Genomic DNA, 57,671 nt, shown 5'->3' on the forward strand with positions numbered 1-57,671 from the left:
CCCCCTCCCGCGTCAAATACTCCACAGTAAAGTTACCCACCTGTGTAGTTGAGAAGCCTTCTTGGGGGATGAGATGAATAGCCGTGACATTCCCGGTGGTAGGATTTTCACTAATCGGTAACGCATCGCCATAACCGATTAAGCTGCCTAAAAGTAAAGTTTTACCGCTACTAAACTCACCCATCACACCAATTTTTACAGGCGAAGTAGCCAGTTCTACAGTTTTCTCCGCAGCTTCCCGGAGACGCAAAATACAATCATCTAAGCTTGTGGGAATCCAATCTTCTTGTTTAGAAGGGGTTTGCGGAACAGAATCTATTTTTCCGAGAATAAGTTCGCCGTACTCTTTAAAACGTCCAATTTTTTCTAGTTCCATAGAGTAGCCTTACAATAACATGATTTTCTGTGAGCTTTATAACACACAAAAAGCCAGTAACTTTTATCTTTACAAGGTGTTAAGGCTATCTTACGGATGATTTGCCGAGAATTTATCTATTTTGGGATAACTTCAGATGATTATTTTTCCCAAGCAGTGCCGCTTACGGTATGCGTCAAGCTAATTTATCCCATCTTTGACATTCCTCAGCGTCAATTTTTGGTATTCCCTTACAAGTCAAGAGTGAATTTTCGCAGCCAGATTCAATATATTTAGATATTTTTGCCTTTTTTTCCTCAGTTTGTGCTGTTAACTTTCAGTAATCATACTAATTGTTTTTGCAACAAAATGAATTAGTATATGTAGCAAACACAAGTCAAAGCATATAAATTCTGCTTCATAGGAATTGTCTATATATATGATAAGTAATGACAAGGTACTATGTGACAATAAAATTTTTTAAAAAACTAGAGAACATTTTTGTAGATAAATCCTAAAATTTCCCATCAAATAAAAACTTATCCATAACATCAGGAATATCAAGCGGTGTTAGAATCAAAAAAAGAATTTATAGGGGCAAAAAATATTTTAGAAGAACTGCAAGGTGAAATTGCAGAACACGATATTAACAAACAGCAGTTATGCCAAAGAAATTCAGAATTGGCAGCGATTTTAACATTAATACCAGACACATATTTCCGGCTGGATGCTGAGGGTAATATTTTAGATTATAAACCAGGGCAATCCGAATATACAGAGAGATTAGCAGAGATAATTCCCGGTAAACCTCTATTAGAATACCTACCACCACATATTAGAGGCAATTTTCACCAGGCGATCGCCCAAGTTATACAAACAAAATTACCAGTCAATTTTACTTATAATTTTGCATTATCCCACAGAATTTGTACCTGTGAAGCTAGATTACTATCCTTACAATCACAAGAAATTATAGTTTTAATTCGGGAAGTTAAACAAGCTATAGAAACAGAATTTTTACACGGTAACATTAACTTCCAAACAATTTTACAAAATGACAATAATATTATTTACATCTTCACCAATGAAGGGAGATTTTCCTATGTTTCACCCAATTGGACTAAAATTTTAGGACATGATTTATCTGAGGTAATTGGTCAATCTTTTGTCCCCTTTATCCATCCTGATGATGTGCCACATTGTGTAGAATATTTGTCAAAAATTGTTAACACAGGTGAAAACCAAGAAGATGTAGAATATAGAGTAAAACATAAAGATGGCAGTTGGCGTTGGCATACAAGTAATGCCACAACTATTAAAGATGCCAATGGCAAAGTTTTGTACTGTCTTGGTATTGGTCATGATATTACCGCCCGCAAACTCACAGAAGAAGCACTAGCAGAGAGAGTCAAGTTAGCAAACTTTCGGGCTGAAGTTGATAGTTTCCTGGCGCAAAGTTCCAGTTTACAGGAAATGATGCAGGGTTGCACCGAAGCCATAGTCAAACATCTCAATGCAGCCTTTGCCCGCATCTGGACATTGAACAAAGAAGAAAATATTCTAGAGTTGCAAGTCAGTTCTGGAATGTACACCCACATTAATGGCCCCCATAGATTTGTACCAGTAGGAAAATTTAAAATTGGTTTAATCGCCGAAGAAGGAAAACCCCACCTCACCAACTCCGTACAAACAGATCCCCGCGTGGGTAACAAAGAATGGGCTAAACAAGAGGGTATGGTAGCATTTGCGGGTTATCCCTTAATTGTGGAAGGAGAAACCCTAGGGGTAATAGCAATGTTTTCTCGCCAAACACTCAGCGATTCTACCTTTGAAAGTTTGGCAATTGTCGCCCATGAAATTGCTATTGGCATTAAGCGCAAACAAACAGAAGAAGCATTACGGCTATCTGAAGCTAAATTTAAAGAAGTGGCGAAAACTGCCCAAGAAAAAGCCCAGCAATTAGAAGCCACTTTATTAGAATTGCAGCAAACCCAAGTGCAATTAATTCACACTGAAAAAATGTCCAGCTTGGGACAATTAGTAGCAGGTATTGCCCACGAAATCAATAACCCGGTTAATTTTATTTACGGTAATATTAACCATGCCCGTGAATATGTTAGCGATTTGTTGGAGTTGGTAGAACTATATCAACAGCATTACTGCCCACCAGTGCCAGAAATTCATGAACACATCTACGAGATAGATTTAGATTTTCTCAGTCAAGATTTGCCCAAACTCCTAGATTCTATAAATTTAGGGGCTGAACGTATCCGGCAGATAGTTCTGTCTTTACGAAATTTCTCGCGCATAGATGAAGATGGCATGAAGTCTGTAGATATTCATGAAGGTATTGATAGCACTTTATTACTACTACAAAACCGTCTGAAACCTAAAACGGGATATAGCGACATTAAAATCATTAAACAGTATGGCAATTTACCAAAAATAGCCTGTCACGCCGGGCAGATCAATCAGGTGTTTATGAATTTGTTAGCTAATGCCATTGATGCTTTAGAAGAAGGCTTAGACAATATTCAACAGTCAACAGTTAACCATCCTCAAGTGTTGACTCAACCGCAAATTCTCATACATACTGAACTTACTGCCGATCAACAAGCCCGGATTCGCATTGTAGATAATGGCCCCGGTATGACGGAAGAAGTACGCACTCACTTATTTGATCCGTTTTTCACCACAAAACCTATAGGAAAAGGTACGGGGATGGGTTTGTCAATTAGCTATCAAATTATTGTCAACAAACACCAAGGTAAATTAGAGTGTATTTCAACCCCAGGAAAGGGTGCAGAGTTTATCATTACAATTCCATCTGGATGATATGAGTTTTCAATGTACAGGTGCAATTGTCACAATAGCCACCTTTAATCTCGATCAATTAGTAAATTTTTATAGTAATTTGTTGACAGAAAACCCAATAAATGTTATTCCTAACGTCTATGCTGAGTTTCAGATGGCTGGTTTGAAATTAGGGATTTTTCGCCCGAAAAACCGAGATAATGCAGAATTTCAAAACGCAGCAGCCAGCAAAATGAGTTTATGTTTAGAGGTGAGTGACTTAGAAGCAGCGATCGCCCATCTGGTAAATTTAGGTTATCCACCACCAGGAGAAATTGCGATCGCCTCCCACGGCAGAGAAATTTACGCCTACGATCCTGATGGCAATCGTTTGATTTTACATCAAAGCCATAGGGGATAATAAAGGGAACAAGGCAGCAGGGTGCAGGGGAGAATAGTAAAATAAGTTGTTCCCCAATCCCCAATCCCCAATTCCCAATCCCCAATTCCCAATCCCCAATCCCCAAACTATGGGCTTAACAGATAACTATAAATTAAACCTGATTCAGTGGTATCCTGGTCATATTGCCAAGGCGGAAAAGAATCTTAAACAACAGCTATCCCTGGTAGATGTAGTATTTGAGGTACGAGACGCGCGGATTCCTTTAGCTACACACCACCCGCAAATCGATGAGTGGGTAGGAAATAAACCGCGAGTTTTGGTATTAAATAGGTTAGATATGATACCAGTCCAGGTGCGATCGCTGTGGACAGATTACTTTGAAAATCGGGATGTAGTTCCCTATTTTACCAATGCACAACATGGTCAAGGCGTGGCAGCAGTTGCCAAAGCCGCCCAAGCCGCAGGAGTAGCAGTCAATCAAAGAAGACGCGATCGCGGGATGTTACCTCGTCGTGTCCGGGCTGTAGTGATTGGTTTTCCCAACGTCGGTAAATCAGCCTTAATCAATCGGTTATTAGGCAAGCGTGTAGTCGAAAGTGCAGCCCGTCCAGGGGTGACGCGTCAATTGCGCTGGGTACGCATTTCTGATCAGTTGGAATTATTAGATGCACCCGGAGTCATTCCCGCTAAATTGGGAAATCAAGAAGCAGCAGTCAAACTAGCAATTTGTGATGATATCGGTCAAGCATCTTATGATAACCAGTTAGTAGCGGCTGCATTCGTAGATATACTTAACTCTTTGTTAGAACAAGCCGGTGAGTTACTACCGAAATCACCCTTGTATTCGCGTTACGAACTCGACCCCATACCCTACACAGGAGAATCGTACTTACACGCATTAGCAGAACATCGCTATCAAGGTGATGTAGAGAGAACAGCTAGACAACTGTTAACAGATTACCGCAAAGGTTTATTAGGCACTCTCCCCTTAGAATTACCTACAGTTAACAGCTGAAGCCGAATTTACCCTTTTTAAGTCACCACTAAATACCACCGTATATTGAAAAGGTGATGAACCAGAACAAGTCATGGAACTTCGATCACGGCGACGGGGAGACCACCAAGACTGTGCATTCACAGTCAAAGCTTTCCCATTCCATGACAAACCAGTAACAACTAAAGAATTAGTTTTACCATCACTAGGTTTTCTAGCAGATAAAAAACTTGCCCTGGTAATATTACCATTGCCGGGATCGATCCGGGTGAGAACCGCGACTTTTGCACCACCGCCGCTACCATAAGAAGTTAGCCAACCTTGAGTAGCAAAACGACGAAAATCATTACCATTCTGGGTGCCGGTGGAACTGAACACACCATACATATTTTTGCCACCATCCCAATATAATCCGTAGCCTGTACCATCATCGAGTGTAGTTTCGTAGTCAGTACGGCACCATCTTCTGCGTCCATTGTCAAAACGGATGAGGATGGGATTTTGGTTTATAGATGATACTTGCTGATAACCGATATAAATAGTAGTCAGTCCATTGACAACCTTGGGGCCATTTTTTAATTTGATGGTTGTCTCATTGTCCTGACAGGAGAATGTCACAGCTTTACCGACAGAAGATTTAATTCTAGTTTGAGCAACTGCTGAAGGACTGACTAAATCAGCTGTTAACACTACTGATAAACATAAAACACCGAGATATTTTGCCAATTGGTGATATTTGATCATGGAACCTGTCCGAAATTCATCTCAACAAAAAATGCAGGAGTCAGGAAAGTCATGTATATAGTCTGCTACGGCAGGCTATTCTGACTCAAGAATATCAGTAATAAAAATTACAATTTGCTAATAAGCTGCAATTAGCTATTTGAAATTACAATTATTATTCTAAAAGCTTTTTTGAGGATTACGAAAAATTGTCTTACGTAAAAATACTTAATTTTGTTTAAAAATTCTATGAATATTTTTCTGTAAGTATTTTCACGAGTTAGTATTATTTAATACGGAGAAGAAGAAACTGGGGTGATCCTCACTGCATCTCACGGAATACAGGGTTAAAGTGATGTTTACTACAAATAGTTGTCGTTCGCTATGAACAGTGCCATAAAGAAATGGTAAAAGGGATAACCCTGACTGAAATCTGTTTGCGCCCCCAACCCCCAGGATAAACACATCACACTCATGACTGAACTGACTTTACGCTTACACCAGGGAGATACGGAAACAAATGTGACTGTGAATCAAGATGTATTCACAATTGGTAGGTTGCCAGAATGTAACTTATACTTACCTTTCGGGGGAGTTTCCCGCAAACACGCCCAAATCGTCAAACAGGCTGATGGTACATGGGTAATTGAGGATTTGGGTAGTAAAAACGGGACACAGGTTAATCAAAGTTTTATTAGCAACGCTCAAAAGCTCAAACACGGTGATGTCATTTGGTTAGGGAATGTGAATTTAATTGTGCTGTTTGAAATTCCTGCCACACCGACATCACCAACGAAGCTAGTAACCGTTGCGGAGACTGCGGAACAAAGAACAATTTTTCGGAACGCCAAAGAACTACAACAGCAATGGATAGAAGCTGATAGTCAAGATAGTGATATTGGCAATAAGAATAAAACTATAGCCCGGCTCAAAGATTTAGTAGATATAGCCAAAAATCTTTGTGCAGCAGCATCTATAGAAGAGATTTTTTCACAAGTTGAACAAGTTGTATTTCGTTATCTTAGCAGTATTGACCGCCTGGCTTTATTAATTGATGTGAATGGTTGTGGTGATTTAGAGTTAATCAATGCTGCTACGAGAAACAAAACTGAACAGCATTATTTATTAGCTGATGCTAGTTGGATTAGTCGGAGTATTTGTCAAAAAGTATTTGCAGAAAAAGTAGTGATTCAAACTGCTGATACTCAAAAAGATGAAAGATTTTCAGGAGAATATAGCATTTTACTTAAAGGTATTCGTAGTGCTATGGCTGTACCTTTATGGGATGAAAATAAAGTAGTAGGTGTGCTTTATGCGGATGCTCATCTTTCTTCTTACCATTGGGAAAATGAAGGAGAGGAAGAACTCAGCTTTTTTTCAGCGTTAGCTAATCTTGTGGCTTCCAGTGTACAACGTTGGTTACTAGCAGAAAAACTCAAAACCGAAGAAGTAATTCGCCATCGCTTAGAAAGATATCATTCTCCGGCGGTAGTACAGCAGTTGATTTCTGTCGGTGGTTTACCTGATGGACGTTTACCGCCGGCGGAGAGTGAAATTAGTATTTTGTTTGCAGATTTAGTAGGTTTTACGGCTATTTCTGAAAGGTTAACACCAACTGCGATCGCTCAATTATTAAATAACTTATTTGAAGAAATGCTACAAGAAGTGTTTGCTTGTGGCGGTACGTTAGATAAATATATCGGTGATTGTATCATGGCATTTTTTGGCGCACCCGAACCGCAAGCCGACCATGCCGAGCGCGCCACAGCCGCCGCTAAAGGTATGCTAACTCGTTTAAAACATCTCAATGCCAACGGTTTTTGGCAAGAACCCCTACAATTACGCATTGCGATTAATACTGGTAAGGCGGTTGTGGGAGATGTGGGTAGTTCCCAAAGAGTAGAATACACAGCATTAGGTGCTACTATTAACCTAGCCGCACGTATGGAAGGAATTTGTCCTCCTGGTGAATGTGTAATTAGTGAAGTCACTTATCAATTACTTTCACAACCTTCTGACTTCCAAGCTATGGGAGATTATCGCTTTAAAGGTATTGATAGATTAGTCAAAGTTTATCAAACAAACTTACAACAAGCGACAACAATTATTAGTCATTTGTAAAGACGCGATTCATCGCGTCTCTACAATAGCCATTAAATAATATCCTAACTAATTGTCTGGGCTTTCTTCAAATAGAAAGATGCCATTGTCACACTTATCAGTTTAAAAGATAATTGGACATACCCAGATAATCACGATGAAAAAAGATTCATTGCTGGAGTCGTTAGTCAATCTTCTGCTACCTCTAGCATTAATTTTGGGGTTAGTTTTACTGTTAGGGATTAACGTTGGAGACGTTGAGACAACAACAGACTCTACAAGTCCTTTGGAATTATGGCTCAAGCTGATAGTTGACTACTTAGCAGCAGCAGCAGAAATCGCCGCCGCCGTAGTTATCGGATTGGCTGTATTTCGCAGTATTGCTATTTATTTTCGCCAATTATTTTATCGTTATAAACAACATATTGATGCTACTGAAGTAGTGCGTCTGCAATTAGGCAGGGCATTAGCGTTAGGTTTAGAATTTACTGTTGCTAGTGATATTTTGCAGACAGCAGTTGCACCCACACGCCAAGATATTCTCAATCTGGGGGCTATTGTACTGTTAAGAACTCTGCTGAACTACTTCTTAGAAAGGGAGATTAGGCAGGTGGAACAAGCTAATTTTACCAGTAGAGAAAACTATCGTCAGTCATCTTTAGATAAATCTGAATTGCATCAAAATGAAAATAAATAGTTATTTATTGTTTATCTGTATGGAAAAGATGATTTTTTCACCACAGAGGCATGGGGACAACCGGGACTATTTCGTGATTATTACTGAAGCATTTAGTGTAATTTTATGCAAAATTGATTGCAATATTTTAAGATTGAGCAACTGAGTCCAAATTCAAAGACTACAATTTGTGTGGTAGCCCCCTTAAAAAATATGTGTAACACTAAGAAGCTACCTCAAGCTATTTTAAACCGGGAGGTCAGGGAATGGCGATCGCCACTATCAATCCCGCTACTGGGGAGACGCTCAAAACCTTTGAGCCACTCAACGATGTAGAAATTGCCGCTAAATTAGATACGGCACAACAGGCTTTTGAAAAGTACCGTCATACAAGTTTTGCAGAGCGATCGCAGTGTTTAATGGCGGCTGCGTCCATTTTAGAGCAAGAAAAGGCTGATTTTGCCAAAATCATGACTCTAGAAATGGGCAAGCCTTACAAAGCTGCGATCGCAGAAGTGGAAAAATGCGCTGTGGTTTGTCGCTACTACGCCGAACACGCCGCCGATTTCTTAGCTGATGTGACAGTGAAAACTGATGCTAGCCATAGTTTTGTACGCTATCAACCTCTAGGCGTAATTCTCGCCGTCATGCCGTGGAATTTCCCCTTCTGGCAGGTGTTTAGGTTCGCAGCACCCGCATTAATGGCGGGTAACGTCGGCTTACTCAAACACGCTTCTAATGTGCCACAGTGCGCTTTGGCAATAGAAGAAATAATTCGCCAGGCGGGTTTTCCTGAAGGTGCATTTCAAACCCTGTTAATTGGTGCGGCGAAAGTTGCTGATTTAATCGCCGATGACAGAGTAAAAGCCGCTACCTTAACCGGAAGCGAACCAGCCGGTGCATCCCTAGCGGCGGCGGCGGGAAAACAAATTAAAAAAACTGTGTTGGAATTGGGCGGAAGTGACCCATTTATTGTTTTAGAAACTGCGGATTTAGCAGCAGCCGTGGCGACAGCAACCACAGCACGGATGTTAAATAATGGTCAATCTTGTATAGCAGCGAAACGCTTTATAGTAGCAGAAGCGATCGCAGATCAATTTGAGAAGTTGCTATTAGAAAAATTCACAGCCTTGAAGATTGGTGATCCCATGCTTCCCGACACCGATTTAGGCCCATTAGCAACACCTGATATTCTGCAAGATTTAGACCAACAAGTAAAAACTGCGGTTAAAAGTGGGGGAAAAATCCTCACAGGTGGACAACCTTTATCAGACATTTCTGGAAACTTTTACCCGCCAACAATTATCATAGATATTCCGATAGACGCGCCCATTGCCCAAGAAGAATTTTTTGGCCCAGTGGCGTTGTTATTCCGTGTGCCAAATATAGATGCTGCGATTAAACTAGCAAATGCTACACCCTTTGGTTTAGGTGCAAGTGCTTGGACAAATAACGACCAAGAACGCGATCGCTTAATTACAGAAATTGATGCCGGTGCAGTATTTATTAACGGCTTAGTGAAATCTGACCCCCGACTACCGTTTGGTGGTATCAAACGTTCTGGATATGGCAGAGAACTCAGTATTCAAGGGATACATGAGTTTGTCAATGTGAAAACTGTTTGGGTGAAATAGGAATTGGGAATAGGGCATAGGGCATAGGGCATGAGATAAAGTATTAGTTTTTCCCAGTCCCTTCCAGTCCCTTCCAGTTCCCCAGATATTTAGTGAGGAATTTAAAATGAATACCGCAGAATTGTTAGTTAAGTGTTTAGAAAATGAAGGGGTAGAATATGTTTTTGGACTTCCAGGTGAGGAGAATTTACACGTTTTAGAAGCCATCAAACATTCATCAATTCAATTTATTACAACTCGTCATGAACAGGGTGCAGCTTTCATGGCGGATGTTTACGGACGTTTAACCGGAAAAGCCGGGGTGTGTCTTTCTACCCTTGGCCCTGGGGCGACAAACTTAATGACTGGTGTAGCAGATGCTAACTTGGACGGTGCGCCATTAGTGGCAATTACGGGACAGGTGGGAACAGATAGAATGCACATTGAATCACACCAATATTTAGATTTAGTGGCAATGTTTGCCCCTGTTACTAAGTGGAATAAACAGATAGTTAGACCGAGTATTACACCAGAAGTAGTGCGGAAAGCCTTCAAGCGATCGCAAACAGAAAAACCCGGTGCAGTTCATATAGATTTACCAGAAAATATTGCCGCCATGCCCGTAGAGGGCAAACCATTGCATAAAGATAATATCGAAAAAACCTACGCTTCTTTTGCCAGCATTCGGGCAGCCGCCGCCGCTATTTCTCAAGCAGTTAACCCCATAATATTAGTCGGGAATGGAGCAATTCGCGCCCAAGCTAGTGATGCAGTCACGCAATTTGCCACCCAGATGAATATCCCTGTCGTTAATACCTTCATGGGTAAAGGTGTAATTCCCTATACTCATCCTTTAGCATTATGGTCAGTAGGATTACAACAGCGAGATTTTATCACCTGCGGGTTTGATAATACAGATTTAGTAATTGCCATTGGCTATGATTTAATTGAATTTTCCCCCAAAAAATGGAATCCTGAAGGTAAAATTCCCATTGTGCATATTGCCGCCAATTCTGCGGAAATCGATAGTAGTTATATTCCCAATGTAGAAGTAATCGGAGATATTTCCGATTCGCTCATGGAAATATTAAGAGTAGCAGACCGACAAGGAAAACCCAACCCCTACGCTATTAGTTTACGGGCAAATATTCGGGCTGATTATGAACAATATGCCAATGATGAAGGTTATCCCATTAAACCGCAAAAGTTAATTTATGACTTGCGGCAAGTCATGGGGCCAGATGATATTGTAATTTCTGATGTAGGCGCACATAAAATGTGGATTGCCCGCCATTATCATTGTCATAGTCCCAATACTTGCATTATTTCTAATGGCTTCGCCGCAATGGGTATAGCTATTCCTGGTGCTTTAGCCGCCAAACTTGTCTATCCTAACCGCAAAGTTGTAGCAGCTACCGGTGACGGTGGTTTTATGATGAATTGCCAAGAATTAGAAACAGCTTTGCGAGTGGGTACACCATTTGTCACCTTAATTTTTAATGATGGTGGCTACGGTTTAATTGAGTGGAAACAAGAAAATCATTTTGGTAAAGGACATTCATCTTTTGTGCATTTTGGCAATCCTGATTTTGTCAAACTAGCCGAAAGTATGGGCTTAAAAGGTTATCGAGTTGAATCAACTTTAGATTTAATTCCTGTACTCAAAGAAGCCTTAGCTCAAGATGTCCCTGCTGTAATTGATTGTCCTGTAGACTACAGGGAAAACCGTAGGTTTACTCAAAAAGCCGGAGAGTTAAATTGTAGCGTGTAAACAATTCAACTCTTTTTTAGGGTGCGTCAGAAGAGATAATTTGGTCAAGATGAACAGATTTTCGACATCTGACGCACCCTACTAATGTGCCAGTTGTGTAAGCCCTAAAGAAATTACATTTCTCAGTAACTAAATGCCAATTTAGAATAAATGAATGTTGCTGTACGTCGCTTCAACTCTAAAATATAGTCAGTTGCAATTATCGCTTCATTAAATTCACGCTGATGAACACAAAGAGCAAACCAGACTGGGCTGGTGAAAGTTTACTCTCCAACTTCGTTAATTTGTTAATTCAAACCAAACCCATTTATGGGGTGATGAAACAGCAAGCCAGACAAGTCCTGATTAAAACGGCTGAAAAAAATGGCATTCCCTGGCGGAAAAATTATCAGGCGTTGCAAACATCGGGAGCAAAAAAACTGTTATCAGCAGTGACTAACCCCCGTGTTGTCTATCCCGACTACTACAAAGTCCCCTTTCATGCTTACTCTGAGGGGAATTTGTGCTGGGAAGCTGCTTTTGAAACCGAGTCAGCGACTTATGCGATGGCGTTACGGGTATGGCCGCAAGAAAACCTAACTTGGGAAGATGCCCATGCTAGACTCAGAGGTACTTTTCATGATGCCTTAGAGACTTACGGGCCGAAACAAGTCAGGGATATTTTAGATATTGGTTGTTCTGTCGGTGTCTCCACTTTAGCACTACACCGTTATTACCAACGCCGGGAAAGATACCCAGTTCGCACCGTCGGCTTAGACTTGTCACCCTATATGCTGGCTGTAGCTAGAACTAGAGATGTTAATAGTGAAATAGCCGAGTGGATTCATGGCAGAGCCGAAAATACAGGCTTACCAGACAACTCCTTTGATTTAGTAACACTCCAGTTTATCACCCATGAACTCCCCAGTTACGCCAGCGAGGAAATTTTCGCCGAGGCTAAAAGATTACTCAGACCGGGTGGTTATATAGCCATAGTAGATAATAACCCGCGATCGCCTGTCATCCAAAACCTACCCCCCGTCCTCTTCACCCTCATGAAAAGCACCGAGCCGTGGAGTGACCAATACTACAGCTTTGACATCGAAGCAGCACTACAAAAAGTCGGTTTCCTAGAACCCGTCACCGTCCCCACCGACCCCCGACACCGGGCAATTATCGCCAAAAAACCAGACTAAACAAAAACTCCGCGCTCCTCTGCGTTTACCTCTGCGCTCCTTTGCGTTTCAAAACACCAACATCCTCAAGCATCTCCAAATGCTGACCCACCGAAGCAAGACTATTAGCCACAATCATTCCACTAGCAGCGACCGCAGGTAAACCGATCCCCGGAAAAGTCGAATCACCACAGCACATCAACCCAGCTAAAGGTGTGCTGTGTCCCGGAAATAAACCCTCGGCGGCGGAAATCGCAGGCCCGTAAGAACCACGATGACGACGTAAAAATCTAGCGTGTGTCAGGGGTGTACCTACCAAAGTAATGTCACAACGGCAGCGAATATCGGGAATAATTCTTTCTAAAGCTTGCCACATCACTTCAGAGCGCGATCGCTTTTGTTGTGCATATTCCTGACTGCTCCTGTCTATCCCCTCCCAAAGCTTGTAAGGTTCATTACCAGGAGTATAAACGTGAATTACGTGTTTTCCCTGTGGTGCTAGGGATGGGTCAAGAATGGAAGGTATAGATACCAACACCACATTTTGCGGCGCAGTCATCCCCAATTCCCAATCATTAACTACAATATAATGACAAGCCAAATCTGCTGGTAAACCTTGAGCATCAATACCAAGATGCAGGTGCATGAAACTATCACACTCAGGTATAGCTTGGCGTTGACTGCGAAACTTTGCTGGTACTGCTCCTTCTGGTAATAACTTCAGCGTATCCCACACCGAAGCATTAGAAACAACTGCTCGCCGCGCCCGAATTTCTACACCATTTCGCAGCTTCACACCTACCGCCCGTTTACCTTCTACCAAAATTTGCTCAACATGAGAGCCTAAGATTAATTTCCCGCCATGTTTTTCTAGTCCTTGCACCAACGCATTAACTAAAGCACCACTACCACCGACAGGATAATCTAACATTACTCCGGGTTTGTACCAGTCGGCAAACATAAAAGCGACTTCGGCGGCGTTAGTTCCTGATGCTGGTAGTCCAGAGAGGAGAAAACACAACAAGTTTAGCCAATTTTTAATAAACGGGTCACGAACTACACCGTTCATTATCCGGTCAAAAGACCCCGTTAACTTGAGAACATTAACAGAATGTTTAGCTAAAGATGGGGCAAATTTACCCACAGTCAAAGCTGCACCTATATCTAAGCGTAAGGCAGATGGAGGCAGAGCGATCGCAGCTTGGGCGAGTGGGGACATCACCTTTTGTAACTCTCGCCATTCTTTGACAGCATCCTGTCCCCGCAGTCTCGCTAAAACCTCACAAAATTGGTCGCCTCCGACTGCGGTATCAAAATCACCTTCTGGTAAACGACAGCCCCAGGTATCATAGTTAACACAAGGTAAATCAACGCCAACTGCATCAAGAACTTGGCGCAAGGGGTTAACAGAAGGACTATAAGACAACCCAGAGTAGAGAGAAGGGCCACAGTCAAATTTAAACCCCTGACGTTCAAAACTGTGCGCCGCACCACCAGGGATAGAATGACTCTCGCAGACAGTCACCTCAAACCCATAGCGAGCCAAAATAGCCGCACAACTCAAACCACCAATACCGCTACCAATTACAACTACGTCAGTCATTAGTTATTAGTCATTAGTCATTAGTCATTAGTCATTAGTTTTTCTGCCCCCACTCCCTCATCTCCCTCATCTCCCTCATCTCCCCCCACTCCCTCATCTCCTAAATTTTTTGTCTATCCTAATAATAGGGGAATTCTTTATGTAAATTGCCAGCAGGTGCAAAATGCTGCAAGTAGAACAAATATTGCATGACCGTTATCAAGTCTTACGACAATTGGGTAACAATGGTATTCGTCAAACTTGGTTAGCTAAAGATTTACAAGCTCATGATACAGAAAATTCACAGGTTGTAGTTAAGCTTTTGGCTTTTGGTGGTGCGGTGCAGTGGGACGACTTGAAACTATTTGAACGGGAAGCGCAAATTCTCAAACAGCTAAATCATCCCCGCATTCCCCAATATATTGATTATTTTTGTGTTGATGACCGCACACTTTGGTTTGGTTTAGTTCAAGAATATATTCCCGGCGAATCACTCAAAGAAAAACTCACTGCTGGCAAAAGATTTACGGAAAAACAAGCCAAGAAAATTGCAACTGAGGTACTAAAAATTCTCATGTATTTGCATGAGTTAAATCCTGGGGTTTTGCATCGTGATATTAAGCCCAGTAATTTAATTTTGGGTGAGGATAAACATATTTATTTAGTAGATTTTGGCGCGGTTCAAGATAAGGCTGCTAAAGAGGGTGTGACTTTTACTGTTGTGGGAACTTATGGTTATGCACCGATGGAACAATATGGCGGTCGGGCTGTTCCAGCATCGGATTTATACGCACTTGGGGCTACTTTAATTTATCTGTTAACTGGTGTTTCTCCGGCGGAATTACCTCAGAAAGATTTACGGATACAATTTAGTAATTTAGTTAATCTGAGTCCGGGTTTTGTCAAATGGTTGCAAAAGCTGACAGAACCAGCACCAGAACAACGTTTTACTACTGCGAGTCAAGCTCTAGATGCGCTGAGAAATGGTTTAGCGGTGAAATCTGCAACCTTGACCCCACTACCACCGAGAAAACCGTTTATTAATAATTCTGGGTGTGGAATTAATAACACCACAGAGCAAGTACCGGAGGAAATTCAAGGATGGAATTGGGGGGCTTTTTTATTACCTTGGTTTTGGTTGTGGAGTAATCAAGTTTGGGTAGGATTATTTTGTTTTGTACCCCAAATTGGTTGGATAATGACGATCGGACTCGGTGCAAAAGGTAATGAATGGGCTTGGAAAAGTAGACGCTGGCGCAGTATTGAACAATTCAAAGACCATCAACGAGGTTGGGCGATCGCAGGTCTTTTAATCGGCGCACCCATCAGTATTGTACTATGGGCGGGTGCGATCGCTTTACTCAAATCAGTGTTCTGAGTAGTTAGTAGCAACTAGCACACACAGCTATAATCTTGTTCGCCTGTATTTTTTGGCAGTTACCATTAGATACAATCCTCTAAGCGGTAATCTCTAGAGAGCAAGGAAAAATAGGGAAAGTCCTCCCCTGAAATTCCCTTGCTGCTTCAACTACCCATTAACTGGAGATTCCAACACCCCTATAGGACAAGCTACATTTGTGCCGCCTAAACCACAATAACCATTAGGATTTTTCGCTAGGTACTGCTGATGATAGGCTTCTGCGTAGTAAAATTCAGGAGCATCCAGAATTTCTGTAGTAATTTTCCCATATCCAGCCTTACTCAGAGCTTCTTGATAAGCATCCCGTGAAACTTCAGCTAGCTGTCTTTGCGTTGGGGAATAAACATAAATTCCTGAACGGTATTGAGTACCGACATCATTACCTTGACGCATACCTTGAGTGGGGTTGTGACTTTCCCAAAACACTTTGAGTAATTCCGCGTAACTAATCACCTGGGGATCAAACACCACAAATACTACTTCATTGTGTCCAGTCAAACCAGAACAAACTTCTTCATAGGTAGGGTTAGGAGTGAAACCAGCAGCGTAACCCACCGCAGTTGTATAAACCCCTTGCTTTTGCCAGAACTTCCGTTCTGCACCCCAAAAACAACCCAAACCAAACAAAGCCATTTCCATACCTTCAGGAAAAGGCGGCTTGAGAGGGTTGTTATTCACATAATGAGTAGCTGGTACAGGCATCATTTGAGTTCTTCCCGGTAAAGCTTGCTCACGAGAGGGCATCACCAACTTTTTACCAAATCCAAATAATCCCATTGATTTCCCCACTAAATTCTTATACACATTTTTACTTTACTTAATATTGTAATTCTTAAAATCAGACACACAACCCAATTCCAACTTTGCGCCCCTGGAGCGTTTCCTACCCCGCACTCTGTACACAAGCATGAACCAACGGTAACAAAGGCCCCAATTGCTCTTGCCCATTCACCGCTAACTCACTGTGACATAAATAAACTCTCCCAGACACACGGGATAACAAATCTTGCAAAATCCTTTGTAAACGTTCAGCGTCTAACTGCTGTTCATCTTCTGCTGTCCAAGGTTGCCCTAATCTATCTTGCAAGAAAAACGGCGCACCAAACAAAGTAGCTGCCCCACCTTTAGCCCAGAGGGGTGAACCTGCATCTAGCCAAAAATGCCAACGGTGAAATCTTCGACTCACACGGTATTGAAAGATAGTTGCTAAGGTGACTGCTTTTTTAGTTTTGCCGATAGAACGTATAGGATAAGGATTAGCGGTAATAGTCCCCTGGCGCAGTAGTTGAATAAACTCGGCGATGGTATTGGTATATGTCGTCTGGAGATGATCAATTTGTCGCAGTCTGGTGTCAATTTCCCAATAGTGTTGAGCAGTTTCTAGTAATTCGCGCAGTGCTGCTAGTTGTTCGTAGGGAAGGTTACTACCATTCCATAAAAAGCGTTGAATGGCTCTATCTAACAGGGCAATGGGGCTAGGAATGAAATGCTGTTCTTTTTGCGATCGCTGTTGTTCTAACCACTCTAAAATCTCAGTATAAGCTGTAGTAGCAGCGTAACCAATCCGATCCCAACGTTCAAAGGTTTTCACAGGTAACAAATTCGGGTGTTCTGGATGGGGGACAAAGCAGTAATCTGCTATTAATCCCGCCCTTACCGGATCGATATTTGTCGAGAGTGCGGCAGGAATTTCTGATGCTTCTGGTTTTTTACTCAAAACCACCAACATCTCGGCGACAGCATCCCGGTCTACCAAACGTCCCAAACCGGGGTAGACTAAAGCCAGCATGGTGAGTAACGCTCGAATCACAGGGGAACTAACCAGGGGACGTTGCTCATTGAGAGACTCGACGGCGATATTTTGCTTGGTGAGGATTTCTACTAGAGCATAACGAGCGATCGCATCTAAACCAGGGGCAATAATTACTACCTCTTCTGCCGCCACTTGTCCCGACTTGATAGCAGAAGCAATCACTTGGGCTGTTTTCCGCAATAACTCAGAACGGGATGTAGTTTGAATTGAATGCACCACCCTGGGTAAATCTGACAATACCATTTGTGTAGTCACTGATTCCACCATTGGTGTAGCTAGTCTATCGGCTAACGAGTCTACAACCGAATTGCTCAAAAGTTCTATTTGACAAAGCCTTCCTAACCCTGCCATATAATCAGGATCAGCCCCTAATCCCAATCGCACCCCACCATCAGGATTATAGCTAAACGCACCTACAACCCCTTGATTTAATAGCAACTCGAACAAATCACGCGCCACACCTGGATATTCATCTACATCATCCGCCAAGACAGCTTGATAACGGCTAATTAGTTGCTGTTGATAATCCTGATGAGGTAGTAAATGCTGAGTGTAGAGTTCGGTAATAATTCCATAGGTAAGAAATCCCCTCTCTAAGCACCAATTACGCCAATTTAGCAGCAAAGATGCCAAAAATTCCGGTTCTAGATCAAGGGACTGTTCATTTAAAGCTGTTTGCAAAATCTCAGCGATATCCTCACAAGCTTTACCACTATAAGCAGCTAACTGCATCAAGTCCAGAATGCGCCTGACTAAGCGGTACTCATTCACTCCCACACGGCGTAAAGTTGCTTCATCTAACTGCGCCCTCCAAAGTTTAGTGGCTAGTTCTTGCTCAGTTTCAGGGCGCAAACGCACAGGAAACTGTGCCTTAAGATTCAACAATTCAATCAGTAAAGGCCAAAATAAGATAACATCATCTTGAAAAAAACCTAATGGAGTTTTCGCCCGCACAGGATATTTTCCTAGGGTTTTGGTAACAATTTTGTCGCCTAATTCCCGACGATTATCACCATTAGCAGCCAATACCAAAACCCCCGGTTTGGCTTGCTGAATCAATACAGATGGTGGGGTGTCACTGCTTGCATTCAGTAGAGCTTTTTTAGTATAAAATAACTCGTAAATCTGTTTTTCGTTTTGTACCCAAGCACAAAATTTTTCGATCAAGCGAGTAGTCTTACCACTGCGACTACTACCAACAATCCAAACAGAATTAGAAACCACTCACCCTCTCCTAAGCAGATTTATATTTATACTTTGCGTTAATTTAAAAATAATAATCACCACGCAATCAACAATCTTGGATGATTACTCCCGATGAAAATTTCTGTCTTTGAACACCAAATTTATCCGTTTTTGTTGTCCGCTTACCGATGGTACTTACGTACTCCAGAACGTTCTTTAGATGAAGCTTACAAGGCAGCTTTGAAGATTCAAGCCATAGAAGATGAATATTTTCAAGGTAATAAAATAGACTTCGACTCAGCCATTTACAGTAGTAGTGTGATGGATTATTTTGAGTCAGATTTAAACAAACAATTAAAATTAGTCAGAATGCGTCTGACAGAATTTAAGTTTAGTCGGTGGTTTGCTAACGAATCTAATCAAAAAGCTGCTCATAAAGCTGGTATAGAGTATCCTAGTCCTGCGGTAATTCTGGAAAAATTAAAGTTTATTGATGAAGTCACCTCAAAATACACCAATTTTGAGCCAGAAGCAACGTCTTCGCCTATTGTCAACCAATCGTCAAGCATTCCCCATGAATCAGTGCCGCATCACAACAAATCACTCACCACTCCTTCCGGGATAACTCCAGCCCAAAAGAATAATTTGGTAGAACGCATATACGCGCCAACATCACCACCAACACCTAGACAAAATATACAAGCAAATAATAAAATCCGCCGCAAAGCCGATTCAACTGGTATTCTCCCTCGTTCTATTTTAAGCACTATTGGCCGTCTGCAAATTGAATTAGACCCCAACTCAGAACAAGATGTGGTGCAGAATTTCCGCCAAGCTCAAAAAAGAACCATCATATCTATTAGATTTATTTTATTACTTATTATAGTACCTCTGTTAACCCATCAGTTATCAAAAGCATTAGTGGTAGGGCCGTTAGTTGATCGCTTGAGAACTTCCCAAGCCGAGCAAATATTTCTTAATGAAGAAATGGAGGAAGAAGCTTTAGTCACTCTGCAACGATTTGAAGAACGAATTAAGTTTGAGAACCTGATTAGTAATGCTCCTCCGCTTTCCCCCGCAGAACTAGAAACTCAAATGCAAGAGAAAGCGCGTGAGGTTGCTAATGAGTTTCGTGGTGAAAGTGCGAATGCGATTAAAAATGTTTTTGCGGACATTTTTTCTGTAGGCACATTTATTTGGTTGTTACTGATTAGCAAGTCTTCGATTATGGTGCTGAAAGATTTCTTTGATAATGTTGTCTATGGTTTAAGTGACAGTGCCAAAGCTTTTATCATTATCTTATTTACCGATATCTTTGTCGGATTTCACTCTCCTCACGGCTGGGAAGTAATTTTGGAAGGCGTATCTCGTCACTGGGGTTTACCAGCCAATCGAGACTTTATCTTCTTATTTATTGCTACTTTTCCAGTGATTTTAGATACCATTTTTAAATACTGGATTTTCCGTTATCTCAATCGTATATCACCTTCCGCAGTTGCTACGTACCACAATATGAATGAGTAATCATCATCAGATTTTCAGGATGTTCCAGCAACATAAGCAGTAGGGGAGTATCTTTTAGGGTGCGTCAGCAGCAATGATTGGGTGAAAACTCAAAAAGTTTCCACATCTGACGCACCCTCATAATGTGCCATAGCTGTACCGGTTTGTAGGGTGGGCATTGCTTGGCAGTTGCCCAAAGCTTTAGTTTTACGTTGTTAGCTGTGCATCGCCTGAAGCTGATTGAGAATGGTGCAAGATGTGACATAACGAAACTGGTGCAAGATATGAGCATAGCTGTACCAGTTTCGTCAGTCCTGAACGGCTAAAATTATATAATCAATGATATAATATTAAGATTTTATTAAAAATTATAAAAATACTGGTTTGCATTTGGAACTCTCAACAATTATCTATCGTCATCTCTAAAATGTTAATCTATTGCTAGTCTGTGTCAAACCATGTAAGTAGTTAGGTGGTTAAGTTCCTCTATTAAGAAAATAAACAGAGGAATTAATTTAGGTCTGATTATTGACATCGATGCTGTTATGATATTTTTCTAAGAATTTGGCGTTTTATCCGGAAGTTTATTGTTTTAGGTTGTATCTACTGATTTACTTGCCTTAGAAAAGACAAGTTGATATTTCTATATTTTCTGTCACCAATTTTTGTGTGTATTGGCTAACAGAAAAACTACTAATTAATGACAAAAGATGTTTAGTGATGCTGAAACCATTGAGCTTTCAGAGTTCGTATCACTCAATTGAGGATGGAAAATGGGGGTTAAAAGTGTTCAAAATTTTAATTGATGCTGATTTAATACTAGAAGCTTTGATGAATCGCACTGCATTGACCACAGATGTGAGACAATTACTAGAAAGAGTACATCCATCAATTCAGATGTACTTAACGGATGTGGGATTGCAGAAAATTTATGCTTATGCTGCTTGTTTAAAAACTCCTCAGATTGCTGATATAGTAATTAATTGGTTGTTAGAGCAAGTGCAAATTTGTCTGGTTGACCAAAATCTGCTACAAACAGCACGAGTGTCACCTGTGAAGGATTTTGAATCTGCTGTGGAGTTGGTTTGTTGGCAACATTATCAACTCAATGCGATTATTACTAATAAACCCGAAGATTTTCTAGAAGCTGCTGACGAGTGTTGTGTTTGGTCGTTTGCTGACTTGTGGTTGCGTGTTAATCTAGAAAATCAGTTACAAGTCCCTATTTAACCGGTTTTTACCGATTTTCTCGCTCACTAGCAATCTTGTTGCAGCATTTAGAAATGCAACAAAACTAAATTTTAATTAATTTATCTTGACATTTGGCTAAATTTGCAAATATTAACTACTTTTTTTGAAGTAGCGTACATACCATAAGTGCGAAGTTTGTTTCTGTATTGGCTTAGACATGACAACCATTTTTGATCGGGGTGAGTATGGTATGTAAACAATTTTATCAATTTACCCAAAGTTTTTTAGCAATTTTATGGGCGTAGGTTTTCTTTGATGATAGGATATACGACTATAGATAGATACTATAGTTAAATAAAAGTGCTGTAGCTGTGAAACAAAAGCCAAAATCAAGGATTGCTTTGCTTCGGGAAAAAGCAGGACTAACCCAGCTTGAACTTTCCCGGCTTGTCGGCGTGACTGAAAGCACTATCCAAAACTGGGAAAGTGGCCGAACTGGAACTGATCATATTGAAAGAATTGTGAGGTTTTGTAAAGCTTTGAATTGCCAAGTACAAGACCTGATTGAGTATGTGAATGAGCCTACAGAAGAAGCTGTGATTAAACCAAGCTCATTAAATGAAATCCATGAACTTTTGGGTAATCAGGAAGCTGCGGCTACTACTCCTGAGTCTGAAGTTGTTGAACAGCCGTCAGCTAAAACTACCTGACAAATATCTTAAAATCAACATCCTAGAGACGTTATGTGTAACGTCTCTATGGTATCTTGTGAGAATTGTATCAGGTTGTGAATTCTGTATGATGAGTTTGCTGCCATAGCGCATCAACAGTAACAAACTCATAACCTTGTTGCAACAGTTGGGGTATGAGCATTTGGATTGTGGCAGCTACATCTTGTCCACCACAAGCCCCATCATGTAGTACAATCAAAGAGCCATTTTGGACTTGATTCAGAACTCGCTGTACAACTTTAGTCACTCCTGGTCTAACCCAATCTTCTGGGACAACACTCCACATGACTGGGCGGTATTGCCATTGTCGGAATAGGTGGAGAGTTTGGGGTGTAAATAAACCGTTGGGTGGTCTAACGTCGCGGACTTGTGCAGGTAAGATATTACAAGCATGATAAATAGCGGTTTGGGTTTTATGTAAACTTTCTTTGAGGTCGTTGGGTGAAAGCATGGGAAAAGAGCGATGATCATAACCATGTAATCCGATCCAATGACTGCGATCGCTTATGGCTTTGGCGATTTCTGGGTAACGGTTGACACACACACCCAACCAAAAAAAGCTAGCTGGGATATTGTAACGGTCTAACACTGCTAGCACTTGGGGAGTATATTCAGGATGGGGGCCATCATCAAAAGTCAAAGCTATAGTTTTAGTGTGACAATTACCACTCCACAGACAGGTGGGAAAACTAGGTTTAAGAAGCCGGTAAGCAATTGGTAAGAAGGGCGCAATTTGCATTTTGAGATGATTTGTCAGGTGGTGCTAACCCTAGGTTAACCAGTTAGCTAAGGTTTAGGCGCAAAGTTTGACAGGATTTCTCGGCTAATGAAACCAAAATGTAGAGACGTTTCATAAACATCTGTACAAGGTTTTGAAAATTGCTTTTGTATCTGTGAGAACTTTGGTTTTTCCAAACATCTACGGTTCTGGCAAGGTTAAGTAATGCGAATTTACATGAATAATTAGTAGCAGTCAGTAGAATAACTGGCATAGCGATCGCATAAATATACTGTTACCAAATGATGATTGAGGTATCTAGTTAACCTCCTGCGGCTTATGTCATCACCTTTTGAGCATCCGCCCACACAAATTAATTTCAAAATATCATCTCACCATCCTGAGTTATTGGCAGGGTTGGATATATGGTTGCACTTGGGTTTAATTTCTGATACCCAAGTCAAGCAAATATGTAGAGAATATCTTTCCTGTAGAGTGGAGTTGCAAACCCAGGTAAAACCTGAACCACAAGCAGTATTAACACCGTCGTTAATTGCATATCTACCGGAAGCACCAAAACAACCAGCAAAACCTAACGTTTTTAACCAAATGTTGCAGTCTTTAGGCGCAGAGTTAAGCGTGCGTTGGCTGCTGTTTTTGGGTGTATTTTTAGTTGTGTTGTCTTCTGGAGTCTTAGCGGCGAGTCAATGGGAAAGGTTTCCGGCGGCAGGACAGTATGGAGTATTATTTGCTTATACTTTGAGTTTTTGGGGTTTAAGCTTTTGGGCGGGAAGACAAAATAACCTGAGATTGACAGCACAGACATTAATGATTGTCACACTGTTATTAGTGCCTGTCAATTTTTGGGCAATGGATAGCTTTGGGTTGTGGCGTAATCCTGTAGACTGGTTGACAGTAGCGATCGCCTCCCCGATACTGACAATAGTCACAGTTTTATTATGTAATCATCGCGCAGTCATCACCAACGCACCCAGAGGCAAACTACCGATAATCAATCTTCTGGGTTTAAGTTTTCTACATTGGGGTTGGCAATTACCATTGTTGCCCGTGGCAGCGATATATGTGGCAATGGTAGGTACAACTATCATCACTATAACAGGCGATCGCTCTCATCATTCCCCACCTCCAACCACTGAAGATGAACCGCGTCATAGTTTAGGCATTAACTTATATGCGTCTGTCATTATTTATGCTTTATTACTCCTACTAGGGCGAGGAATATTTGTTGCTGGTGTTGATGTCACTCAATTAGGTTTAGCCATTGGCATCTGTGGCTGGTTAGCAACTTGGCTAGCACAGCAAACCATTAACAACACTTCCCCCTCATCCCCCTCATCCCCCTCATCCCCCCAACTCTGGGGAAGACTCGGCGGAATTTTACTATTTTTGGGTTGGTTTGTTGCAGTCTTTAATCATCCGGCGCAAGCTATAGCTGTGAGTGGCTTGGCTTTGTGGGTAGTGACACAGCGATTGCAGAGATATAGTAGGCAGTTTGATTTATTATTATTGTTTAGTATTGGTTTACAGGCGACTTGGTTGGGTTGGCGGTTAGTCCCCTCTGGGTGGCAACAATTAGCCGTGACTCTGGGAATGCAACTCACCCATTCACAAAATGAACCTTGGGCTTTATTAAGTGTGGTGTTGTTTCCTTACCTCTTGATGATGGTGGTGGTGATAGAGAGGTTACGCCAAGCTAATAAACGAGAATTATCACATTTTGGCGAAATTGTCAATTTATTATTTGGGACTTGTTTAACTACAATCGCTACTGTAAATCCTAGCTTGCGATCGCTCAATTTACTTTTGTCTACCATCACCTTGGTAGTTGTCAGTAAACGCCGTTATCGTCTGCCTGTTCCCTTGGTGTACCTGACGCACACAATGGCAGTGTTAACATTTTCCTCAATCATTAATTGGTTATTCCCAAATCTCGCATTACATCTGTGGGCGTGTATTTTATTAGTGTTAATGGTGGCAGAGTGGGGATATAGTCTCAGTTATAGTTTGTCACAGGATTTAGCAAACCCCACCCCGACAAATGTAGAGACGTTTCATGCAACGTCTCTACATATTCCCCCTTCCCAACAAGGGGTTAGGGGGTTAGGTGAAAATTTATGGCAGCTGGTGACACAGTGGCGATATAGTCAGAGTAATAGCTTGCCAGAGAATTTAGAAAACCCCTCTCCAAACCTCTCCCCTACAAGGAGAGAGGCTTTAAATATTCCCCCTTCCCTCGCAGGGAAGGGGGTTAGGGGGTTAGGTGAAAATTTATGGCGGGATAGTGCATGGTATATGGGGTTTGCACTTGCCGCCGTGAGTTTTGTATTACTCTGGATAAATACCGCCCCAGCTTGGCAAAGTTTAACTAACACCCCCAACTATTGGGGACTAATTTGGTTAACAACACCTGTAACACTAACAATTTTAGCTAGTCGCACAACTCAACAGCGTACCGTAAATAGCATGGTGAGTGTTTTAACTGTGGGTGTGGCGCAGTTACTCACCTTACCCTACCCAGGAACTCGATTAATAGGTTTAGCCGTGGGTGCTGGGGTGATGTATGCGGATGGTCGGTATTTACGCAGCCGACAAGTTGCGGGTGTTACCATAGGCTTAGGACTAGGTTTCATTGCTGCGTTGCTATGGCAAGGTTTACCGGGTGTACCACGCCTAGCTATACCGGGGTGGTATGTTGTCGGTGCGATCGCTACTATAGGTTTATGGTTAGGAAAAACAGCACTGTCACGACGGAATGATGAATTAAGCGGGATATATGCCGCCGTAAGTGACCAATGGGCGATCGCATTATGTAGTGTAGAGTTAACATTGATGACTCTACATTCTGCCTTAGTCTATCAGGGTGATGTGACGGCGGGATTTTGGTATTTCATCGCCACAACCATCACCTTAACCGCAATTATTTATCGGAGTTGGCGACAACCGACAGACTGGGCATTTTATGGCATCGGTTGGGGTGTAGAGTTGTTAGTTGCCGAGGTGTTGGGTTTTGGTGAACATTCTATTATGAGAATTGCGATCGCTAACATCGCCTTGGGTTTATTCTCCCAGATTTTAGGCGAATGGTGGCGGCGCAGATACCAATTAACAAGACTACCCAGAAGCTTCCACATTTTACCCTTAATGTATGGTGCATTTAGTGTAATTCTGCGGTTGTCTACCTTTACCGATTGGTCGGGGTTGTGTTCTTTAGGTGTAGCATTAATCTTTGTGGGGGTAGGAAGACGCAACCGTGATTTAAAACCTTTACTGTACCTAGGAATTATCGGCGTTTCCGTCTCAGCCTATGAACTGCTATTTTACCAGATGTTACAAACCTCTGGCGGTGGCTTAGGTGACGGTTTAATTGCAATGGCAGCCTTGGGAACGAGTATCATGACAGTGTACCGAGTTCTCGCGCCCTGGCTGGGGACATGGTTACGTCTCACCCCCCAAGAATTGCAAGGAATTGCTCATTTACACTGGGTTTGGAGTAGCGGTTTACTGATGGGTGCGGTGATGCTACCGATAGAAGTTAACCGCATGGTAGGCTTAGGAACAGGAGCATTTTTAATTAGCTATGCCATTTTACAAGGGAAGCAAACAGCTAACGAAAATCAACCTTTAGTATTTGGACGTATTCCCACAGCCGACTTGTGGGTTTACCTGGGTTTCTTGTTAGTCGGGGGGATGAGGGTTTATTGGCGAGAAACCGCCGTAGGAGAATTATTAGCAGGTTCCTTAGTACCTTGGAATGGTGCGATCGCCTGTGTATTCGCTTACTTTTTATACATTCTACCTTGGCAGCGTTGGCGATGGTCTAAACAACCTTGGCAAATAGCCGCTTACATTCTTCCTCTAGTAGTGCTAGCAGAAACCAGACTGCAAGTTTACCCGATAACCTTAGTCATAGCGGCTGGCTACTACATCTTTCTCGCCAAGATACGGGAAAACATCCGGTTTACATATATTAGTGTAGCCTTAATAGATTGGGCGTTATTTTTGTGGTTGGATAGCTTACGCCTAACTGATGGCTTATGGTACGTGACCATCATCAGTTTATCATTGCTGTATCTTGCCCAAGTAGACCCCGCACTGCGACAACCAGAAAATAAACTACCCCGTCACACATTCAGAATTATTGTCAGTGGTGTGATATGTGGCTGGGCGATATTATTTAATCAAAATACTCCATTAATCCCCGGAGGCTTTGCCCTCATTGCGATTTTTGCCGGGTTAGCCTTGCGTGTGCGGGCATTTCTGACTGTGGGTACAGGTGCTTTCTTCATCACCAGTATTTATCAATTAGTCATATTTAGTTTGCGTTACCCCTTCTTAAAATGGGTAGTAGGTTTACTCCTAGGAATTGCCCTAATTTCCATCGCCGCTAACTTTGAAACCCACCGCACACAAATTACATCCTTACTGCGTAATACTAGCAATGAATTTGAAGAATGGGAGTAGTCATCAGTTCAAAATTCAAAACACTGGTTTTGGATTGCTGCAATTTATGAGAAAATTTCCCAGAAAGCAGGTTGTGAAATCGTGACTCTTCAACATTACTGGATTGGCTATGAACCCTTAACTGCCAATACTGTCAATCAGCATTAATCCCAATAGCAGCAAGCTATAACAGGCGAAAAATCAAATCATAGCATGAACCAAACGCCCCCAGATTCCATTACGGAATGCTTGGCGAATGGCGATCGCTTGATTAAATTTATTGAGAAGTAGTTGCAATAATTTAGATAATTTGTTAGATTGTGCTTGTATAAATCTATTACCTCCATTATCAAGCTGTCTTGTGGGAGATTAAATTCTCCCGCACATTTTCCTAATTGAAAAAATCTCAATCAGTCAAGCTAGTTAAATAATTAATTTGACACTCCCCCGACTGCAAAAATTTCGCTATCGCTCATTTTCACAAAAAGTCGGGGGATTCTTTAAAAACAGAGATAGATTATTTTCTCTTACCCCAGCCATTAATAAAAATTATTAGCAACTATTACGGCATGAGTAACAGATTATTTTCCTGTCATAGCCAATAGGAAGATCAGCCTGACAACATGACTACGCTAACCTCAACCTTCAAAAGTCTCAGCTAGACGGTGATTTGGGCAACCACACCAAGCATAAAAATTCCTGTCTCCCCTACACCTAATCGCCAATCCCCAGCAATTTTTTGTGAACTCAACATGATTTTTACAAAAATTTATCTGAACTTACTGAAAAAATCTCTCAATAAATCTGATAAGATATGCTCAAAGCTTATTGAATATATATCTCAATAAGCATTTTCCACATCACAACCATTTCAAACCATTCTTAGGAAATGACACGATGACGAGCATGGCTGTGCAAACCCCAGACTCTATTCCTTGGTGGTCAGGGAACGCTCGGTTAACTAATCTCTCAGGGCGATTGTTAGGCGCTCATGTGGCTCATGCAGGTTTAATCGTCTTCTGGGCAGGGGCAACAACCTTGTTTGAACTCGCCCGTTTCCAGACCTCGCAACCAATGTATGAGCAAGGCTTAATTCTCTTACCCCACTTAGCCACTCTGGGTTGGGGTGTGGGTAGTGGCGGTCAAATTATAGATACCTATCCTTACTTTGTGATTGGAGTCTTACATCTAATTAGCTCTGCCTTTCTGGGTCTAGGCGGAATTTTTCACGCTCTCCGCGGCCCCGCCATTCTCGAAGAGAAATTTTCCTTCTTTGGCTACCGTTGGCAAGATACCAATAAAATGACAACCATCCTGGGCATCCATCTAGTTTTACTAGGACTAGGAGCAGGCTTACTCGTTGCTAAAGCCGTCTTCTTTGGTGGTTTATACGACCCCAGTATCGGAGAAGTACGAGTCATTTCTCACCCCACCTGGAACTTTGCAGCTATCTTTAGCTACTTGTTTGGTAGTCATAAATATTGGATTGCCGGAGTCAATAACTTAGAAGACTTAGTTGGTGGTCACATTTGGGTCAGTATTCTCTGCATTGCAGGAGGTATCTGGCACATTACCAGCGAGCCTTCCGATTTTGTCAAAAGTCTCTTTGTTTGGTCAGGAGAAGCATATCTTTCTTACAGCTTAGGTGCTTTGAGCTTAATGAGTTTGATAGCAGCTTATTTTGTCTCTATCAACACACTGGCTTATCCTGTAGAATTTTACGGGCCAGCTTTGAGTATTGGGTTTGACCGCTTCCCCTACTTCCAAAGTACCGATTTATTATCCTCTCGCGTGTGGTTAGCAAATGCTCACTTTTGGCTGGGCTTTTTCTTCCTCCAAGGGCATCTCTGGCACGCCCTCCGCGCTGCGGGTTTTGATTTCCGCACTGGAAAAGTCTTACGTCCAACCCGTGGCGAGGTAATTTAACTATGACTACTGCAACAATCACCCCCCAACAATATGGATGGTGGGCAGGTAACGCTAGATTTATTGACCTCTCCGGTAGACTCTTAGGAGCGCATATTGCCCATGCAGGGTTAATCGTACTGTGGGCAGGGGCAATGACCCTATTTGAAATCACCAAATATAACGCCTCTCTACCCATACACGAACAAGGGTTAATCTTACTGCCCCATTTAGCAACACTAGGATTTGGTGTTGGTGATGGCGGTCAAATCATTGACACTTATCCCTATTTCGTGATTGGTGTAGTGCATTTAGTCAGTTCGGCTGTACTCGGTGCTGGCGGCATTTATCATGCTCTTTTGGGGCCGGAAGTCTTACCAGAAAACAATCAATTTCCTGGTTTCTTTGGTTACGACTGGAAAGACGAAGACAAGATGACCACAATCATCGGCATTCACTTACTGTTGTTAGGTGTAGGTGCTTGGTTGTTGGTAGCAAAAGCCTTATTCTGGGGTGGTCTTTATGATCCCACAGTCGCATCTGTCAGAGTCATTACCGAACCTACTCTCAACCCCACTCGGATTTTTGGCTACCTCTTCGGTGTATTTGGCAAGCAGGGAATGGCAGCTGTCAATAACTTAGAAGATGTTGTTGGCGGTCATATTTGGGTAGGTATCCTCTGCATTGCTGGGGGATTTTGGCATATCTTCACTCAACCTTTTGCTTGGGCGAAAAATATACTCTTTTGGTCTGGTGAGGCTTACTTATCTTATAGTCTTGCTGCTTTAGGATACATGGGCTTATTGGCAGCATACTTTGTAACTGTCAATGATACTGTTTATCCAACTGAGTTCTACGGCCCCTTGGGATTGAGTAGCACATCAGGAGTGATTTCGGTTCGCACTTGGTTGGCAACCAGTCATTTTGCTTTGGCAATTGTGTTTTTAACTGGTCATATCTGGCACGCTTTGAGAGTACGTGTCCTAGCGGCTGGATTGAATTTTGAACAAGGGGTAGTCAACTATCTGGATACACCAGAATTAGGCAACCTGCAAACCCCAATTAATACTTCTGATTTGACACTGAAGTTTTTGGGAAGTCTGCCTATTTACCGTCCGGGTTTGTCTCCCTTTGCCCGTGGGTTAGAAATTGGTATGGCTCACGGCTATTTCTTACTTGGCCCCTTCGTCAAATTAGGCCCCCTGCGGAATACAGAGTTAGCCAATCAAGCCGGTTTACTGGCAACTATTGGTCTGTTGTTGATTTTATCGATTTGCCTGTGGCTGTATGGCGGCGCATGGTTTAAAGAAGGCAAATCTCCCCAAGGTGAGCTACCAGCAAATCTCAAAACACCTAAGTCTTGGAGTGAGTTTAATGCTGGGTGGATAGTTGGTGGCTGTGGCGGTGCATTGTTTGCTTATTTGTTAATCACCAATAGCAGTTTGTTTTTCTAAATATCAGGTGTAAAAATGTCCAAAAAAATCGGTTTATTCTACGGCACTCAAACTGGTAAAACTGAATCTGTGGCGGAAATTATTCGGGATGAGTTTGGGGATGGTGTGGTAACACTAAACGACATTTCCCAAGCCGAAGCTGCTGATTTTGATGAGTATGAATGTGTGATTGTTGGCTGTCCTACTTGGAATATTGGGGAACTGCAAAGCGATTGGGAAGGCTTTTTCCCAGAATTAGATGCGATAGATTTTAGTGGGAAGATGGTAGCCTATTTTGGCACTGGTGATCAGATAGGCTATGCTGATAATTTTCAGGATGCTATGGGTATTTTGGAAGAAAAAATTGCTGAACGTGGTGGCAAAACTGTAGGCTATTGGCCAGTAGATGGCTATGATTTTAATGATTCTAAGGCTTTGAGAAATGGTAAGTTTGTCGGCTTGGCGATTGATGAGGATAATCAATCTGATTTGACTGATGAACGAATAAAGGCTTGGGTTTCTCAGTTGAAGAAAGAGTTTGGTTTGTAGTTTGATTATTTGTACCTGATGTTTGACCACTGATGCACACAGATAATTTAGTTTTTCAACGCCAAGGAACGCTAAGGTTGGAAAACAATCTGTGTGTGTTTGTGGTTATTTAATTTTAGTTTTTGGGGTTTTTATGTCTGATGAGATTGATGTTGTGTGGATCAGTTCTAGTCCTGTGTTGCAGCGTTTCGATCAGCCATTACTACAATACATAGCAAAATATGTGAATGTGGCTCAGTGGGAATATCGTTATGGTAAGGATGAAGCCGGTTCGATAGATGAGGCTGTAACTTTATTGGATGAGTTTTTGTCACAGTGTTCTCATCCAGTAAATTTAGCAGGTCATGGTGCGGGGGGTGCGATCGCTTTAAGTTATGCGCGGCGATATCCTGAAAAAGTGCGATCGCTGACTTTACTCGCTGTTGGCTATAAACCTGCAAACACTTGGCACGCTTACTATTATCTGCAAAGACAATTATTTACTATCAGCCGTGAGCAGGTGTTAGCAACTAATGTTCGCCATCTGTTTGGTGAGCAACCAACTCATACAACTAAAAAATTAATCGCCGTGCTCAATAAAGATTTAGAGCAAACCCCCTTGTTACACTCTCTTTTCCAGTTGGTTGATTTACCTACAGGTGGGGTTTCTATGCCCATGATGGTATGTGGTAGCAAGAATGATTCCATTGTTAATTCACCCGCATTACACAACTGGGTGCATTACTTTAAACCTGAAGACAATCTCTGGGAATGCCCCCAAGGATATCATTTTTTCCACTACTTCTATCCTCAACAAGTCGGCGAAAAAATTTTGAATTTTTGGCAAATTTATTATCCACAACCAATGGACTCAAATACGCTATTTTACAGCAGTTTTATCAATTAACAACTATGTTCTAGGGGCGTAAATACTCCCCTATTTAATTTGTTCTGCCCACTGTTTGACAGCGACGAAATTAGCTATTGTCGCCGATTTTTTGCTGTTAAATTGACTGCTAATAATAATTGTTAAGTTGTGTAAAAAGTACTGTTAATTAAGAATTATTTTCAATAAACTATATTTGTCATCACCCAAATCAACTATTAACTTCAAGCATTAAATTAACTCTAGTTATTCTCTCAACTTTTTGATGTTGAAGTTAATCAGCCAATACTTGAGTATTTCTAGCAACAACTCTATAAATTAGAAACCAATGCAGACATACGATAATCCCAACGTCAAATATGATTGGTGGGTTGGTAATGCCCGCTTCGCCGACCTCTCTGGCTTATTTATCGGCGCACACGTAGCCCAAGCTGCACTGACAACCCTCTGGGCGGGGGCGTTTACATGGTTTGAAATTTCTCGTTACAAACCCGACATCCCAATGGGTGAGCAAGGACTGATCTTGTTACCCCATTTAGCTACTTTGGGTTTTGGTGTCGGTGCAGGTGGTCAAGTAGTCGATACTTACCCTTACTTCGTCATCGGAGCTTTGCATTTAATCTCGTCTGCCGTTTTGGGAGCAGGTGCGCTCTTTCATACCTTCAAAGGGCCACGCAATTTAAAGAACACTACTGGTTCTGCTCGGAAATTTCACTTTGAATGGAACGATCCGAAACAACTCGGTTTGATTTTAGGACATCACCTCCTGTTTTTAGGCGTAGCAGCTTTATTACTGGTAGGAAAAGCTATGTTTTGGGGAGGACTATACGACGCGACCACTCAAGCTGTCAGAGTAGTCAGCCATCCCACCCTCAACCCCTTTGTGATCTATGGCTATCAAACTCACTTTGCCAGTGTTAACAACCTAGAGGATTTAGTGGGTGGTCATATATATGTAGGTTTAATTCTCATTGGTGGCGGTATTTGGCACATCATCAAAGAGCCATTACCTTGGGCAAAAAACCTGTTACTCTTTTCTGGTGAAGCAATTCTTTCTTACTCTTTGGGTGGTATTGCCTTAGCTGGGTTTGTTGCCGCTTATTTTTGTGCAGTCAACACCTTAGCTTATCCTGTAGAGTTCTATGGTGCGCCCTTAGAATTAAAGTTTGGTATCACTCCTTATTTTGCCGATACAGTCAAGTTAGCCAATGGCGGCTACAGTGCCAGAGCATGGTTAGCTAATGCCCACTTTTTCTTAGCTTTCTTCTTCTTGCAAGGTCATCTGTGGCACGCGCTACGCGCTATTGGTGTTGACTTTAAGCAAATTGAAAAGTCATTAAATGCCATTAGTAGTGCTGAGTAATTAGTCATCATTTGTCAGTTTTGATCTCGCTCTCTGAGTGATCAGGATGAGGTTAGCGTGCTGAGTTATCTATAGACTCAGCACTTTTCTAAAGAGGATAGGTAACAGTGGCAATTTCTACTGATAGAACTTTTGCAGCAAACACACAATTACCTTGGTTAATTGGTAATGCTCGTTTGACTGATTTATCTGGTCAATTATTAGGCGCACATATTGCCCATGCAGGCTTAATTATGTTTTGGGCGGGAACAACAACCATCACAGAAGTAATTCGCTTTGTTCCTGATGTTCCCATGTATGAGCAAGGTTTAATTCTATTACCACACCTAGCAACTTTAGGATGGGGAGTAGGTACTGGTGGTCAAGTAGTTGATACCTATCCCTATTTTGTCATTGGTGTACTGCATTTAATTTCCTCTGCGGTGTTGGGTGCTGGTGGACTATTTCATGTGTTTCGCGCTCCGGCAATTTTATACAATAACGGTGGCAGAGCAGCGAAATTTCACTATGAATGGAATGACCCTAAACAATTAAGTTTAATTTTAGGACATCACCTAATTATTCTGGGTTTAGGAGCATTCTTGCTCGTACTAAAAGCTATGTTTTTTGGCGGCATTTATGACACCCATTTGGGAGATGTGCGCCTGATTTCTAACCCTACTCTTAACCCAAGCAGAATTTTTGGTTATTTAGTCGGGTTGAAAGATAATATTTGGCATCCTTTAGGACTAGCCAGTGTTGACAATTTAGAAGATGTCATCGGTGGTCATATTTGGATTGGTGGCATTTTAATTTTGGGCGGTGTATGGCATATTATTGTGCAGCCCTTTGCTTGGTTAAGAAGAATTTTACCAATAGAAAATGGTGAGGAAATTCTGGCTTACAGTTTGCTCGGTTTAGCTTTGATGGCTTGGATTTCTGCCAGCTTTGTGGGATATAATACTACAGTTTTCCCAACAGAGTTTTACGGTTCAGAACGTTTAGGTTTGGCAAATATTCAGTTCTTTTTAGGAATATTAGCCTTCTTAGGTTATGCTTGGCACGCTTGGAGGGCGCGTAGCATTTCCTAATCATTTCCAGTTCCCTCAACACTAGCTATTCTCAAGTTCCTTCCCCTGCCTGCGGTTGCAATTAGTGAACTGTGGGCAATTTCCTCAAACTTTTTTTGGAGTAACAAATAGTGATGGCTACGATTTTGTGTGCCTTATCTGCTTGGGCGATAATGATTTTATTGCTTTGGAGTTTTTGGACGACTCTCAAAAAAGGCATCAGTTTTTTGTGGAAATTACATCAAGTTCCTTGTCATAATTGCGAATTTTTTACTAATGATTATCGGCTAAAGTGTACTGTACATCCTAAAAAAGCTTGTTCGGAACAGGCGATTGGCTGTATTGATTTTGAGCCAAAAACTGCTACTTGCAATGCTTGTCAAAAGGGGAGAACATGGAAAATTCGTAATAAAATTGCCCGATATAATGCAAATTGATCTAGATAAATAAGAATATTTTAGCTCAGTTATCGAATCATTAATTTTTCAACCTATTCCTCATTAAAAGCCATGAATCTTCACTCTGATTTTCTCTCGGAATTATGTGATTTTCTCTATCCTCGTCATCCCTATCATGGACAATTCAAGGCTGATTATGTAGCTTTTAATGCCCATCTGCAAGAGTTTTCTCAACGAGTTAACTATATTTCGAATCTCCAAACAGGCGGCAAAATTTCTCCTGAAGAAGCTTATAAACAAATTCACCATCTTTGGAAGCAGTTAAAACAAATGAAGAAATCTCTAGCAATAGATAATTAATTACCAAGTTCGGGCTGATGCAGTAAACATCTGTTAGGGTTGGTAGTAGTGCGGGTTTACCGATATCTGGGTTAATCATGGATGATATCTGTAAACTCGCCCCTAATTTATTGCTGAAATATAAGGACTAAAGTCCTTACTACGAACTCGTTGATTTTCATGCAGATGCAGTCATCGCTGTTGCTTCTTTACCTTTACTAGCTGCTAGATTGGCAATTTCTCGGTCAATAAAAAATATACCCTGTCCTTCTGTGCCAATCAGGTTAATTTTGTCGAGAATTCCTTTAAACAAAAATTCTTCTTGATGTTGTTCGGCAACATACCATTGCAGAAATTGTAGGGTAGAATAATCTGGTTCTGTATTCGCTAAATGTACTAAATCATTAATCTTACGAGTAATGGACTGTTCATGTTCATAGATTTGTTCAAACAGTTCCTTCAAAGAAGAAAAATGGCTAGGTGGAGCTTGCATTCCATTGATTACTGCTAATGCACCTGTTTCATGCAAATAATTGAGTAGGCGACGCATGTGCATCATTTCTTCATCAGCGTGTTGACTCAAAAAGGTAGCGCATCCATCTAAAGCTTTGTAGGCACACCAAGAACTCATTTGTAGATAAAGATGGGAAGAATACATTTCTAAGTTGATTTGTTCATTCAACCGATCAATCATTGCTTGAGACAGCATATTTTTCATTCCTTGCTATACCATTCTTATTTTTTTGACTTTAGATTTTCGATTGGGAATAAAAAATCAAAATTCACAAGGGAAAATAGTTTGAAGTTTGAATTTTGAATTTTGAATTGGTTTATCCCCAATACCCAGACACGACTCAAGGCTATTCCACAAAAATAGTTTGGGCTGTTTCCTGATCTAAGGCTGTGCGGGTTCTGCCAACCATGATGATGTAGGATGGAAAGCGTTGTTCCAGCACTAAATTACTACCTGGTAAAATACCAAATGCCATCAGCTTTTGTAAAATTGCATTATCTTCAGTTTGCAAACAAACTACCTTTTGTAGTTGACCAATTTTGACAGTTGATAAGGCGTTCATAATTAAAAGTTGACTCCAAATAAGGTTAAGCCAAGATTGACAAGGTATCCGATCAGGAATGCAAAGGGGAAAATAAACAATACAATCGCAACTGTAGTTTTCGTTCCCCGTTCTTTAATCAGCATTTGCAATTGGGCAACACAGGGTAAAAACAACGTCAACACAATCGCCGCAACTACTAACTGATTACCTGTGAGAGTTCCTTGTTGCTGTAAATCAAACAATCCGGCTGCACCATAATCTCTTCTAAAGAAGCCATAGAGAAATATTGGTGCTGCTTGGGCTGGCATTCCTAACGCTAGGGTGATCGGTTCAATTGCCCGGATAATTGCATCAAATAATCCGGTTAATCTTCCTGCCCAAATCAATACTGATGCCCAAATAAACAAAGGTAAAACTTCGATAAAATACCACTTCATCCGCACCCAGGTTTTAATTAGCACGTTCCGCAATTTGGGTAGACGTAAAGGTGGTACTTCCATGTAAAATCTGCCAGAACTACCGGGTAATAATTTGGCGGTGAGATAGCCAACTACTATAAAGATGGCAGAAATAAAACCTCCCCAAAATAGCAAAGCGGCGGGTTTTTGTGCTAGTAACCCTACTATCACGCCCCATTGCGCCGCACAGGGAATAGCCAGGGAGAGTAAAAAGGTGGCAATTAACCTTTCCCGTTTGGTTTCTAAGGTGCGGGTGACAATTGTGGCCATTGTGTCACACCCTAAGCCTAATACCATTGGAATGACAGCGCGACCAGATAAGCCTACGGATTTGAATAGGCGATCCAACATTAAAGATAGACGTGGCAGATAGCCGCTATCTTCTAGTAAGGAGAACATCAAGAAGTAAGTGGCAACTACAGGTAACACAATCGCTGTAGCGTAGCGAATCCCCAAGGTGATGATGCCATAATCGTGAGCAATCAAGTCTTGAATTGGTTGCCAGGGAATGACTTGAGAGGTGATTTGGTCAACTACTGGGTTGATTTGCTCCTCAAAAAAGGTTTCGATGCGATCAACCAGTTCCCCTGCACCAAATTCACCAACAAATTTGTAAACTCCGTAGTAAAGGATGACAACCAGGATGGGGAATCCTGTAATGGGGTTGACTGTGAGTTTGTGAATTGTTTCAGTCAGTGGCGATCGCCCCTGTCTGGTTTCCTGCAAAACTGCTCTTTCTATAGCATGAGCGTTACTTTGACGAGAGTTAGCGATCGCTAATCCAATCGGTTGTTTAAGTTGATTTTGCGTGACGGTAATCAAGACTTCCAAATGGCGACATTGTTCTTGATCCCGTTGCATGGTTTGCCATAGTCCTGGGTCTTTCTGTAACAGTAATAAAGCTAGACTACGGGGTGAGAGTGAGTAATTATGAAATAAATAGCGGTCTCCTAAAGTTTGCCACCAGGATTCGAGTTGTGCGATCGCTGCCTCAATCGGTTCTGGATAAATAACTTGGCTCATCATGCCCTTTCCTCCTGAGTCCAATTCTCAATACCAGTTATGCAAAATTCTCAATTGTGAATTTTGAATTGTAATTAAGCCGGTATCATGGCTGCTGAAACAGGCAGGAATGGGGCAATTCTGTGTTTTAATTCATCTACACCTTGGTTCAAAGCTGCTGCCATGCAAACTACGGGAATTTCCAATTCCATCTCCAGCGTGTCTTGTCGCAATTCCAGCCCCCAACGATGAGCTTCATCCATCATGTTGACAGCGAGTAAAACAGGTAGTCCAGCTTCTATGAGTTGAAAAGTGAGAGGCAACATTCTGCCCAAATTTTTGCCATCTACCACATGAATCACGGCTGCTACAGGTTCAACTAACAATAAATCTCTGGCAACCTTTTCTTCTTCACTGATAGGCAAAAGGGAATACATCCCTGGGGTATCAATGACTGTGATAATTTGCTCCCCAATCTGTGCCAGTCCCTTACTCACTTCTACCGTTGTACCGGGGTAATTAGATACTGTGACATAAATTCCTGTCAAGGCATTAAACAGTACACTCTTACCCACATTGGGCATTCCTACCAGGGCAATTGGTTGACTTGAGGAAGCCTCTCCAACCCAAGATTGCTGTCTTTTGCGAAGAAATTGCAATCCACGGGATTTTTTTCCACACGATTGTCCTTGTGATTTACATTTATGGCATTCCATAGAAATTTATTGTTGAGATTTACTGCAACTTATTCTCAACTTAAATTGTGAGGATCTTGTGAGGAAATGTCATATAGGTTCACAGTAGACTGTTTATTTCGCTACTCCCCGTGTTTCTTGAAAGAGGGTGAAGGTGGGTTTGCCCGTGTCTTTAGACTGGGGAGTGTGAAAGCGAGAAACCGCAATCAAATCTTAACAGTCCCAATCCCCAGTCTCTTTGAGTCCTTAATCCTCAATCATCATTTTCAAGCATACAAAGCTTTAATCCATTGCCATTCTTGCATTAAACCCTGCCTCAAAGAAACTTGTGTTTGAAATCCCAAAATTTGCCGCGCCTTAGAAACATCAGCAGCCGTGTGTCTAGCATCTCCCATCGCTTTTTCAATATGATTTCTCTTGATGGGTTTGCCAACCACTTCTTCCATCATGTCAAGAACTGCTGCTAAAACTACTCGACTACCACCACCAATATTAAAAATTTCCCCTACTGCTTCCGGTACTCTAGCAGCAGCCAAATTCGCCGCCACAGTATCACTCACAAATGTAAAGTCTCGCGTTTGCTGTCCATCACCATAGATGGGAATGGCTTCATCTTGCAAAACCGCTTTGAAAAATTTATGAAAAGCCATATCAGGCCGTTGTCTGGGGCCGTAAACACTGAAATAACGTAGAGCTACAATAGGCACACCAAAATTTTTATGATAGAGTCCACACAAACGCTCGGCAGCTAGTTTAGTAATACCATAAGGTGAAACTGGTTGTGGCGGAATTTCTTCATGGGTGGGTAAGGTTTCCGCATCACCATATACACTAGACGTAGATGCAAACACTAATCTAGTTAATTTTTTAGCATCTTTAGCCGCTTCTAATATCACTTGAGTAGCGTTGATATTACATTCAGTGTAAGCACGAAAAGCTTTACCCCAACTTGCTCTCACTCCTGGTTGCGCTGCTTGATGATAAACAATTTCTACATCTTGTAAAAGTTTTGACCAATCTAATAGTTGAATATCACTGTCAATTAAGGTAAAGTTTGGAAAAGATTGTAAATGAGCAATATTCTTGTGTTTTAACGTCGGTTCGTAGTAATCGTTAAATACATCAATCCCAATTACTTCATTGCCTTGTTTTACAAGTGTTTCCACAAGATGAGAGCCAATAAATCCAGCAGCCCCAGTTACGATAATTTTAGTCATGTATTCCAGTTGATGAATATTTTCTAACCTCAGTAATCTTGATCATGATTCATCGTCATTAGTTCTCGGTCATGTTAAATTCATTTACCGTTTGACTTTTGATATCATTGACGATGAATTAGTGTTAATTTGCACATTGTCACACTTAAAAAACTCTGCTCTCTTTTCCCTACACTCTTGCGGTTCTCTAATGATAAGTCATGAACTACAAATGATATAACTTAACTGGGGTACTTGCATAAGGGTAAGAATTGGTGAAGAATTGATCCGCAAGCTGTCCAAGATTCTTATTTCACCAGGGACGCAAGAGGAAATCAGTGAAAGTTATAGTTGTAGGTAATGGTGGGCGCGAACACGCTCTAGCATGGAAACTGTTGCGATCGCCCCAAGTTGAACAAGTTGTCTGTATACCGGGTAATGGTGGCACAGCCAGCATGGCACGTTGTCAAAATGTCGCCTTGGCAGTCGATGACTTTGAAGGTATCAGTCAATACGCCCTAGAAAATGGGATTTCTTTAGTGGTAGTCGGGCCTGAAGTACCCCTAGCTAAAGGTATTACCGACTATTTGCAAGACAAAGGGCTGATGGTATTCGGCCCCAGCAAAGCCGGAGCGCAAATTGAAGCGAGTAAAGCTTGGGCAAAAGCCCTGATGCAAGAGGCAGGAATTCCTACAGCCAAAGCGTCGGTATTTACAGAGGCGGCAGCAGCTAAAAGTTATGTGAAAGCTCAGGGTGCGCCGATTGTCGTGAAAGCAGACGGGTTAGCAGCCGGCAAGGGTGTCACCGTTGCTAGCACAGTCGCCGAGGCAGACGCAGCCATTGATGCCATATTTCAAGGACAATTTGGTAGTGCCGGGGAATTTGTAGTTATTGAAGAATGTTTAATCGGGCAAGAGGTTTCAGTTTTAGCCTTAACTGATGGCGTGACAATTCGCCCCCTATTGCCAGCGCAAGACCATAAACGCGTCGGGGAAGGTGATACAGGCGAAAATACAGGTGGGATGGGAGCTTATGCCCCTGCACCGATAGCCACACCGGAAATTATGGCACGGGTGCAAACAGAAGTTTTAGAAAGAGCGATCGCCACCTTAAAATCTAAAGGTATTGATTATCGTGGCATCCTCTACGCTGGCTTGATGATTTCACCCGATGGCGACTTGAAAGTTTTAGAATTTAACTGCCGCTTTGGTGATCCTGAAACTCAAGTCATTTTGCCAATGTTGGCGACACCCCTAGAAGAATTAATTTTGGCTTGTGTACAGCAGCGTTTAGGCGAGTTACCCCCCATTGCTTGGCACGAAGGCGCAGCCGCCACAGTCGTAGCCGCATCTGGTGGTTATCCAGGGAATTACGAAAAAGGCAAAGTCATCACCGGCATTAATCAAGCAGAAGCCGCAGAGGTAACGGTATTTCATGCTGGTACAAAATTAAATCAGCAACAGGAAATAGTCACCGATGGCGGACGAGTCTTAAATGTTACCGCTATCGGCGAAAACTTTGACCAAGCCCTAGCCAAAGCCTACAAAGGCTTACAATCAATTCAATTCGAGGGGATGTATTACCGTAGAGATATCGGGTATAGAGTCAAGAGTCTGTAGAGGGGATGAGGGAGATGAGGGAGATGAGGGTGCAGGGGGCAGGGGGGAGAAGAGTTTCCCCATTTCTCCCTGCTCAGAGTTCCAATTCCTTTGATTTCCCAGTCAAGAGTCACCAGTCAAGAGTCACCAGTCCCCATAACTCTTGACTAATCACTAAGTTATTACCCGTTTGTCAAATTAACTGTTAATTTTTTAGTTGTTGGGGTGATTAACTGGAACTACTAACAACTTTAATTTGAGATGCTGGCGTTGTTCAAAACAATTCGAGAAGCGATCGCCAATTGGTGGTCAGAGTTCACTCTCCAAACTAAACTGTTGGCTGTAGCCACTTTGGTGGTTTCTTTGGTGATGAGTGGTCTAACTTTCTGGGCGGTGAATACTATTCAGCAGGATGCCCGGATGAATGATACCCGTTTTGGGCGAGATTTGGGGCTATTACTGGCTGCTAACATTTCTCCTTTAGTAGCTGACCAAAATTTCACCGAAATAGCTAGATTTTCCCAACGCTTTTATAGCACCACCTCTAGTGTGCGCTATATGCTCTACGCCGATGAAACCGGGAAAATCTATTTTGGCATTCCTTTTTGGGAACCAGAGGTGGAAAACTCCCTGACAATTGAGCGACGGATAGAACTCCCAGAAGACTATCCAGGGGAAGGGGATAAACCAATGGTGCGGCAACATAACACACCAGATGGTGTTGTGACAGATGTGTTTATTCCCCTGATTGTCGATAAACAATATTTAGGTGTATTGGCAATTGGCATTAACCCCAACCAAACTGCTGTCATCTCATCTAATCTCACCCGTGATGTGACTATTGCTGTGTTCATCACAATTTGGGTGATGGTGATTTTAGCCGGAGTAATTAACGCTTTAACTATCACCAAGCCGATTAAAGAACTACTCGTAGGTGTCAAACAAATCGCCGCCGGCAATTTCAAGCAGCGCATCGACTTACCCCTTGGCGGTGAACTCGGAGAGTTAATTTTAAACTTTAATGAAATGGCAGAACGCCTAGAACGCTATGAAGAACAAAACATTGAAGAATTAACCGCCGAAAAAGCCAAGCTAGAAACCCTAGTTTCCACCATCGCCGATGGGGCTGTGTTAATTGACAATAATATGCAGGTGATTTTAGTCAACCCCACAGCCCGACATATTTTTGGTTGGGAAAATGGTGATGATGTCGTCGGTGGTAATGTTTTACATTACTTACCGCCGGTGGTGCAGATGGAAATCACCAAACCCCTGTATGAAATGGCTGGCGGGGAACGTGATAGTGCTGAGTTTCGCATTCCTCTGAATCAACCGATTAAGCGCACCATCCGCATCTTGTTAACAACGGTACTCAATCTACAAAGGGAGAGTATCAAAGGCATTGCCATCACAGTCCAAGATATCACCCGTGAGGTGGAACTAAACGAAGCCAAAAGTCAATTTATTAGCAACGTTTCCCACGAACTCCGCACGCCTTTATTTAACATCAAATCCTTTATTGAAACTTTACACGACTACGGCGAAGATTTAAGCGTAGAACAAAGACGGGAATTTTTGCAAACGGTGAACAATGAAACTGACCGCTTAACTCGGTTAGTTAATGATGTGTTAGATTTATCGAAGCTGGAATCTGGTAAAACTTATAATTTCGATGGCGTAGATTTAGCCCAAGCAATTGAACAAACGCTGCGAACCTACCAACTCAATGCTAGAGATAAATGTATTGAACTAATTCAGGACGTTGCCCCTGGCTTGCCGCTAGTCGTGGGTAATTATGATTTATTACTGCAAGTCTTAGCTAACTTAGTTGGTAATGCCTTAAAATTTACTCAAGCTGGTGGTAAAGTGGCAATTCGAGCCTATAAATTAGATGCCAACACCACCTCTCATAGTGAACCTGCCTATGTGCGCGTAGAAATTGCTGATACTGGTATTGGCATCGCTCCAGAAGACCAACAGGCAATTTTTGACCGCTTCTTCCGTGTAGAAAACCGCGTTCATACCCTGGAAGGCACAGGTTTAGGTTTATCAATCGTTAGAAATATCATAGAACGTCACCATAGTCAAGTACATCTGGTGAGTGAAGTTAGTGTTGGTACTACTTTTTGGTTTGACTTAACTTTGTTTGAGTGAGGGTGTAAGGGAGATGAGGGGAATGAGGGGGATGAGGGAGATGAGGAAAAAATTCTTTCCCAGTCCCCAGTCCCCAATCCCCAGTCCCCAATCCTACAGCATTCTATCTATCGTGCGATATTGTATGGCTTCCGCCAGATGATGCGGTTGGAGGTTTTCATCTCCTGCTAAATCTGCAATAGTCCTGGCTACTTTGAGAATGCGATCGCTGGCTCTGGCTGATAAACCTAATTTTTTAATCGCTGTTTCCAATAAAATCCGGCTCGGATCATCCAATTTACACCATATCTGCAAATGCCGACTTTGCATTTGGGCATTACAACGCAGATTTGTCTCTCCTTGAAACCGAGTAGTGGCGCGATCGCGTGCTTTTTGTACCCTTTCCCTAATGGAACTTGAGGCTTCTCCTAAAGGTTGTTGGGTAATTTCTTCTGGTTTCAAGCGATTTACCGCCACTTGCAAATCAATCCGATCCATCAAGGGGCCGGAAAGTTTCGCCCAATATTGTTCTCTTTGTCTTGGTGAACAGGTACACTGTTGAATAGTATCCCCATAGTAACCACAAGGACAGGGATTTGTGCTAGCAACCAAAGTAAATTGTGCTGGAAAGGTTACTGATTGTCTGGTGCGGGAAATTGTCACATAACCGTCTTCTAAAGGTTGGCGGAGAAATTCTAAGACATCCCGCTTAAATTCGGTTAACTCGTCTAAAAATAAGACCCCAAGGTGGGATAAAGAAATTTCCCCAGGGCGAGGAAAACTACCGCCACCTACCAAAGACGGGCCTGATGCTGAATGGTGGGGACTGCGGAATGGGCGATCGCGCACTAACGAACCCCGATTTTTCAGCAACCCAGCCACAGAGTGAATCCGAGTGACTTCCAGTGCTTCCGAAAAACCCAAAGGTGGTAAAATACCAGGTAACCGCCTCGCTAACATAGTTTTGCCGCTACCTGGAGGCCCGACAAACACCAAATTATGTCCTCCAGCCGCCGCAATTTCTAACGCACGACGGGCGTGAGCCTGTCCTTTGACATCTTTTAAATCCGCAGTCGGATAAGATGCTGACAAGACATTCTGTGATTTTTCTAACTGCACAGGCTGGTATTTCCCTGGATGATTTAATAAATCAACCACCTCAGACAAATTTTTACAGCCATACACAGCCAAACCTTGTACTACTGCTGCTTCTTGAGCATTATCAGCAGGAACAACTAAACCTGTGATTCCCATTTTCTGAGCAGTCGCAGCAATCGGTAACACACCCGCCACCGGACGCAAACTACCATCTAAAGAAACTTCACCTAAAAAAAGATAATCACCCAACAAATCCGGGCTAACTTGCTCAGAAGCGGCTAAAATTCCCACACTAATCGGTAAATCAAAACTAGGGCCTTCCTTGCGTAAATCTGCCGGAGTCAAGTTAATCACAATTTTCCGCATGGGAAAGGCAAAACCAGCATTTTTCAACGTGGCTTTGACTCTTTCCTTCGATTCTTGCACAGCACTGTCTGGCAGTCCTAAAACTACAATCCCCGGTAAACCCCCTGACACATCGACTTCTACGCCCACTTTCACAGCATCGATGCCGACAATTGACGCACTCCAGACTCTTGCAAGCATTGGTTAAATCTTTCTTCTATCAACAGTAACCCTTTAAAATCTCTAGCAGATGAGTAATTAGAACCGCATGAGTGAAACCACAGAGACAATTTTCAGCAAAATCATCCGGCGAGAAATCCCAGCCAATATTGTTTATGAGGATGACTTAGCCCTGGCTTTCAAAGACATCCACCCCCAAGCACCTGTACATATTCTGGTGATTCCGAAAAAACCCATTCCCAAATTAGCTGATGCTACACCGGAAGATCAGGCTCTTTTGGGTCATCTGTTGTTAACAGCCAAGCTGGTGGCGGAAAAAGCTGGACTAGATGATGGCTATCGGGTTGTGATCAATACGGGTAATGATGGCGGTCAAACTGTCTACCACTTACATTTACACATTTTAGGTGGGCGATCGCTCGCATGGCCTCCTGGTTGATGTAATCAAATTAATCGCGTCTGTGGACGCGATTAATAAGTAAATTAAATCTAAAATATAAATAAATATTAAGTTACATCTCTTTACAAAACTTAATTTAGGTTTTAAGGTAGTAGACAGGTAAGGAAAAGTACCTACCTAACATTCATAAAACATCTATCGTCATCATAAAAACATGACCGCAACCTTACAACAACGCCAAAGCGCGAACGTATGGGAGCAGTTCTGCAACTGGATCACCAGCACCAACAACCGCTTATACATCGGTTGGTTCGGTGTACTGATGATCCCCACCTTGCTAGCTGCAACCACCTGCTTCATCATCGCCTTCATCGCTGCACCTCCAGTAGACATCGATGGTATCCGCGAACCCGTTGCAGGTTCCTTAATCTACGGCAACAACATCATCTCTGGTGCAGTTGTTCCTTCTTCTAACGCTATCGGCTTACACTTCTACCCCATCTGGGAAGCAGCTTCCTTAGATGAATGGTTGTACAACGGTGGCCCTTACCAATTGGTAGTATTCCACTTCCTCATCGGCGTATTCTGCTACTTAGGTCGTGAGTGGGAATTGTCCTACCGCTTGGGTATGCGTCCTTGGATCTGCCTAGCATTCTCTGCACCTGTTGCAGCAGCTACCGCAGTATTCTTAATCTACCCCATCGGTCAAGGTTCCTTCTCTGATGGTATGCCTTTGGGTATCTCTGGTACCTTCAACTTCATGATTGTGTTCCAAGCCGAACACAACATCCTGATGCACCCCTTCCACATGTTAGGTGTGGCTGGTGTATTCGGTGGTAGCTTGTTCTCCGCAATGCACGGTTCATTGGTAACTTCTTCCTTGGTGCGTGAAACAACCGAGAACGAATCTCAAAACTACGGTTACAAATTCGGTCAAGAAGAAGAAACCTACAACATCGTTGCTGCACACGGTTACTTCGGTCGCTTGATTTTCCAATACGCTTCCTTCAACAACAGCCGTTCCTTGCACTTCTTCCTAGCTGCTTGGCCTGTAATCGGTATCTGGTTTACCGCTTTGGGTGTTAGCACAATGGCGTTCAACTTGAACGGTTTCAACTTCAACCAGTCCATCATCGACTCTCAAGGTCGTGTAATCAACACCTGGGCTGACATCATCAACCGCGCTAACTTGGGTATGGAAGTAATGCACGAGCGTAACGCTCACAACTTCCCCTTAGACTTAGCTGCTGGCGAAGTTGCTCCTGTTGCTTTAACCGCTCCTGCTATCAACGGTTAATCATTAACCTTTAGCAATCACAAAAAAGCTTCCTCCTTACGGGGGAGGCTTTTTTGTTTTGCTGCTCAGATAATGAGCAAAGTCGGTTTTTTCATCTACCTAAAGTATTAAAGTTACTTTAATATCCCGTAATTTTACAGTTGCAATAATATTCAACTCTCCCATAGTATTTACCTCATCGTTTTTATCATTGCCACTATTGTGAAATCTATTCTAGAAACCTACATAGACCAAGAAATCTGGATACTAATACGAGATAAATGGTATTTTGCTAAAATCATTAGGGTTTGGGATGATTTGTTATGGTTTAAACATAGAACTCACAACAAAGAAACCGAGGAAGATACTTTGTGGGAAATGGTGGTCAAAATCAACGAAGTAGTTGCCATTGATAAAGTTATTTCCGTTGTTAGTAGAAAAACAGATGTGTTTATGGCTAGATTGCTAGAAACTGATCAACACACAAATAATCATCAACAAGATCATGACAATTAATATTGTCACCTTGATATTAACTCTCTGGGCAAACTAAACAATACTTCCGATAGAGTGATAAATTAGCTATAACTAGATTTTAGATAGATAAAATCACAACTCCTATTTTTTTAAAATGGTGGCTGAATAGATAAAGGAGTATAGTGATGTCTGAAGAGAAAAAACAAAAATCTAAAAATCAAGAAACTACACCTACTGCTTCTGGAGGCTATCAAACCCCTATCGAAGCTGATATCCGTAAGACTGGTACTGCTGCTCAATCGGACGCTAGAGAGTCTGCTAAACCAGAAGCAACAGGAGAGGATGACGTAGCAGGTAGCCCCAATCAAGGTACTCCATCACGTTAATGTTGGAGAAATATTTGTAAACATAACAGTTTAACTGGCTCTTTTTGTAGTTGACATCAGTCATAAATTTTGGGTGGATATGTGGAGAAAAACCACATTTATCCACATATTTTTTATGACTAATTTTCAAAATATCTGAAAAAGTTTTCTAGATAAAAATGGGTTGTCTTCCTGGATGTATTACTGATGATTTTACTCAAGAAGGTGGAAAATAATGCCTACCTTCTTGAACAATGATTGGGGACTTCCAGATAAAAAAATATCCAAAATGTAGGGTGCGTCAGTACGAGAAACCGTAGTAGGGGCGGGTTCACAAATACCCTAGTTGAGCAATCCAAAATATTGATAAACCCGCCCCTACTATACCAAGAAAATATTCATGCTGACGCACCCTACTAACAGTCGATGTGGATAATTGATTTTTTGGTGTTCCCTTAACAGGCATTAAGAAGCTGTTGATTGCAACTGTTCCAGTCTCGCCAGAACTTCTGCACTGTGAACAGATGGGTTAACTTTCACAAAAGTCTCGCGCAAGATGCCCTGGGGGTCGATAATAAAGGTATGGCGTGAGGATACAAAACCCAGCCAAGAACCGTAAGCTTTGCTAACATCACCAGTAGTGTCAGCCAACAATGGAAATTTTAGCCCTTCAGAATCACAAAATTCGGCATGGGAATCTATATCATCAGCACTGACACCAATAATCTGAACATTTTTTTCCAGGTATTTCGGTAAATCTTGCTGAAAACGACGCGCTTCAATGGTGCAACCAGCAGTAAAGTCTTTGGGATAAAAGTAAAGCACTACCCATTTACCACGCAAATCAGATAGAGAAACTTTGCCATCACCTGTATTGGTGGATAAAGTAAAGTCTGGCGCAGGTTGATTAATTGTAGGGAGTTTACCCCCAAGTGCTTGAGCCGCAGGGGTAAAATTTAACCAACTGATGACAGCAAACAAGCTGACAAGTAAGATGTGCAGAAAATGACGACGGGAAATCATGATGCAGACAAGAATGACAACTTTACATAAGTTTACAATTCTTGGCTGCTGATGATCAGGGTTTTATTCTGTTTTAGGTTCTTGAGTGACTGGAGGCTGTTCTGCACTTTGGATATATTGACTGTCTAACAGAAAAGCTCCTTTATCAAAGCGCACACCCCAGTATCCACCGGGACGACGGTCAAGGACTATACCCTCGTCACCCACTTGAATGATATCAGGGGGGCGTAACATGGGCATGGGTTCTGCGGTTTTCAGGTAGGGTGGTTGTGCTATGAGCCGGACTTTACTGCCAATGGGAAATTCTTCAGACATATTGAAAGGTTAAAAAGCTTTGAGTGTTGATCAACTCATAACTCATAGCTGTTAACTTTTCTAGGGGGATGATTAAATATTCTGTTTTGGCAAGGAGATAAAGGAAAAGGGTAGCATTTTTACCCTTTCCCTGTCTTCTGCAAGAAGTCTATTCAATGAGGGCGATAGAAAATAATTTTTGTAGTTCAGCTCATGTTAAGGATATTTAACGATTATTCTGACGTTGCTGCCAACGCTGACGACGATTAGCTTTGAATTCTTCTAGTTTGGTTTGCTGTTCGGGTGTCAAAACTGCTTGAACTTGTTGTTTAGCATCTTCTCTAATTGCCCGAATTCTAGCTTTTTGGGCATCAGTCATATTGAGTTGTGCAAATTTCTTACCCAGACGTTCACCTGCTTCGGGAGGTGGTGGAAAGTCGCCTTGTTGACGCTGTGATCGCCTTGCTTGACGTTGTTGACGTGCTGCTTCTATTTTCGCTTTTTGTTCTGGGGTGAACACTGCTTCAATTTGAGCGCGGGTGTTGCGGTGAATTGCTTGAATTCTGGTTTTTTGGGCTTCTGTTAATCCCAAACTTTGCCAAGGGCCTTTTCTTTGAGCTTGTGCAATCCGAAATGGCGCGGAGGAGGGGGTTTGTGCTTGCACTGCCAAGGGGGTGACAGTTGCAGTTAAAGTGAGAGCGATCGCACCCGCGAACAGAGATAATGACTTCAGTTGCATTGATGACCTCGTTTTTTGTGCTTGTGAATATGCGATTATCTTAAAAACTCACATCAACTATCCACATGAGGAGAAAGTCATGAATACACCCATGACTTTAGTCATGGTTTAACTATGATTGAGGTGACTGGTGATTTTTGCACAATTAAAGTAAATATGTAGCAGTCCCCTTTAATTTCTCATACCGTTTTTTGATGTAGCTGGCGTGGCGTAGCCATAGATGTACTTTATTTCTGGATGTATGGGGCGCAACCTCCCATAGAATTTGTCTTAGTTAATGTTGAAGTTTAAATTTTGATTTTTTTATGAGTCGTCCGATTCAAATCAATAATCATCCTTTCCGATTCTTGCTTTATTTGGAATGGATTCTACTGGCGATTTCTGTAATTACATCTGTAATTCCCCATCCTTCCCCGCGATTTTCTAGTAAGTTTCCCGAATTGACAATTTTAAATCTGACTATTTTTGGATTAATGGGCTTAAGGTTGCCTACAGGCAATCACATAATGAAAATTATTTATACAGCTTGTGGAATTAGTTTAATTTTTATCACTGGGTTATTTGGTGGGAGAGCAGATCGACTGTTTCCTTTTCTGTACATAATTTTAGTGACTCGTAGCTGTTTAATTTTCCAGCTACCTGGACGTTTATCAGTTACATTTCTTTCTTTTACTTTATTTTTATTAACGCTAATGTATCGGATGCCTCGCTATCCTTTACCACCACACGCACAAGAACGGTTTCGATATTTTACTTTGAGTTTATCTTTAGTATTTGGCTTAAGTTTAGTGTTTGTTTTATTGTTAATGAATACTGTATTATCTGAGCGTCAAAGCCGAGAAGAATTAGCTATTGCTAATGAAAAACTGAGACAGTATGCTTTAAGAATCGAAAATCAAGCTACATTAGAAGAACGTACTCGAATTGCACGGGAAATTCATGATTCTCTCGGTCATTCGCTGACAGCTTTAAATTTACAATTAGAAACTGCTCTCAAACTTTATCAAGCTAATCCAGATCAGGCTTATAGTTTTTTAGCTAGGGCTAAAGAGTTAGGTTCTAAAGCTTTACAGGATGTGAGACACTCGGTTTCGACTATGCGATCGCATCCCTTACAAAACCAATCTTTATCAGAAGCTATCGATACCTTGGCGGAAGATTTCCAACGCTCAAACAATATTATATTACATTCTCAAATCAATCTTGTCCATCCTTTATCAACAGAAGTTAATACTGCGATTTACCGAATTCTTCAAGAATCATTAACAAATATTTCTAAGCACGCGAAAGCCACAGAGGTAAATTTGGAAGTTTCTGTTAACCGGGGTAGTTTACACCTGATAATTCAGGATAATGGTAGAGGTTTTGATATTCAGCAAAATACGACAGGTTTTGGTTTAAAAAGTATGCGCGATCGCACGTTAGCTTTAGGAGGTAAATTTAGCATTAACACCGCATTTGGTTGCGGTTGTCAAATTACAGTTGATATACCTTTAGGCAGGTTAATTTAATGATTAAAGTTTTATTAGTAGATGACCAAAGTTTAATTCGTCAAGGATTAAAAGTTTTATTAGAACTAGAACCAGATTTAGAAATTGTCGGAGAAGCGGAAAATGGAGAAATAGCCCTTAATCTCATGGCTGAATTAACCCCAGATGTGGTATTAATGGACATTAGAATGCCAATTATGGATGGAGTTGCTGCCACTAAAGAAATTCAAAACAGTTTCTCAGATGTGAAAGTTTTAGTGTTGACAACCTTTGATGATGATGAATATGTAAAAGCGGCTTTACAACATGGGGCGATGGGCTATTTACTTAAAGATACACCCTCGGAAGAATTAGCTGTTGCCATTCGTGCTGTGCAGAAAGGATATACTCAACTAGGGCCGGGAATCGTGAAAAAACTTTTGACTCAATTTCAGAATCCTGCACCCAGTCAAACGCCATCTATTCCGCCGAGTTTAGCAGAACTTACCCCTAGAGAAAAAGAAGTTTTAAGATTAATTGCTACGGGTGCTAATAATCGAGAAATTGCCCAAGAACTGTATATTTCTGAGGGGACAGTCAAAAATCATGTTACAAATATTTTAAATCGGTTAAATTTGCGCGATCGCACTCAGGCTGCTATCATTGCCAATACCTATTTATCTTATTTAAACGAATCGAGTTAAACAGTAAATAAACTCATACATTCCTGTTTCAGCACCCCCTTAGTAACTGTAATATTGCTAAAGGATTTTGCAATTACTTCTTCACAATAAATATGAATTTGTGACTGATTGAGAGAAATTAAATCTGTAATAGAAGCACCATAAACAATTTCTGAAATTCCACTCCAAACGCAAGCTGCTGCACACATCGGACAAGGTTCACCAGTCGTATATATACTATAACCTGATAAAGAAAACTTGTTGATTTGAGTAGTTAAACGACGAATGACATTAATTTCTGCATGAGCAGAAGGATCACAGTCTCTAGCTACAGTATTATAAGCCCTTGCTACAACTTGATTATCTTTAACAATTACAGCACCGTAAGGTGCATCCCCCTTTTTGGCTTCCTCAATTGCTAGACTCATAAAATATTCGTGGTTCATATTAGCTTGATAATTCAGCAATATAATCGGTAAAATAACATATTTGGGTGCTGGATGGGAAATATGTTACCAAGTAGAAAACAAACAGAATTTTACTTAACAGACTTAGAAACACCTATCGGTAAAGCGATTAATTTAACAATTGCTGCTTTAGTCTTATTATCATCCGGTATTTTTGTCGCGCAGACATATAATATACCTGATGATGTGCGGATGCAGTTAGATGTAATAGATAAGATTATCTTGGTAATTTTTGCTATAGAATATGCAGTCCGTTTGTGGAGTGCCGCCCATAAAATCAATTATATCTTGAGTTTTTATGCCATTATTGATTTAATGGCTATCTTGCCCTTTTTTATCGGTTGGGTAAATATTAGTTTTATTCGGTTACTTCGATGGTTTAGAATTTTACGTTTAATTAGATTTATTGATAAAAGATTTTTATTTAGCCGTGTTAGTACAGAAGATAGCGTCATTTTAATTCGGATATTATTCACCTTATTTGCCATTATATTTGTTTTTTCTGGCTTAATTTATCAAGTAGAACATCCTGTAAACTCGCTTTACAAGACTTTTTTTGATGCTTTTTATTATTCAGTCGTCACAATGACAACTGTGGGATTTGGTGATGTTACACCAATTTCTGAATTAGGACGTTTGTTAACAGTATTAATGATTTTGACGGGAGTGACTTTGATTCCTTGGCAAGTGGGAGATTTAATTAAAGGTTTGGTGAAAACAGCTAACCAAGTAGAAACAGTTTGTTTTGGTTGTGGTTTAGCATTTCACGATCAAGACGCAAAGTTTTGTAAGCGGTGCGGTACTAACTTAGCCAATAGGAATGTTGATGAATAGGAAAACATCAACCATAGGGAGGAAGTTTTTACCTCTATAAAAAACACACTGGTAATTAATAGAGATGCTTCGGGGGTAAACATCATGGTAAAACGGTCTAACCCACCCCTCCGCGAAGAACCTCGTTACCAACCAGCACCAATAATTCCTCTCAAACAAGAGGAATCTTTGCTGGAGTGGTTGCAACATACAGGTCGATTAGTATCTTACCCATCTGTTGACTACCATTACGAAGACGAGGAAGAAGAGGAAGAATATGTGGCAGACCTTGTAGACGAATTTGACTTTCAAGCAGAAGAAATAGAGGATTTAGAAGATTGACCTCTCCCCTGCCTAAAGGCGAGGGGATTATAAAAAGTTGAGGGAAGAGGCTCAAGCCGCTTCCCTCAACTTTTTAGATATTTTCAACATAAGTTTCAGTTTGTGAACTGTTTGCTGCTGGATGACGATTTGTCCACTGTCGCAATGCCCAAAGGCTAGTGAAAGCAGCTAATAAAGCACCAAGAGAATCCATAATTAAGTCAATAATGGTGTCATCCAAGCTGCCAATTACTTGAGTGTTAAGAATTTTTCCCGCAGACCATTCTGTAATTTCCCATAAAGCACCGATAGCAATGCCAAAACTGGTAATTGTCACCAGATACAACATTGTATGATTGCGAAATAGATTCAACATTGAACTATAGACTAAAAAACTCAATGCTAGGGTAATTGCAAAAGTAGTATAAGCATGAACAATCTCGTCATAAGGCCCTTTTGTCTCAAATAAACCCCATACCCAACCAGTAGCATTGACCAATGCAGCTAAGACAAACAGAAAATCAAACAAAGTAGGCAACTTATCATCTAGGACGACAAACAAAAAAGAGGCAAGCAGGAAAAATGCTAGACCTAAAGCATTTAAGAAATTACCTTGAACGGTTGCGGCTATGACAAAGATTGTTAGTAAACCTTGCCCTATCCAAGCAAGGACTCGATAACCTTTCCAATTTAAACTTTTCATGCTTTTCCCCCAAATATCTGATTAATTACGTTATTTTTCTCGGTTTTACCATCCTAAATATGATTTACAATGTCGCAATTTTGAATAATTTGATGATATCTTTCTTCTAGCAATTTGCTGTCTTTTTCTGGTAAGATTTTCTCACGGCTAAGAAGATGTATCAGAGGTATTAATTCTGTGAATGCTGATGCAATAATTCTTGAATTTCCTGCCGTAACGCTGTGATTTCATTCTGAAGCATTTGAATAGATTTCGTTCCGGCTAACTCGGCTTCATCATCATCAGCATCACGGTCAATAAAAAACGTCGCTAGAGTTGCAGTGACATAGCCAAATACAGCAAACGCATACAAGGCTAAGAAAAAACAAAGAATTCGACCTTCTGGGGTTTTTGGCCAATACTCAGAACCCATTGTGATGATTAACATGGCTGTCCACCATAAAGCAGTGCCATAGTTATGCAGTCCAGATTCTACAGGTACTTCATTTTCAAACGCATACATTCCTGCTGCTCCTACTAAAGTAATAATTATTGTTAAAGTCACAACATAACCAAACCCTCGACGGCTGACACTTGCTGCCAAAACCCGCATTCCTCGGTTAGCACGAGTCATGACTCGCAACAGTTGTAGCCCTCGCACAGCCCTTGTGGTTTGGAGTATTTTGATGACTCGTATAATCCGAAAAGTCCGTAATGCAGGTAATAATAGAGAAATAGCTGTTAGCCAGTTGCTTTTGATATAGGAAGGTCGATGAGGAGCAATAGCTAGTTTAAGTAAAAAATCTAAAATAAAAATAATCCAGATGGTGATGCTAACGGCTTGCAGTATAGGGTTTAATCCGGCGATAATTTCGATGATGAATAGTGCTAGCCATGCAAAGCCCAACACTACCATTGGGGTTTCTAACCAATCTTCCAATTGTTGCAACACTTCGCTGCGTTCTTTTTCCAGGGCTTGTTTTTCCGAAAGCTTAGAACTACTCATAATCTGAATTTGTAATTCAACACTAAGTTTTAGAGAATAACTATTTTTTGGATGCAGCTACTAAAGATGAGCTTTGTTCATGTAGCTGCAAACTTTAGTTTGAGGGGGAATAAACAGGTAAGAGTTTCGCTACTTTGGGTATGCTTTCTTTTACTCTAGCGATTGGATGATAATTGATGCTTCATCCAATTGAATGACTGCATGAAATTCAGCTAAACTTGGCAGCGATCGCCTACAGTTTTGCATCACCACTGCTCAAAAACTTCTATTTTCAACATCCTCTGTTTAACTGGAAGCACTGGTATAAAAACGTAAAGCAAACCGCCAAAACCTAGTAGAAAGCCAAAACAAAGCCACAGCTAACAAAGCCGCACCTATCAACCAGTTAATCTCCACCCTACCTAACATGACTTCTGCTGGGACTGTAGTTAAAAATGTCACTGGGACTATAAAAGTGAAGAAAAAACGGTAAGCTGCGGGGTAGGCAACTATGGGATATCTACCAGCTTCCACTAAACCCCGTAACACTTCCGTGACATTATAGATTTTGACAAACCAAATGCTAGTCGCTCCTAGCATAAACCACAGGCTATAAAGAATCACCAACCCACAGAATAACGGTACGATACTAACTAGATAGTTTTCGAGTCTTAAACCCAGACGTTGACCGGCATAGCCAATAATCATGCTACCAAAAACTAAATCTGGAATTCCCCAAGGGGATAGGGTATAGGTGGAAAGCCAAAACTGACTACGGATAGGTTTGAGAAGTATAAAGTCTAAAGTTCCTTCTTGCACATGGCGGACAATGCGGTTCAGGTTAGGTGAGAGAAAGGTGGCAGAAAAACCTTGCAGTAAGGTAAAAATTCCCAGAACTACTAAAGCAGCTTGCCATGACCAGCCAGTGAAAGTATAGCCAGTCCGGTAAAATAAGAACAAACCAAACACACTACCCGCTAAATTTCCTAAGCTGCTGAGGGTAGCTATCAAGAAGTTTACACGATATTCCAATTCGGCGGCGATCGCAGCACTCCAAAATAGTTTTAAGACTTGCCAGTATTTCCCCATCTTGCACCCAAAACTTCACAGTCGCTATCTGAGTTGATAACTTGATGTAATCTTAACAATATTGCTCCTGTTGCCAACATTGTTAACGCTAAGATATTGTATGCACATTCTTTATCCTCTGGGATTTACTGCTTTTTAAATATTCCCGAATTAGGCACAGAAAAGCATCAAAAATTTATGGCTAAACTATCCAACGAATTGCAACGTTATTTTTTTGAAGAATCTAGACCAGGAAAGGTTAATTTATCTGATATATTACAGTTGGCAGAGGAAAGGATTTTTGGTTTTTTGCTGGTGATATTAGCTTTACCTTCAGCTTTACCAGTACCAGCACCGGGTTATTCCACACCTTTCGGTATCTTAATTTTTCTGTTAGCAGTGCAGTTAATTACTGGTGCGAGAACTCCTTGGCTACCCCCGAAAATGATGAATCATCCCTTGGAACTAGAAACAGTGCAGGGATTTTTAAAAGCGGGGATTCCTTGGTTACGCAGAATTGAAGCGATCGCTCGTCCCCGTTTATCTTATATTTGTACGACTTTAGCAGGTAGAGTCACCATTGGAACTGCGATCGCCTTAATGGCAATTTCCATGATGATTCCCATCCCAGGCACTAACACCTTACCAGCGATGGGTATTTTCGTCACAGGTTTTGGTTTGCTAGAAGATGACGGTGCTATCAGTTTAGGCGGTTTAGTGCTGTGTCTGATAGGCGCAATTTTAACTACTTCGATTCTGATGGCTTTGGCTTGGGGTGGTTCTAGTCTCCTCGATATTATCAAAACTTGGTTAGGACGTTAATCTGAAAAATACCCCTAGAGGTGAATGAACTCAAAACAGCAGAGGTTGAAAATCTGATTATGACTGATATCAACCTCTACCTGTTTGTTGAAAACCTGCTATTTTTTTTGATAGCCACTGCTTTTTTTGTGGTTGTCGGTTGGGTGTGGAGATACGCTAAACCCTATACCCTACCAGAACCCCTACCAGGGTGGTTTAAAATTTGGTTTGGTACGGTGCAACTTTTGGGAGCATTACTACCACTGGTAGCGATGCTGTGGTGGGGTGTCTTCCAAGGCTATACTTCGGTATTAATTGTCTTTGGTTGGTACTTTGTGATGTTAGCGTTGCAAATTCTCTCCGAAAGTCTAACACTGAGGCAATTTCACAATGTAGTTTGGGTGATGGTTCCTTACCTTTACGTACCTTACCGCCTTTGGCAATTGTATGAGGGTTTGAGAATCATCAATTCTGCGAATGAATTAATCTGGATGCGTAATTTGTTGATTTTAGAAATTATCGTCTGGGGGGGGAATTACGCTTTAGACTTAGCCCAACTGCCAAGGTTACTGCGTTGGGAACTTAAAGAACCTAATTACAATGATTTTTAGCTAAATCAACAGCAAAAGAAAGTTTTCAAACCTTGTAGAGACGTTGCATACAAAGTCTCTACACTGTAGGGAGTTCTTCTTTTATCGAGACTGCTTTTTTTTGAGAAACTGCACAAAAGCTGGTAGCGTCTAACAAAGAACAATATTTTTGTGGATGTGAGAGCTTGAAAACTCGTTCTAATTACTGGCAACTGCTGCCCTATATTAGACCCCAGTGGCAGAATATTACTAAGGGATTTGTCGGCATTTTAGGCTATGTGCTGGCGACTTTAACATTAATTAATTTTGCGGGACAGTTAGCCGCACCCTTTGGTCAAGGTAATGTAATTGCGATCGCTCAATTAGCT

At 41.5% G+C, this 57,671-nt stretch carries 53 protein-coding genes (1 of these 53 running past the window's edge); 34 read left to right on the plus strand and 19 right to left on the minus strand.

Features of this window, described 5'->3' with window-relative positions:
* Positions 1-376 (minus strand): dynamin family protein (locus A3775_RS24870; RefSeq protein WP_231866925.1); only part of this gene is annotated, 376 nt, incomplete at its 3' end.
* 546 nt (positions 377-922) lie between these two features.
* Between A3775_RS24870 and A3775_RS02255 the strand changes: the two genes are divergently transcribed.
* The 3 genes from A3775_RS02255 to ylqF all read left to right on the plus strand — a co-directional run bounded on the left by A3775_RS02255 (position 923) and on the right by ylqF (position 4,566).
* Entirely contained in the window at positions 923-3,190 is a 2,268-nt protein-coding gene (locus tag A3775_RS02255) for a PAS domain-containing protein (protein ID WP_066377529.1), read from the plus strand.
* 1 nt (position 3,191) lies between these two features.
* A complete protein-coding gene (locus A3775_RS02260) occupies positions 3,192-3,569 on the plus strand; it encodes a VOC family protein (protein ID WP_066377530.1) in 378 nt (125 codons plus the stop codon).
* A 109-nt stretch (positions 3,570-3,678) separates the two neighbouring features.
* Positions 3,679-4,566 (plus strand): ribosome biogenesis GTPase YlqF, encoded by an 888-nt coding sequence (gene ylqF / locus A3775_RS02265; RefSeq protein ID WP_066423842.1) that lies wholly within the window; start codon positions 3,679-3,681, stop codon positions 4,564-4,566.
* On the opposite strand, the gene A3775_RS02270 is transcribed toward ylqF, so the two are convergent.
* Positions 4,546-5,289 (minus strand): hypothetical protein, encoded by a 744-nt coding sequence (locus A3775_RS02270; RefSeq protein ID WP_066423691.1) that lies wholly within the window; start codon positions 5,287-5,289, stop codon positions 4,546-4,548. The genes ylqF and A3775_RS02270 overlap by 21 nt on opposite strands.
* 453 nt (positions 5,290-5,742) lie before the next feature.
* Between A3775_RS02270 and A3775_RS02275 the strand changes: the two genes are divergently transcribed.
* From A3775_RS02275 to A3775_RS02295, 5 genes are all read left to right on the plus strand, one after another.
* Complete coding sequence (locus A3775_RS02275) at positions 5,743-7,389, plus strand: adenylate/guanylate cyclase domain-containing protein (protein ID WP_066377533.1); 1,647 nt, start codon at positions 5,743-5,745, stop codon at positions 7,387-7,389.
* 136 nt (positions 7,390-7,525) lie between these two features.
* A complete protein-coding gene (locus A3775_RS02280) occupies positions 7,526-8,065 on the plus strand; it encodes a DUF1622 domain-containing protein (RefSeq protein WP_066423693.1) in 540 nt (179 codons plus the stop codon).
* 245 nt (positions 8,066-8,310) lie between these two features.
* Positions 8,311-9,678 carry an NAD-dependent succinate-semialdehyde dehydrogenase gene (locus A3775_RS02285; RefSeq protein ID WP_066423695.1) on the plus strand — a complete coding sequence of 456 codons (1,368 nt, stop codon included), beginning with the start codon at positions 8,311-8,313 and terminating at the stop codon, positions 9,676-9,678.
* A 106-nt stretch (positions 9,679-9,784) separates the two neighbouring features.
* Positions 9,785-11,428 carry an acetolactate synthase large subunit gene (locus A3775_RS02290; protein ID WP_066423698.1) on the plus strand — a complete coding sequence of 548 codons (1,644 nt, stop codon included), beginning with the start codon at positions 9,785-9,787 and terminating at the stop codon, positions 11,426-11,428.
* A 224-nt stretch (positions 11,429-11,652) separates the two neighbouring features.
* Positions 11,653-12,603 (plus strand): class I SAM-dependent methyltransferase, encoded by a 951-nt coding sequence (locus A3775_RS02295; protein ID WP_066423700.1) that lies wholly within the window; start codon positions 11,653-11,655, stop codon positions 12,601-12,603.
* A 25-nt stretch (positions 12,604-12,628) separates the two neighbouring features.
* On the opposite strand, the gene A3775_RS02300 is transcribed toward A3775_RS02295, so the two are convergent.
* Positions 12,629-14,185 carry an NAD(P)/FAD-dependent oxidoreductase gene (locus tag A3775_RS02300; RefSeq protein ID WP_066423701.1) on the minus strand — a complete coding sequence of 519 codons (1,557 nt, stop codon included), beginning with the start codon at positions 14,183-14,185 and terminating at the stop codon, positions 12,629-12,631.
* Between the two features lie 163 nt (positions 14,186-14,348).
* Between A3775_RS02300 and A3775_RS02305 the strand changes: the two genes are divergently transcribed.
* Entirely contained in the window at positions 14,349-15,542 is a 1,194-nt protein-coding gene (locus tag A3775_RS02305) for a serine/threonine-protein kinase (protein ID WP_066377541.1), read from the plus strand.
* 150 nt (positions 15,543-15,692) lie between these two features.
* Here the strand turns inward: A3775_RS02305 and msrA are convergent, their stop codons facing one another.
* Both msrA and A3775_RS02315 read right to left on the minus strand, forming a co-directional pair.
* Positions 15,693-16,361 carry a peptide-methionine (S)-S-oxide reductase MsrA gene (msrA, locus tag A3775_RS02310; protein WP_066377542.1) on the minus strand — a complete coding sequence of 223 codons (669 nt, stop codon included), beginning with the start codon at positions 16,359-16,361 and terminating at the stop codon, positions 15,693-15,695.
* A gap of 106 nt (positions 16,362-16,467) precedes the next feature.
* Positions 16,468-18,621 (minus strand): hypothetical protein, encoded by a 2,154-nt coding sequence (locus A3775_RS02315; protein WP_066423703.1) that lies wholly within the window; start codon positions 18,619-18,621, stop codon positions 16,468-16,470.
* Between the two features lie 93 nt (positions 18,622-18,714).
* Here A3775_RS02315 and A3775_RS02320 point away from each other — a divergent pair, with 93 nt between their 5' ends.
* From A3775_RS02320 to A3775_RS02330, 3 genes are all read left to right on the plus strand, one after another.
* Positions 18,715-20,106 carry a proton extrusion protein PcxA gene (locus A3775_RS02320; protein WP_066377545.1) on the plus strand — a complete coding sequence of 464 codons (1,392 nt, stop codon included), beginning with the start codon at positions 18,715-18,717 and terminating at the stop codon, positions 20,104-20,106.
* 765 nt (positions 20,107-20,871) lie between these two features.
* Positions 20,872-21,315, plus strand: coding sequence for a hypothetical protein (locus A3775_RS02325; protein WP_066377583.1), 444 nt, complete (start codon positions 20,872-20,874; stop codon positions 21,313-21,315).
* Positions 21,316-21,647: 332 nt separating this feature from the next.
* The gene (locus A3775_RS02330) at positions 21,648-21,986 is read left to right on the plus strand and encodes a helix-turn-helix transcriptional regulator (RefSeq protein WP_066377547.1); all 339 of its coding nucleotides are present in this window, start codon (positions 21,648-21,650) and stop codon (positions 21,984-21,986) included.
* Positions 21,987-22,056: 70 nt separating this feature from the next.
* On the opposite strand, the gene A3775_RS02335 is transcribed toward A3775_RS02330, so the two are convergent.
* Positions 22,057-22,746: a polysaccharide deacetylase family protein gene (locus tag A3775_RS02335; protein ID WP_066423705.1), complete on the minus strand. Its 690-nt coding sequence runs from the start codon at positions 22,744-22,746 to the stop codon at positions 22,057-22,059.
* A 318-nt stretch (positions 22,747-23,064) separates the two neighbouring features.
* Between A3775_RS02335 and A3775_RS24875 the strand changes: the two genes are divergently transcribed.
* The 9 genes from A3775_RS24875 to A3775_RS02380 all read left to right on the plus strand — a co-directional run bounded on the left by A3775_RS24875 (position 23,065) and on the right by A3775_RS02380 (position 35,108).
* Positions 23,065-27,207 carry a hypothetical protein gene (locus A3775_RS24875; protein WP_066423707.1) on the plus strand — a complete coding sequence of 1,381 codons (4,143 nt, stop codon included), beginning with the start codon at positions 23,065-23,067 and terminating at the stop codon, positions 27,205-27,207.
* 885 nt (positions 27,208-28,092) lie between these two features.
* Entirely contained in the window at positions 28,093-29,112 is a 1,020-nt protein-coding gene (locus tag A3775_RS02345) for a chlorophyll a/b binding light-harvesting protein (RefSeq protein WP_066377550.1), read from the plus strand.
* A 2-nt stretch (positions 29,113-29,114) separates the two neighbouring features.
* Positions 29,115-30,545: a chlorophyll a/b binding light-harvesting protein gene (locus A3775_RS02350; RefSeq protein WP_066377556.1), complete on the plus strand. Its 1,431-nt coding sequence runs from the start codon at positions 29,115-29,117 to the stop codon at positions 30,543-30,545.
* Positions 30,546-30,560: 15 nt separating this feature from the next.
* Complete coding sequence (gene fldA / locus A3775_RS02355; protein ID WP_066377557.1) at positions 30,561-31,073, plus strand: flavodoxin FldA; 513 nt, start codon at positions 30,561-30,563, stop codon at positions 31,071-31,073.
* A gap of 133 nt (positions 31,074-31,206) precedes the next feature.
* The gene (locus A3775_RS02360; RefSeq protein WP_066423843.1) at positions 31,207-31,959 is read left to right on the plus strand and encodes a hypothetical protein; all 753 of its coding nucleotides are present in this window, start codon (positions 31,207-31,209) and stop codon (positions 31,957-31,959) included.
* A 307-nt stretch (positions 31,960-32,266) separates the two neighbouring features.
* Entirely contained in the window at positions 32,267-33,301 is a 1,035-nt protein-coding gene (locus A3775_RS02365) for a chlorophyll a/b binding light-harvesting protein (protein WP_066423709.1), read from the plus strand.
* 107 nt (positions 33,302-33,408) lie between these two features.
* A complete protein-coding gene (locus A3775_RS02370) occupies positions 33,409-34,371 on the plus strand; it encodes a chlorophyll a/b binding light-harvesting protein (RefSeq protein WP_066377559.1) in 963 nt (320 codons plus the stop codon).
* A gap of 113 nt (positions 34,372-34,484) precedes the next feature.
* A complete protein-coding gene (locus A3775_RS02375) occupies positions 34,485-34,787 on the plus strand; it encodes a hypothetical protein (RefSeq protein WP_197480081.1) in 303 nt (100 codons plus the stop codon).
* Between the two features lie 72 nt (positions 34,788-34,859).
* Positions 34,860-35,108, plus strand: coding sequence for a hypothetical protein (locus A3775_RS02380; protein WP_066377562.1), 249 nt, complete (start codon positions 34,860-34,862; stop codon positions 35,106-35,108).
* A 157-nt stretch (positions 35,109-35,265) separates the two neighbouring features.
* On the opposite strand, the gene ftnA is transcribed toward A3775_RS02380, so the two are convergent.
* From ftnA to A3775_RS02405, 5 genes are all read right to left on the minus strand, one after another.
* Positions 35,266-35,796 carry a non-heme ferritin gene (gene ftnA / locus A3775_RS02385; RefSeq protein WP_066377586.1) on the minus strand — a complete coding sequence of 177 codons (531 nt, stop codon included), beginning with the start codon at positions 35,794-35,796 and terminating at the stop codon, positions 35,266-35,268.
* Positions 35,797-35,947: 151 nt separating this feature from the next.
* Positions 35,948-36,163 (minus strand): FeoA family protein, encoded by a 216-nt coding sequence (locus tag A3775_RS02390; protein ID WP_066377564.1) that lies wholly within the window; start codon positions 36,161-36,163, stop codon positions 35,948-35,950.
* A 2-nt stretch (positions 36,164-36,165) separates the two neighbouring features.
* Complete coding sequence (locus A3775_RS02395) at positions 36,166-37,629, minus strand: ferrous iron transporter B (RefSeq protein ID WP_066377565.1); 1,464 nt, start codon at positions 37,627-37,629, stop codon at positions 36,166-36,168.
* A 71-nt stretch (positions 37,630-37,700) separates the two neighbouring features.
* The gene (locus tag A3775_RS02400; RefSeq protein WP_231866926.1) at positions 37,701-38,264 is read right to left on the minus strand and encodes a FeoB small GTPase domain-containing protein; all 564 of its coding nucleotides are present in this window, start codon (positions 38,262-38,264) and stop codon (positions 37,701-37,703) included.
* 302 nt (positions 38,265-38,566) lie between these two features.
* Entirely contained in the window at positions 38,567-39,517 is a 951-nt protein-coding gene (locus A3775_RS02405) for an NAD-dependent epimerase/dehydratase family protein (protein WP_066377567.1), read from the minus strand.
* A 317-nt stretch (positions 39,518-39,834) separates the two neighbouring features.
* Here A3775_RS02405 and purD point away from each other — a divergent pair, with 317 nt between their 5' ends.
* Positions 39,835-41,115: a phosphoribosylamine--glycine ligase gene (gene purD / locus A3775_RS02410; protein ID WP_066423713.1), complete on the plus strand. Its 1,281-nt coding sequence runs from the start codon at positions 39,835-39,837 to the stop codon at positions 41,113-41,115.
* A 240-nt stretch (positions 41,116-41,355) separates the two neighbouring features.
* On the plus strand, positions 41,356-43,248 hold the full coding sequence (gene nblS, locus A3775_RS02415; RefSeq protein ID WP_066423715.1) for a two-component system sensor histidine kinase NblS: 1,893 nt from the start codon (positions 41,356-41,358) through the stop codon (positions 43,246-43,248).
* A gap of 93 nt (positions 43,249-43,341) precedes the next feature.
* Here nblS and A3775_RS02420 read toward each other — a convergent pair whose 3' ends face one another.
* On the minus strand, positions 43,342-44,871 hold the full coding sequence (locus A3775_RS02420) for a YifB family Mg chelatase-like AAA ATPase (RefSeq protein ID WP_066423717.1): 1,530 nt from the start codon (positions 44,869-44,871) through the stop codon (positions 43,342-43,344).
* 67 nt (positions 44,872-44,938) lie between these two features.
* Between A3775_RS02420 and A3775_RS02425 the strand changes: the two genes are divergently transcribed.
* The 4 genes from A3775_RS02425 (at position 44,939) to A3775_RS02440 (ending at position 47,389) form a co-directional block, all read left to right on the plus strand.
* On the plus strand, positions 44,939-45,289 hold the full coding sequence (locus A3775_RS02425) for a histidine triad nucleotide-binding protein (RefSeq protein ID WP_066423719.1): 351 nt from the start codon (positions 44,939-44,941) through the stop codon (positions 45,287-45,289).
* Positions 45,290-45,464: 175 nt separating this feature from the next.
* Positions 45,465-46,547 (plus strand): photosystem II q(b) protein, encoded by a 1,083-nt coding sequence (gene psbA / locus A3775_RS02430; protein ID WP_066423720.1) that lies wholly within the window; start codon positions 45,465-45,467, stop codon positions 46,545-46,547.
* 201 nt (positions 46,548-46,748) lie between these two features.
* Positions 46,749-47,042: a DUF6679 family protein gene (locus tag A3775_RS02435; protein WP_066381405.1), complete on the plus strand. Its 294-nt coding sequence runs from the start codon at positions 46,749-46,751 to the stop codon at positions 47,040-47,042.
* 146 nt (positions 47,043-47,188) lie between these two features.
* Positions 47,189-47,389 carry a hypothetical protein gene (locus tag A3775_RS02440; RefSeq protein WP_066381407.1) on the plus strand — a complete coding sequence of 67 codons (201 nt, stop codon included), beginning with the start codon at positions 47,189-47,191 and terminating at the stop codon, positions 47,387-47,389.
* Positions 47,390-47,833: 444 nt separating this feature from the next.
* Here the strand turns inward: A3775_RS02440 and A3775_RS02445 are convergent, their stop codons facing one another.
* The 3 genes from A3775_RS02445 to A3775_RS02455 form a co-directional block, all read right to left on the minus strand.
* Entirely contained in the window at positions 47,834-48,391 is a 558-nt protein-coding gene (locus tag A3775_RS02445; RefSeq protein WP_066381413.1) for a peroxiredoxin, read from the minus strand.
* A gap of 63 nt (positions 48,392-48,454) precedes the next feature.
* Positions 48,455-48,706, minus strand: coding sequence for a regulatory protein SipA (gene sipA, locus A3775_RS02450; protein WP_066381414.1), 252 nt, complete (start codon positions 48,704-48,706; stop codon positions 48,455-48,457).
* Positions 48,707-48,911: 205 nt separating this feature from the next.
* Positions 48,912-49,424, minus strand: coding sequence for a Spy/CpxP family protein refolding chaperone (locus tag A3775_RS02455; protein ID WP_066381416.1), 513 nt, complete (start codon positions 49,422-49,424; stop codon positions 48,912-48,914).
* A gap of 305 nt (positions 49,425-49,729) precedes the next feature.
* Between A3775_RS02455 and A3775_RS02460 the strand changes: the two genes are divergently transcribed.
* Both A3775_RS02460 and A3775_RS02465 read left to right on the plus strand, forming a co-directional pair.
* Entirely contained in the window at positions 49,730-50,935 is a 1,206-nt protein-coding gene (locus A3775_RS02460; protein WP_066381418.1) for a sensor histidine kinase, read from the plus strand.
* Positions 50,935-51,597: a response regulator transcription factor gene (locus A3775_RS02465; protein ID WP_066423722.1), complete on the plus strand. Its 663-nt coding sequence runs from the start codon at positions 50,935-50,937 to the stop codon at positions 51,595-51,597. Before A3775_RS02460 ends, A3775_RS02465 begins: the two co-directional genes overlap by 1 nt.
* Here the strand turns inward: A3775_RS02465 and A3775_RS02470 are convergent.
* Positions 51,594-52,022 (minus strand): nucleoside deaminase, encoded by a 429-nt coding sequence (locus A3775_RS02470; protein ID WP_066423724.1) that lies wholly within the window; start codon positions 52,020-52,022, stop codon positions 51,594-51,596. The genes A3775_RS02465 and A3775_RS02470 overlap by 4 nt on opposite strands.
* 63 nt (positions 52,023-52,085) lie before the next feature.
* On the opposite strand from A3775_RS02470, the gene A3775_RS02475 reads away from it, so the two are divergent.
* Together A3775_RS02475 and A3775_RS02480 are read left to right on the plus strand one after the other, a co-directional pair.
* Positions 52,086-52,877, plus strand: coding sequence for an ion transporter (locus A3775_RS02475; RefSeq protein ID WP_066423844.1), 792 nt, complete (start codon positions 52,086-52,088; stop codon positions 52,875-52,877).
* Between the two features lie 84 nt (positions 52,878-52,961).
* Positions 52,962-53,198 (plus strand): DUF3134 domain-containing protein, encoded by a 237-nt coding sequence (locus A3775_RS02480; protein ID WP_066381427.1) that lies wholly within the window; start codon positions 52,962-52,964, stop codon positions 53,196-53,198.
* Positions 53,199-53,271: 73 nt separating this feature from the next.
* On the opposite strand, the gene A3775_RS02485 is transcribed toward A3775_RS02480, so the two are convergent.
* From A3775_RS02485 to A3775_RS02495, 3 genes are all read right to left on the minus strand, one after another.
* Positions 53,272-53,880: a hypothetical protein gene (locus tag A3775_RS02485; RefSeq protein WP_066381429.1), complete on the minus strand. Its 609-nt coding sequence runs from the start codon at positions 53,878-53,880 to the stop codon at positions 53,272-53,274.
* Between the two features lie 169 nt (positions 53,881-54,049).
* The gene (locus A3775_RS02490) at positions 54,050-54,865 is read right to left on the minus strand and encodes an ion transporter (RefSeq protein WP_066423726.1); all 816 of its coding nucleotides are present in this window, start codon (positions 54,863-54,865) and stop codon (positions 54,050-54,052) included.
* A 285-nt stretch (positions 54,866-55,150) separates the two neighbouring features.
* Complete coding sequence (locus A3775_RS02495) at positions 55,151-55,933, minus strand: ABC transporter permease (RefSeq protein ID WP_066381433.1); 783 nt, start codon at positions 55,931-55,933, stop codon at positions 55,151-55,153.
* A 177-nt stretch (positions 55,934-56,110) separates the two neighbouring features.
* Between A3775_RS02495 and A3775_RS02500 the strand changes: the two genes are divergently transcribed.
* The 3 genes from A3775_RS02500 to A3775_RS02510 form a co-directional block, all read left to right on the plus strand.
* Entirely contained in the window at positions 56,111-56,734 is a 624-nt protein-coding gene (locus A3775_RS02500; protein ID WP_066423845.1) for an exopolysaccharide biosynthesis protein, read from the plus strand.
* Positions 56,735-56,793: 59 nt separating this feature from the next.
* Entirely contained in the window at positions 56,794-57,324 is a 531-nt protein-coding gene (locus tag A3775_RS02505; protein ID WP_197480078.1) for a hypothetical protein, read from the plus strand.
* 164 nt (positions 57,325-57,488) lie between these two features.
* Positions 57,489-57,671, plus strand: the beginning of a protein-coding gene (locus A3775_RS02510; RefSeq protein WP_066423727.1) for an ABC transporter ATP-binding protein. It continues 1,545 nt past the right edge of the window; 183 of the gene's 1,728 nt are visible here — the first part of the coding sequence; it begins with the start codon at positions 57,489-57,491; the stop codon falls past the right edge of the window.

Origin of the sequence: Anabaena sp. 4-3 (assembly GCF_001597745.1) — a bacterium.
Taxonomy (GTDB): domain Bacteria; phylum Cyanobacteriota; class Cyanobacteriia; order Cyanobacteriales; family Nostocaceae; genus Trichormus.

Coding starts and splice junctions, on each gene's coding strand:
- A3775_RS02260 (WP_066377530.1), top strand. CDS start 3,192: ATGAGTTTTCAATGTACAGGTGCAATTGTCACAATAGCCACCTTTAAT.
- ylqF (WP_066423842.1), top strand. CDS start 3,679: ATGGGCTTAACAGATAACTATAAATTAAACCTGATTCAGTGGTATCCT.
- A3775_RS02270 (WP_066423691.1), bottom strand. CDS start 5,289: ATGATCAAATATCACCAATTGGCAAAATATCTCGGTGTTTTATGTTTA.
- A3775_RS02275 (WP_066377533.1), top strand. CDS start 5,743: ATGACTGAACTGACTTTACGCTTACACCAGGGAGATACGGAAACAAAT.
- A3775_RS02280 (WP_066423693.1), top strand. CDS start 7,526: ATGAAAAAAGATTCATTGCTGGAGTCGTTAGTCAATCTTCTGCTACCT.
- A3775_RS02285 (WP_066423695.1), top strand. CDS start 8,311: ATGGCGATCGCCACTATCAATCCCGCTACTGGGGAGACGCTCAAAACC.
- A3775_RS02290 (WP_066423698.1), top strand. CDS start 9,785: ATGAATACCGCAGAATTGTTAGTTAAGTGTTTAGAAAATGAAGGGGTA.
- A3775_RS02295 (WP_066423700.1), top strand. CDS start 11,653: ATGAACACAAAGAGCAAACCAGACTGGGCTGGTGAAAGTTTACTCTCC.
- A3775_RS02300 (WP_066423701.1), bottom strand. CDS start 14,185: ATGACTGACGTAGTTGTAATTGGTAGCGGTATTGGTGGTTTGAGTTGT.
- A3775_RS02305 (WP_066377541.1), top strand. CDS start 14,349: ATGCTGCAAGTAGAACAAATATTGCATGACCGTTATCAAGTCTTACGA.
- msrA (WP_066377542.1), bottom strand. CDS start 16,361: ATGGGATTATTTGGATTTGGTAAAAAGTTGGTGATGCCCTCTCGTGAG.
- A3775_RS02320 (WP_066377545.1), top strand. CDS start 18,715: ATGAAAATTTCTGTCTTTGAACACCAAATTTATCCGTTTTTGTTGTCC.
- A3775_RS02335 (WP_066423705.1), bottom strand. CDS start 22,746: ATGCAAATTGCGCCCTTCTTACCAATTGCTTACCGGCTTCTTAAACCT.
- A3775_RS24875 (WP_066423707.1), top strand. CDS start 23,065: ATGTCATCACCTTTTGAGCATCCGCCCACACAAATTAATTTCAAAATA.
- A3775_RS02345 (WP_066377550.1), top strand. CDS start 28,093: ATGGCTGTGCAAACCCCAGACTCTATTCCTTGGTGGTCAGGGAACGCT.
- A3775_RS02350 (WP_066377556.1), top strand. CDS start 29,115: ATGACTACTGCAACAATCACCCCCCAACAATATGGATGGTGGGCAGGT.
- fldA (WP_066377557.1), top strand. CDS start 30,561: ATGTCCAAAAAAATCGGTTTATTCTACGGCACTCAAACTGGTAAAACT.
- A3775_RS02360 (WP_066423843.1), top strand. CDS start 31,207: ATGTCTGATGAGATTGATGTTGTGTGGATCAGTTCTAGTCCTGTGTTG.
- A3775_RS02365 (WP_066423709.1), top strand. CDS start 32,267: ATGCAGACATACGATAATCCCAACGTCAAATATGATTGGTGGGTTGGT.
- A3775_RS02375 (WP_197480081.1), top strand. CDS start 34,485: ATGGCTACGATTTTGTGTGCCTTATCTGCTTGGGCGATAATGATTTTA.
- A3775_RS02380 (WP_066377562.1), top strand. CDS start 34,860: ATGAATCTTCACTCTGATTTTCTCTCGGAATTATGTGATTTTCTCTAT.
- ftnA (WP_066377586.1), bottom strand. CDS start 35,796: ATGCTGTCTCAAGCAATGATTGATCGGTTGAATGAACAAATCAACTTA.
- A3775_RS02390 (WP_066377564.1), bottom strand. CDS start 36,163: ATGAACGCCTTATCAACTGTCAAAATTGGTCAACTACAAAAGGTAGTT.
- A3775_RS02395 (WP_066377565.1), bottom strand. CDS start 37,629: ATGATGAGCCAAGTTATTTATCCAGAACCGATTGAGGCAGCGATCGCA.
- A3775_RS02405 (WP_066377567.1), bottom strand. CDS start 39,517: ATGACTAAAATTATCGTAACTGGGGCTGCTGGATTTATTGGCTCTCAT.
- nblS (WP_066423715.1), top strand. CDS start 41,356: ATGCTGGCGTTGTTCAAAACAATTCGAGAAGCGATCGCCAATTGGTGG.
- A3775_RS02420 (WP_066423717.1), bottom strand. CDS start 44,871: ATGCTTGCAAGAGTCTGGAGTGCGTCAATTGTCGGCATCGATGCTGTG.
- A3775_RS02425 (WP_066423719.1), top strand. CDS start 44,939: ATGAGTGAAACCACAGAGACAATTTTCAGCAAAATCATCCGGCGAGAA.
- psbA (WP_066423720.1), top strand. CDS start 45,465: ATGACCGCAACCTTACAACAACGCCAAAGCGCGAACGTATGGGAGCAG.
- A3775_RS02440 (WP_066381407.1), top strand. CDS start 47,189: ATGTCTGAAGAGAAAAAACAAAAATCTAAAAATCAAGAAACTACACCT.
- A3775_RS02445 (WP_066381413.1), bottom strand. CDS start 48,391: ATGATTTCCCGTCGTCATTTTCTGCACATCTTACTTGTCAGCTTGTTT.
- sipA (WP_066381414.1), bottom strand. CDS start 48,706: ATGTCTGAAGAATTTCCCATTGGCAGTAAAGTCCGGCTCATAGCACAA.
- A3775_RS02455 (WP_066381416.1), bottom strand. CDS start 49,424: ATGCAACTGAAGTCATTATCTCTGTTCGCGGGTGCGATCGCTCTCACT.
- A3775_RS02460 (WP_066381418.1), top strand. CDS start 49,730: ATGAGTCGTCCGATTCAAATCAATAATCATCCTTTCCGATTCTTGCTT.
- A3775_RS02465 (WP_066423722.1), top strand. CDS start 50,935: ATGATTAAAGTTTTATTAGTAGATGACCAAAGTTTAATTCGTCAAGGA.
- A3775_RS02470 (WP_066423724.1), bottom strand. CDS start 52,022: ATGAACCACGAATATTTTATGAGTCTAGCAATTGAGGAAGCCAAAAAG.
- A3775_RS02475 (WP_066423844.1), top strand. CDS start 52,086: ATGTTACCAAGTAGAAAACAAACAGAATTTTACTTAACAGACTTAGAA.
- A3775_RS02480 (WP_066381427.1), top strand. CDS start 52,962: ATGGTAAAACGGTCTAACCCACCCCTCCGCGAAGAACCTCGTTACCAA.
- A3775_RS02485 (WP_066381429.1), bottom strand. CDS start 53,880: ATGAAAAGTTTAAATTGGAAAGGTTATCGAGTCCTTGCTTGGATAGGG.
- A3775_RS02490 (WP_066423726.1), bottom strand. CDS start 54,865: ATGAGTAGTTCTAAGCTTTCGGAAAAACAAGCCCTGGAAAAAGAACGC.
- A3775_RS02495 (WP_066381433.1), bottom strand. CDS start 55,933: ATGGGGAAATACTGGCAAGTCTTAAAACTATTTTGGAGTGCTGCGATC.
- A3775_RS02500 (WP_066423845.1), top strand. CDS start 56,111: ATGGCTAAACTATCCAACGAATTGCAACGTTATTTTTTTGAAGAATCT.
- A3775_RS02505 (WP_197480078.1), top strand. CDS start 56,794: ATGACTGATATCAACCTCTACCTGTTTGTTGAAAACCTGCTATTTTTT.